Origin of the sequence: Gluconobacter roseus, assembly GCF_046058915.1 — a bacterium.
Taxonomy (GTDB): Bacteria; Pseudomonadota; Alphaproteobacteria; order Acetobacterales; family Acetobacteraceae; genus Gluconobacter; species Gluconobacter roseus_A.
This window is the reverse complement of record NZ_CP175538.1, coordinates 1,635,001-1,690,394: the sequence shown is the minus strand read 5'-3', so window position 1 is coordinate 1,690,394 and position 55,394 is coordinate 1,635,001. Positions and strand designations below refer to the sequence as shown.

Annotated in this window: 57 protein-coding genes, 1 tRNA gene and 1 pseudogene (1 of these 59 running past the window's edge); 28 read left to right on the top strand and 31 right to left on the bottom strand. The window is 59.3% G+C overall.

Annotated elements, in window-relative coordinates; genetic code table 11:
* Positions 1–716 precede the first annotated feature (716 nt).
* The 5 genes from ACJ2A4_RS07870 to ACJ2A4_RS07850 form a co-directional block, all read right to left on the bottom strand.
* Positions 717–1,955: an AAA family ATPase gene (locus tag ACJ2A4_RS07870; RefSeq protein ID WP_408872401.1), complete on the bottom strand. Its 1,239-nt coding sequence runs from the start codon at positions 1,953–1,955 to the stop codon at positions 717–719.
* Complete coding sequence (locus ACJ2A4_RS07865; protein WP_408872400.1) at positions 1,952–2,758, bottom strand: bifunctional DNA primase/polymerase; 807 nt, start codon at positions 2,756–2,758, stop codon at positions 1,952–1,954. Before ACJ2A4_RS07865 ends, ACJ2A4_RS07870 begins: the two co-directional genes overlap by 4 nt.
* On the bottom strand, positions 2,755–2,985 hold the full coding sequence (locus ACJ2A4_RS07860; RefSeq protein ID WP_408872399.1) for a hypothetical protein: 231 nt from the start codon (positions 2,983–2,985) through the stop codon (positions 2,755–2,757). The genes ACJ2A4_RS07865 and ACJ2A4_RS07860 overlap by 4 nt, the downstream gene beginning before the upstream one ends.
* The gene (locus ACJ2A4_RS07855; RefSeq protein WP_408872398.1) at positions 2,985–3,188 is read right to left on the bottom strand and encodes a hypothetical protein; all 204 of its coding nucleotides are present in this window, start codon (positions 3,186–3,188) and stop codon (positions 2,985–2,987) included. Before ACJ2A4_RS07855 ends, ACJ2A4_RS07860 begins: the two co-directional genes overlap by 1 nt.
* Before the next feature lie 293 nt (positions 3,189–3,481).
* Positions 3,482–4,668 (bottom strand): IS3 family transposase gene (locus ACJ2A4_RS07850; RefSeq protein WP_408872397.1). Its coding sequence is split into 2 segments (ribosomal slippage): positions 3,482–4,398 and positions 4,398–4,668, totalling 1,188 coding nucleotides; the frame shifts between segments, so codons are not numbered across the junction.
* Positions 4,669–5,068: 400 nt separating this feature from the next.
* Between ACJ2A4_RS07850 and ACJ2A4_RS07845 the strand changes: the two genes are divergently transcribed.
* Together ACJ2A4_RS07845 and ACJ2A4_RS07840 are read left to right on the top strand one after the other, a co-directional pair.
* Positions 5,069–5,428 carry a hypothetical protein gene (locus tag ACJ2A4_RS07845; RefSeq protein ID WP_408872396.1) on the top strand — a complete coding sequence of 120 codons (360 nt, stop codon included), beginning with the start codon at positions 5,069–5,071 and terminating at the stop codon, positions 5,426–5,428.
* A complete protein-coding gene (locus ACJ2A4_RS07840) occupies positions 5,425–5,919 on the top strand; it encodes a helix-turn-helix domain-containing protein (RefSeq protein ID WP_408872395.1) in 495 nt (164 codons plus the stop codon). Before ACJ2A4_RS07845 ends, ACJ2A4_RS07840 begins: the two co-directional genes overlap by 4 nt.
* Here the strand turns inward: ACJ2A4_RS07840 and ACJ2A4_RS07835 are convergent.
* The 10 genes from ACJ2A4_RS07835 to ACJ2A4_RS07790 form a co-directional block, all read right to left on the bottom strand.
* Positions 5,898–7,118: a tyrosine-type recombinase/integrase gene (locus tag ACJ2A4_RS07835; RefSeq protein ID WP_408872394.1), complete on the bottom strand. Its 1,221-nt coding sequence runs from the start codon at positions 7,116–7,118 to the stop codon at positions 5,898–5,900. The genes ACJ2A4_RS07840 and ACJ2A4_RS07835 overlap by 22 nt on opposite strands.
* Before the next feature lie 435 nt (positions 7,119–7,553).
* Positions 7,554–10,193 carry a glycosyltransferase family 2 protein gene (locus tag ACJ2A4_RS07830; RefSeq protein ID WP_408872393.1) on the bottom strand — a complete coding sequence of 880 codons (2,640 nt, stop codon included), beginning with the start codon at positions 10,191–10,193 and terminating at the stop codon, positions 7,554–7,556.
* A gap of 235 nt (positions 10,194–10,428) precedes the next feature.
* Positions 10,429–12,081, bottom strand: a complete 1,653-nt coding sequence (locus tag ACJ2A4_RS07825; protein WP_408872392.1) for an ArnT family glycosyltransferase — start codon at positions 12,079–12,081, stop codon at positions 10,429–10,431.
* Positions 12,082–12,153: 72 nt separating this feature from the next.
* Positions 12,154–12,921, bottom strand: coding sequence for a glycosyltransferase family 2 protein (locus ACJ2A4_RS07820; RefSeq protein ID WP_408872391.1), 768 nt, complete (start codon positions 12,919–12,921; stop codon positions 12,154–12,156).
* Positions 12,922–12,925: 4 nt separating this feature from the next.
* Positions 12,926–13,426 (bottom strand): F0F1 ATP synthase subunit B, encoded by a 501-nt coding sequence (locus ACJ2A4_RS07815; RefSeq protein WP_408872390.1) that lies wholly within the window; start codon positions 13,424–13,426, stop codon positions 12,926–12,928.
* Positions 13,427–13,436: 10 nt separating this feature from the next.
* Positions 13,437–13,997: a hypothetical protein gene (locus ACJ2A4_RS07810; protein ID WP_408872389.1), complete on the bottom strand. Its 561-nt coding sequence runs from the start codon at positions 13,995–13,997 to the stop codon at positions 13,437–13,439.
* 8 nt (positions 13,998–14,005) lie between these two features.
* Positions 14,006–14,233, bottom strand: a complete 228-nt coding sequence (locus tag ACJ2A4_RS07805; RefSeq protein WP_408874128.1) for an ATP synthase subunit C family protein — start codon at positions 14,231–14,233, stop codon at positions 14,006–14,008.
* Positions 14,234–14,315: 82 nt separating this feature from the next.
* Positions 14,316–15,065 (bottom strand): F0F1 ATP synthase subunit A, encoded by a 750-nt coding sequence (locus ACJ2A4_RS07800; RefSeq protein ID WP_408874127.1) that lies wholly within the window; start codon positions 15,063–15,065, stop codon positions 14,316–14,318.
* Positions 15,043–15,411: an AtpZ/AtpI family protein gene (locus ACJ2A4_RS07795; protein ID WP_408872388.1), complete on the bottom strand. Its 369-nt coding sequence runs from the start codon at positions 15,409–15,411 to the stop codon at positions 15,043–15,045. The genes ACJ2A4_RS07800 and ACJ2A4_RS07795 overlap by 23 nt, the downstream gene beginning before the upstream one ends.
* Positions 15,412–15,554: 143 nt before the next feature.
* Positions 15,555–17,078 carry a vitamin B12-dependent ribonucleotide reductase gene (locus ACJ2A4_RS07790; protein WP_408872387.1) on the bottom strand — a complete coding sequence of 508 codons (1,524 nt, stop codon included), beginning with the start codon at positions 17,076–17,078 and terminating at the stop codon, positions 15,555–15,557.
* Positions 17,079–17,275: 197 nt separating this feature from the next.
* Between ACJ2A4_RS07790 and mlaD the strand changes: the two genes are divergently transcribed.
* From mlaD to ACJ2A4_RS07760, 6 genes are read left to right on the top strand one after another with little or no spacing between them, the layout of a single operon-like run.
* Positions 17,276–17,800: an outer membrane lipid asymmetry maintenance protein MlaD gene (gene mlaD, locus ACJ2A4_RS07785; RefSeq protein WP_194259338.1), complete on the top strand. Its 525-nt coding sequence runs from the start codon at positions 17,276–17,278 to the stop codon at positions 17,798–17,800.
* Positions 17,801–17,803: 3 nt separating this feature from the next.
* On the top strand, positions 17,804–18,046 hold the full coding sequence (locus ACJ2A4_RS07780; protein WP_062510651.1) for a hypothetical protein: 243 nt from the start codon (positions 17,804–17,806) through the stop codon (positions 18,044–18,046).
* Positions 18,043–18,729: a DUF2155 domain-containing protein gene (locus ACJ2A4_RS07775; protein WP_408872386.1), complete on the top strand. Its 687-nt coding sequence runs from the start codon at positions 18,043–18,045 to the stop codon at positions 18,727–18,729. The genes ACJ2A4_RS07780 and ACJ2A4_RS07775 overlap by 4 nt, the downstream gene beginning before the upstream one ends.
* 48 nt (positions 18,730–18,777) lie before the next feature.
* Positions 18,778–19,500 carry a trehalose-phosphatase gene (gene otsB, locus ACJ2A4_RS07770; RefSeq protein WP_194259335.1) on the top strand — a complete coding sequence of 241 codons (723 nt, stop codon included), beginning with the start codon at positions 18,778–18,780 and terminating at the stop codon, positions 19,498–19,500.
* On the top strand, positions 19,488–20,831 hold the full coding sequence (locus ACJ2A4_RS07765) for a trehalose-6-phosphate synthase (RefSeq protein WP_408872385.1): 1,344 nt from the start codon (positions 19,488–19,490) through the stop codon (positions 20,829–20,831). Before otsB ends, ACJ2A4_RS07765 begins: the two co-directional genes overlap by 13 nt.
* Complete coding sequence (locus ACJ2A4_RS07760) at positions 20,822–21,337, top strand: disulfide bond formation protein B (RefSeq protein WP_408872384.1); 516 nt, start codon at positions 20,822–20,824, stop codon at positions 21,335–21,337. Before ACJ2A4_RS07765 ends, ACJ2A4_RS07760 begins: the two co-directional genes overlap by 10 nt.
* A gap of 7 nt (positions 21,338–21,344) precedes the next feature.
* On the opposite strand, the gene ACJ2A4_RS07755 is transcribed toward ACJ2A4_RS07760, so the two are convergent.
* Positions 21,345–21,521: a DUF1328 domain-containing protein gene (locus ACJ2A4_RS07755; protein ID WP_083541185.1), complete on the bottom strand. Its 177-nt coding sequence runs from the start codon at positions 21,519–21,521 to the stop codon at positions 21,345–21,347.
* 192 nt (positions 21,522–21,713) lie between these two features.
* Between ACJ2A4_RS07755 and ACJ2A4_RS07750 the strand changes: the two genes are divergently transcribed.
* On the top strand, positions 21,714–23,750 hold the full coding sequence (locus tag ACJ2A4_RS07750) for an NAD(+) synthase (protein ID WP_408872383.1): 2,037 nt from the start codon (positions 21,714–21,716) through the stop codon (positions 23,748–23,750).
* A 92-nt stretch (positions 23,751–23,842) separates the two neighbouring features.
* Positions 23,843–25,234 (top strand): NAD-dependent succinate-semialdehyde dehydrogenase, encoded by a 1,392-nt coding sequence (locus ACJ2A4_RS07745; protein WP_062500245.1) that lies wholly within the window; start codon positions 23,843–23,845, stop codon positions 25,232–25,234.
* A 114-nt stretch (positions 25,235–25,348) separates the two neighbouring features.
* Here the strand turns inward: ACJ2A4_RS07745 and ACJ2A4_RS07740 are convergent, their stop codons facing one another.
* A complete protein-coding gene (locus tag ACJ2A4_RS07740) occupies positions 25,349–27,346 on the bottom strand; it encodes a glycosyltransferase (protein ID WP_408872382.1) in 1,998 nt (665 codons plus the stop codon).
* 1,273 nt (positions 27,347–28,619) lie between these two features.
* On the opposite strand from ACJ2A4_RS07740, the gene ACJ2A4_RS07735 reads away from it, so the two are divergent.
* Both ACJ2A4_RS07735 and ACJ2A4_RS07730 read left to right on the top strand, forming a co-directional pair.
* Entirely contained in the window at positions 28,620–29,999 is a 1,380-nt protein-coding gene (locus tag ACJ2A4_RS07735) for a beta strand repeat-containing protein (RefSeq protein ID WP_408872381.1), read from the top strand.
* Positions 30,000–30,113: 114 nt separating this feature from the next.
* A complete protein-coding gene (locus ACJ2A4_RS07730; protein ID WP_408872380.1) occupies positions 30,114–32,786 on the top strand; it encodes a glycosyltransferase in 2,673 nt (890 codons plus the stop codon).
* Here ACJ2A4_RS07730 and ACJ2A4_RS07725 read toward each other — a convergent pair.
* Together ACJ2A4_RS07725 and ACJ2A4_RS07720 are read right to left on the bottom strand one after the other, a co-directional pair.
* Positions 32,783–33,673 carry a rhamnan synthesis F family protein gene (locus tag ACJ2A4_RS07725; RefSeq protein WP_408872379.1) on the bottom strand — a complete coding sequence of 297 codons (891 nt, stop codon included), beginning with the start codon at positions 33,671–33,673 and terminating at the stop codon, positions 32,783–32,785. The two genes, ACJ2A4_RS07730 and ACJ2A4_RS07725, sit on opposite strands and share 4 nt — an antisense overlap.
* Positions 33,674–33,804: 131 nt before the next feature.
* A protein-coding gene (locus tag ACJ2A4_RS07720) for an IS5 family transposase (protein ID WP_275877879.1) occupies positions 33,805–34,561 on the bottom strand; the annotation gives its coding sequence in 2 pieces (ribosomal slippage) (positions 33,805–34,237 and positions 34,236–34,561; 759 coding nt in all).
* 121 nt (positions 34,562–34,682) lie between these two features.
* Between ACJ2A4_RS07720 and ACJ2A4_RS07715 the strand changes: the two genes are divergently transcribed.
* Positions 34,683–34,952 carry an HU family DNA-binding protein gene (locus ACJ2A4_RS07715; RefSeq protein ID WP_194259326.1) on the top strand — a complete coding sequence of 90 codons (270 nt, stop codon included), beginning with the start codon at positions 34,683–34,685 and terminating at the stop codon, positions 34,950–34,952.
* Positions 34,953–34,960: 8 nt separating this feature from the next.
* Here the strand turns inward: ACJ2A4_RS07715 and ACJ2A4_RS07710 are convergent.
* From ACJ2A4_RS07710 to ACJ2A4_RS07690, 5 genes are all read right to left on the bottom strand, one after another.
* Positions 34,961–35,035 (bottom strand) — tRNA-Gln (locus ACJ2A4_RS07710).
* 72 nt (positions 35,036–35,107) lie between these two features.
* Positions 35,108–35,797, bottom strand: coding sequence for a TetR family transcriptional regulator (locus tag ACJ2A4_RS07705; RefSeq protein ID WP_408872378.1), 690 nt, complete (start codon positions 35,795–35,797; stop codon positions 35,108–35,110).
* Positions 35,798–35,877: 80 nt separating this feature from the next.
* Complete coding sequence (proC, locus tag ACJ2A4_RS07700) at positions 35,878–36,699, bottom strand: pyrroline-5-carboxylate reductase (RefSeq protein ID WP_408872377.1); 822 nt, start codon at positions 36,697–36,699, stop codon at positions 35,878–35,880.
* 2 nt (positions 36,700–36,701) lie between these two features.
* A complete protein-coding gene (locus tag ACJ2A4_RS07695; RefSeq protein ID WP_408872376.1) occupies positions 36,702–37,208 on the bottom strand; it encodes a YbjN domain-containing protein in 507 nt (168 codons plus the stop codon).
* Between the two features lie 178 nt (positions 37,209–37,386).
* Positions 37,387–37,677: an accessory factor UbiK family protein gene (locus tag ACJ2A4_RS07690; protein ID WP_011252692.1), complete on the bottom strand. Its 291-nt coding sequence runs from the start codon at positions 37,675–37,677 to the stop codon at positions 37,387–37,389.
* Positions 37,678–37,758: 81 nt separating this feature from the next.
* Here ACJ2A4_RS07690 and rfaD point away from each other — a divergent pair, with 81 nt between their 5' ends.
* Genes rfaD through pgeF form a run of 3 tightly spaced genes read left to right on the top strand, consistent with a single transcriptional unit; the run spans position 37,759 to position 40,344 of the window.
* Positions 37,759–38,739 (top strand): ADP-glyceromanno-heptose 6-epimerase, encoded by a 981-nt coding sequence (gene rfaD, locus ACJ2A4_RS07685; RefSeq protein WP_408872375.1) that lies wholly within the window; start codon positions 37,759–37,761, stop codon positions 38,737–38,739.
* Positions 38,740–38,750: 11 nt separating this feature from the next.
* The gene (lgt, locus tag ACJ2A4_RS07680; RefSeq protein ID WP_408872374.1) at positions 38,751–39,572 is read left to right on the top strand and encodes a prolipoprotein diacylglyceryl transferase; all 822 of its coding nucleotides are present in this window, start codon (positions 38,751–38,753) and stop codon (positions 39,570–39,572) included.
* A complete protein-coding gene (pgeF, locus tag ACJ2A4_RS07675; protein WP_408872373.1) occupies positions 39,565–40,344 on the top strand; it encodes a peptidoglycan editing factor PgeF in 780 nt (259 codons plus the stop codon). The genes lgt and pgeF overlap by 8 nt, the downstream gene beginning before the upstream one ends.
* Here pgeF and ACJ2A4_RS07670 read toward each other — a convergent pair.
* From ACJ2A4_RS07670 to ACJ2A4_RS07660, 3 genes are all read right to left on the bottom strand, one after another.
* Complete coding sequence (locus ACJ2A4_RS07670) at positions 40,302–40,523, bottom strand: hypothetical protein (RefSeq protein ID WP_408872372.1); 222 nt, start codon at positions 40,521–40,523, stop codon at positions 40,302–40,304. The genes pgeF and ACJ2A4_RS07670 overlap by 43 nt on opposite strands.
* A 45-nt stretch (positions 40,524–40,568) precedes the next feature.
* Complete coding sequence (locus tag ACJ2A4_RS07665; protein ID WP_408872371.1) at positions 40,569–41,477, bottom strand: acyltransferase family protein; 909 nt, start codon at positions 41,475–41,477, stop codon at positions 40,569–40,571.
* Between the two features lie 130 nt (positions 41,478–41,607).
* Positions 41,608–43,713, bottom strand: a complete 2,106-nt coding sequence (locus ACJ2A4_RS07660) for a catalase (RefSeq protein WP_408872370.1) — start codon at positions 43,711–43,713, stop codon at positions 41,608–41,610.
* 211 nt (positions 43,714–43,924) lie between these two features.
* On the opposite strand from ACJ2A4_RS07660, the gene ACJ2A4_RS07655 reads away from it, so the two are divergent.
* On the top strand, positions 43,925–44,800 hold the full coding sequence (locus ACJ2A4_RS07655; RefSeq protein ID WP_408872369.1) for an SDR family oxidoreductase: 876 nt from the start codon (positions 43,925–43,927) through the stop codon (positions 44,798–44,800).
* Positions 44,801–44,816: 16 nt separating this feature from the next.
* Here the strand turns inward: ACJ2A4_RS07655 and ACJ2A4_RS07650 are convergent, their stop codons facing one another.
* Positions 44,817–46,148 carry an MFS transporter gene (locus tag ACJ2A4_RS07650; RefSeq protein WP_408872368.1) on the bottom strand — a complete coding sequence of 444 codons (1,332 nt, stop codon included), beginning with the start codon at positions 46,146–46,148 and terminating at the stop codon, positions 44,817–44,819.
* Positions 46,149–46,333: 185 nt separating this feature from the next.
* Between ACJ2A4_RS07650 and ACJ2A4_RS07645 the strand changes: the two genes are divergently transcribed.
* Together ACJ2A4_RS07645 and pth are read left to right on the top strand one after the other, a co-directional pair.
* Complete coding sequence (locus ACJ2A4_RS07645; RefSeq protein WP_194259315.1) at positions 46,334–46,993, top strand: 50S ribosomal protein L25/general stress protein Ctc; 660 nt, start codon at positions 46,334–46,336, stop codon at positions 46,991–46,993.
* A gap of 3 nt (positions 46,994–46,996) precedes the next feature.
* A pseudogene (pth, locus tag ACJ2A4_RS07640) lies at positions 46,997–47,487 on the top strand (aminoacyl-tRNA hydrolase); the annotation flags it as partial.
* A gap of 46 nt (positions 47,488–47,533) precedes the next feature.
* Here pth and ACJ2A4_RS07635 read toward each other — a convergent pair.
* Positions 47,534–48,331, bottom strand: a complete 798-nt coding sequence (locus ACJ2A4_RS07635) for a CPBP family intramembrane glutamic endopeptidase (protein WP_408872367.1) — start codon at positions 48,329–48,331, stop codon at positions 47,534–47,536.
* Between the two features lie 64 nt (positions 48,332–48,395).
* On the opposite strand from ACJ2A4_RS07635, the gene ACJ2A4_RS07630 reads away from it, so the two are divergent.
* The 7 genes from ACJ2A4_RS07630 (at position 48,396) to ACJ2A4_RS07600 (ending at position 53,263) form a co-directional block, all read left to right on the top strand.
* On the top strand, positions 48,396–48,872 hold the full coding sequence (locus ACJ2A4_RS07630) for a hypothetical protein (RefSeq protein ID WP_408872366.1): 477 nt from the start codon (positions 48,396–48,398) through the stop codon (positions 48,870–48,872).
* On the top strand, positions 48,869–49,165 hold the full coding sequence (locus tag ACJ2A4_RS07625) for a transcriptional regulator (RefSeq protein ID WP_062494584.1): 297 nt from the start codon (positions 48,869–48,871) through the stop codon (positions 49,163–49,165). The genes ACJ2A4_RS07630 and ACJ2A4_RS07625 overlap by 4 nt, the downstream gene beginning before the upstream one ends.
* A gap of 124 nt (positions 49,166–49,289) precedes the next feature.
* Positions 49,290–50,384 (top strand): redox-regulated ATPase YchF, encoded by a 1,095-nt coding sequence (gene ychF, locus ACJ2A4_RS07620; RefSeq protein WP_408872365.1) that lies wholly within the window; start codon positions 49,290–49,292, stop codon positions 50,382–50,384.
* Positions 50,377–51,633: a glutamate-5-semialdehyde dehydrogenase gene (locus ACJ2A4_RS07615; protein ID WP_408872364.1), complete on the top strand. Its 1,257-nt coding sequence runs from the start codon at positions 50,377–50,379 to the stop codon at positions 51,631–51,633. The genes ychF and ACJ2A4_RS07615 overlap by 8 nt, the downstream gene beginning before the upstream one ends.
* A gap of 32 nt (positions 51,634–51,665) precedes the next feature.
* Positions 51,666–52,253, top strand: a complete 588-nt coding sequence (locus tag ACJ2A4_RS07610) for a nicotinate-nucleotide adenylyltransferase (RefSeq protein WP_408872363.1) — start codon at positions 51,666–51,668, stop codon at positions 52,251–52,253.
* A gap of 98 nt (positions 52,254–52,351) precedes the next feature.
* Entirely contained in the window at positions 52,352–52,804 is a 453-nt protein-coding gene (gene rsfS, locus ACJ2A4_RS07605) for a ribosome silencing factor (RefSeq protein ID WP_024717179.1), read from the top strand.
* Positions 52,805–53,263: a 23S rRNA (pseudouridine(1915)-N(3))-methyltransferase RlmH gene (locus ACJ2A4_RS07600; RefSeq protein WP_408872362.1), complete on the top strand. Its 459-nt coding sequence runs from the start codon at positions 52,805–52,807 to the stop codon at positions 53,261–53,263. It begins immediately after the preceding gene.
* 20 nt (positions 53,264–53,283) lie between these two features.
* On the opposite strand, the gene ACJ2A4_RS07595 is transcribed toward ACJ2A4_RS07600, so the two are convergent.
* A complete protein-coding gene (locus ACJ2A4_RS07595) occupies positions 53,284–54,000 on the bottom strand; it encodes a CHAP domain-containing protein (RefSeq protein ID WP_408872361.1) in 717 nt (238 codons plus the stop codon).
* Positions 54,001–54,172: 172 nt separating this feature from the next.
* Positions 54,173–54,523, bottom strand: a complete 351-nt coding sequence (locus ACJ2A4_RS07590) for a RidA family protein (RefSeq protein WP_011252711.1) — start codon at positions 54,521–54,523, stop codon at positions 54,173–54,175.
* Positions 54,524–54,673: 150 nt separating this feature from the next.
* On the opposite strand from ACJ2A4_RS07590, the gene ACJ2A4_RS07585 reads away from it, so the two are divergent.
* Both ACJ2A4_RS07585 and ACJ2A4_RS07580 read left to right on the top strand, forming a co-directional pair.
* Positions 54,674–55,324, top strand: coding sequence for an MBL fold metallo-hydrolase (locus ACJ2A4_RS07585; protein ID WP_408872360.1), 651 nt, complete (start codon positions 54,674–54,676; stop codon positions 55,322–55,324).
* Between the two features lie 54 nt (positions 55,325–55,378).
* Positions 55,379–55,394, top strand: the start of a protein-coding gene (locus ACJ2A4_RS07580) for a DUF192 domain-containing protein (protein WP_408874126.1). It continues 422 nt past the right edge of the window; the window shows 16 of its 438 coding nt (coding positions 1–16); the start codon lies at positions 55,379–55,381; its stop codon lies off the right edge, out of view.

The following is a 55,394-nucleotide window of genomic DNA, read 5'->3' as shown; positions in this document are numbered from 1 at the left end:
GAGACGTCCTGAGGGATCAGGAGATAAGATCGTTATTTTTTTTCGATTGGAAAAATGTAATCAGGTGTCCGGATCGGGACGGCTCAAAAGTGAGCAAAACTGACTTCGTACGAAATTCGTCCGAAGCAACATGCTTCTATATGCGAGTGCAAGACGCGGGAATTTTTCTGCCTATTTATTGGGCAAGACTGCCGGAAGTATCCGGGCCATCAGGTCATCGATTTTCGCAAGGGCATTCCAGACCCCGAAACCGGTCCTTTTCTTCCTCACCCTGAAGATCAATTCAGACCTTCAAACAAGGCTGCTTGCAGAATTCTCTCTCTTGCATAGCCACCTCCGTTTCAAGGTGCTGCTCGGGCAACGGCTGGTCCCCCCGTTACTCCCCTTTTCGGTAAAACAAAAAGTCTACCTGGGTAAAACATTATGGGATGTCGCTAATCCGTAACGGGTAAAACATTAAGTGGGCCGTGTAAGACATTTTGGAAATGTCCGGATGGGCCTGTGTAGGACATTACGGCCGATCTGTATGACATTGTGGGAAATCCCGAATGGGTATTTCAGTGCCGTGAGAGGGCGGTGTCTCCCTACTGATAGCCAATTTTCTGCACGGAAGTCGCACGGAACCCACACGGGTGGATAGACCACACGGATGGTCTATTCCCCTATAGGGTTCCGACATCCATGCGTGCACGGATCTTACACGGAAGTTGCACGGATCATGCTTTCTCATCATCAACCCATCGTACGTTCGTTGGAGATCCGTCTGGCGTCCTTAAGCCTTGGGCACGAGCGTTGTTCGAACGTTTGAATTCAAATGACCCAAACCCGGCACACATCAGTTCGTCCAGAACCTTCCGTTGCCCTTCAGCAGTGCTGACACCGCTCTCACTCAGAAGGCGTTTCACAGACCGGGCATCCTTTGAAAGCTTCGGGCTCCACGGACCGGTCGGGCTGCCTTTCGCTATACCAGCCTTGATAGCGTCCATCTGCTCCATGGAGATCATGTCATGCGGCGGGGACCAGGGCACCATGACCGGCACCATGTCACCGTTGTCCAATTCGCGTGACTCCCGCTCGAACCATTCAGCAGTCCCGATCGGAGCGGCATTGATCTTGGCGCCATCAACGCGGGAGAAGAACCGCCGATGGTCAGCCTTGATCCCAAAGTTATTGGCTTCCTCTTCGGTCATGACGGTGACTGTCAGCACGATACGGGCAGCACCGATGACGGACGATGCGCCGCGTGCCACGTCAGGGTCGCCAGCCGTTGCTGAAGAGCCTTTACGAGTGTGATGGAGCAGGACAACCGCCATCTCGTACCGGATTGCCAGACTGCGGAAATAGGCCATGACAGAACGAACGGCCGTATTGTCGTTTTCCTCGGCCTCATGAAGCTCAACTAGCGGATCCAGAATGAGGACGTCCGGGCGCATGCTGGCAAGCTGCTGAAGCATCTGGTGCATGGCTTCGGTGGGAACGAGGGTGTGTGTATTCGGATCGATGGTCAGCAGGGTGCCGATACCATCCGTGCCGATCCGGATGACGTTCTGGCGGAGATCTGCAGATGTACGGCCCATGTACCGCAGAACACCTGAAAAACGACGGCGCTGCTCGTCGCGGTCATCCTCGACATTGTAGGTCATGACCTTGCGGGGCGGTGTCTGCATACGCCCATAGCGCAGGCCCAGTCCGAGAGCTGCTGCCCATCCAACCATCAGGCTCGATTTACCTGCTGCAGGCGCCCCGACTACTACGGTAACAGCGCCGCGCAGAAGATAGCCAGGAGCAACCCACGGACGTTTGGGGATGCAGCTTTCCTGCCAATCGTCAGTATCGAATGTCAGGAGCGCCTTGCTCCCTGCCGGACCAAGTGCCTCACGCTCCTTTGCCTGATGCTGTGCAGTGACGGCTTTGTCTGTCGCGTCGGAAACAATCTGGTCCAGGGCGGTGCTCACATGACACCTCTCGACTTCAATGCGGACGCAATGGTCTTCTGGATTTCCTGAGACGTGAGACCCGCTTCCAGTCCGGCTGCTGCCATGGCTTCCGCAATCTGGCTGACAGTCAGGTATCCTTCGGGCACGAAGCGGGCGAGGGAGTAGGTCTCTGCGTTCAGGCGGTCATTTCGGCCACCTTGTCCGGTTGCTGCAACAGCCCGGACGGCAGCACGCAGGGCACCAGCCGCATATCGGTCCGCATTCTTCAGACCGTTCTCGATCTTTGAGAGATCGGCTTTCGGGGGTGGTGCCGGTGTCAGAGTCTCTATCAGCCAGGCAGGCCATAGCTGGGGACGGACCCGTTCAATGATTTCCAGACCTGTTGCGGGCCACCAGATGATGTATCCACCATCCGCCCTGACATCGACGCCGCGTGCGAGTTTGCTGGCACTGTTCCGCAAACCTTCCCGATGCTGGAAAAGGAGATGCACGCCACCTGAGCGCGTACGCTGCATCCGGTGACCGGCAAGCTGTGTGCAGTGCTCGCCATACCATTCGTCAGCCGTTGCGTGCTGCAGGTCGAGATCCAGAACGTCAAAGCCGGAAATGACACCAGTCGGAACGCCGATGAGCGGTCCTGGGCACTGACGCCACAAGGCAAGAGCGTTCTTCTCGCCTCGTACAGCATCTTTGAACCCGTTGCGGCAAGCGGGGGCCTTGTCTTCACGACACGGAAAGACCGGCAGGCTCTGGGCCAGCACAGCAGCTTTGCGGGCTGTCTCCTCATGAGGAGAGGTTTCCACTTTGAGGGACGCGCTCATACCTTGCCTCCTTCCGATACGAGGCGGCGAAGGAAAGCTGCGATCTCGCGGGCGGCATGAGACTTGGCAGTATGGATCACGGAATGATCCATCTTTTCCATCGTCATCTCTTCCCCCGCACGACAAATCCGAAGAATTTCATCATGGGAAATCATCGCGTTTTCACTGCAGAACTGGTCGCAGATCTCAGCAGCGTGGAGCAGGCCGGGAATGAAAGAGGCGTCCATTACAGATCGTCCTCCCGACCCAGATGCTGGCGTCCCATCATGATGATGTTCTTCAGCTTCTCTTCTGGGCTCAGGCCTTGCTGCATTTTGCAGGCTGCTTCGGCAGCGGTGATGCACCAGTCGTCCTCAAAACCCTCGTCAACGAGGCCATATTGCTGAAAAGCACCCATGGCCCCCTGAGCGACAAAATGCGGGGCAATCAATACGTCACCGGCATCAGTCGCGACTGTTCGAACGCTGTCCTGCTATTGACCGGATTTGGTCATGTTCAAAAAGACCGTTCGCAGGTCGTCCGGCAACGCGGCTGCTGCTGTCAGATCTGCACAGGCATGCCAAGGCAGGGCAACTACGTCATTCGGGGCACGGAAAAAGCGCACTGCGCATCCGCGGACCTGGCCGATGTAGAAGGGATTATGACGGTCTCTCATCGGATGCCAGAGGTGGACCCGTCTGTTCGGACAGTTTTTGGGTTTGAATAAGCTATACCCGGTTGTTGTTATGCCGCCATTCTGACGGCGTTGCTGTTGGCCATCTGGTCCGGGGTTAACCCCGGACCAGATGGCGTCGGCGCGTCATGATACGCCTCATCGGGCGTGCGTCCAGCCAGTGCCGTATGCGGACGCTGCCCGTTGTAATGCGCGATCCATGCAGTGAGCCCGGCCCGCAGTTCCGAACCGGTCTCGAACGCGTGCAGGTAGACGCATTCGTATTTCAGGGATCGCCACAGGCGCTCGATGAATACGTTGTCGAGCCATCGGCCGCGCCCGTCCATGCTGATGCGGATCTGGCGCGCTTGCAGCACGTCCGTGAACCGGGACGTCGTGAATTGTGACCCCTGATCCGTGTTGAAGATCTCCGGTGCGCCGTAGCGGATCAGGGCCTCCTGTAGCGCCTCGATGCAGAACTCGGCATCCATCGTGTTCGACAGCCGCCAGGACAGAACCTTGCGCGTCGACCAGTCCATGATCGCCACGAGATACAGAAAACCCTTTTGCATCGGGATATAGGTGATGTCCGAGCACCACACCTGATTGGGGCGATCGATCACCAGATCCCGCAGCAAATACGGATATTTGCGATGCCCAGGATGCGGTATCGTCGTGTGCGGCTTCTGATAGATCGCCCGCAGCCCCATCGTCGCCATCAGCCGACGGACACGCTTGCGCCCGACATCATGGCCGAGCCGCCTGAGATGCCGGGTCATCTGCCGCGACCCGTAATAGGGTGTCTCAAGAAACTGCGCGTCGATCAGCCGCATCCGTTCAAGATTGCCCTCACTCTCCGGCACCGGCCGGTAATACACGGACGACCGGTTGAGTTGCAGCAGCGCGCATTGCCGCACCACGGAAAGCCGAGGCCGCTTCAGGTCGATCATTTGCCGCCTCTGAGCATGCCCAACCGCACAGAGGCATCCCGCAAAAAATCCCGTTCCACCAGCAATTGGCCAATCTTTGCGTGAAGTTTCTCCACGTCGGCCGGGCTGGCCGCCGCCTCCGGTGCCGCCTTGCCGGAGAAGATGCCCGCCATGCCCTCGACTGCCTGGCGCTTCCACTGGGCAATCATCGTCTGGTGCACGCCGTGCTTCGACGCCAACTCCGACAGCGTCTGCTCGCCCCGCATCGCCTCAAGCGCAACCCGCGACTTGAACTCCGCCGAATATCGTTTCCGCGTAACCTTGCCCATAAACCCGTCCTCTCTCAGGTCGGATTATAGCTTATCGCCCTGTCTGAAAAACCGGGTCCACCTCTGATTTTCAGGTGTAAACGAGACCTCCTAAGCACCCATTAGATAATCAATAATGGCAATTTGCCATAAATTATTGCTTTTGAGACGCGATTCTGTTATCAATGACCGATAATGCGAAAAAATAATCTGTGATCACTTGGCACGACCGTCGCGACTGTAAGCGAGGTAAGGGGCTTGATTCTCAGGATGATTTTGTTCGCTCACTGGTGAAGTTCACTAATTGGTCACATTCGTTACAATTGAAGAGAAATCTGAGGGATTGTCAGCGATGAACAAACTTGCCATGTAAGATTGCGTTGTATCAGAATAAGACACTTTCAACGACGAAGAGGCTCTCGTGGGTAACGTTAATCCAATCCCCCGTCGGCCGGTTCGTCTCGATAAAGGCAACCTACGAACGGATGAAGCAGAACGTGAGATAAGAACGAGGCTACAACAAGGGGATCCCTTTGTTAGCGCACACGCATATGACCGTCTTGAGGAAAGAGAAGAACAGGGAGTTCTGAACTCTGTCGATATGATCGACATCCTGAAAACCGGGACTATATGTCAGGCGCCTGAGAGAGTAGAGGATGGCTGGAAAGTCATCGTCGAAAAGAGAATGCCTGGCTCACGTGAGGCCGGGGTAGTCACAGTGATTGTATTTCCAGGTGAAGATTTGGAAGTCATCACAGTTGAATGGATGGATTGGTTATGACCGATAACAAAGGCATGTACCACTTCACTGCATGCGGGCTTGATAATGTCTGGCTTGCGAATGGTTTTGAGGTAAAGCAGACGCCGCGTGGCGAAATGGTAAAAATCCATAACGTCGAGGGTTTGCACCAGGCCATTGCGAAGAGCATTATCACCAGCTCTCATAGAATGTGTGGCGCCGAAGTACGCTTCTTGCGCTCCATGCTGCACCTTTCGCAAGAGGGTTTAGGCGATATTGTAGGCCAGAGTTGTTCCACCGTTGCCCGGTGGGAGGGGGACCGTGCGAAAGCCATTGATGGCGCCTGCGACAAGCTTCTGCGCATTGTTTACATGCGTAAAGCAGATGGAGACGCAAAAATTGGCAAGTTGATTGATATGCTTATCGATCTAGATGAGCAAAAACACGGCAGAGCCAAAACCAGCTTCCGAGAGAACGAGGGCAAGGGATGGACGAAAGAGGCTGTCCGTCTTCAATCAACGTGTGCTTCGTAATTGGGGATTATAAAATTTTCCCAGTCTTCTGAGAGTTGCTGTCGCTTATTGAAAAGATCACCTCGTCGATAGGCGGCTTCTACTTTATCGCCGATGGCGTGTGCCAGCGCCATCTCCGCGACTTCCCTAGGAAAATCTGTCTCTTCAGCCGCCCAATCTCTGAAGGTTGAGCGCAGGCCATGGACGGTGACCTCTTTCGTCCCAGCTGCCGTATGGAGGGCTTTGGACAGAGCCACGTCAGTCAGTGGTTTGCCTCGGCGTTGCCCTGGGAAGATGAAATCGCCTTGTCGAGAATTGCGGAGTGGAAGGACTGACTGCAGGATCTCCAACGCACTATCACTCAAAGGGACGCGATGTTCCCGCTTGGCTTTCATGCGCTCTGCTGGGACCGTCCAGATCTTCTGCTCAAGATCAACTTCATCCCAAGTGGCAAAGCGGACTTCACCCGATCGAGCGGCAGTCAGGCACAGGAACCGGACTGCCTGGGCAGCAAGGCCGTTTGATGCTGCGAGGGCGGCCATGACTCTGGCGATGTCTTTCCGATTCACCGCAGCATGATGTTCAACCTTGGCGACCTTTGAAGGAGCAGGGAGGATATTGGAGAGGTGTCCTCTCCATCTTGCCGGGTTCTCACTCTCCCGCCAGCCATGGGTCTTTGCATAGTCCAGGATCCGTTCAATCCGTCCACGGACCCGACCTGCAGTCTCTGTCTTCTCGGTCCATATGGGGCGAAGGATCTTCAGGACGTCATCTGTATCGACTGCAGATACCAACTTCTTTCCGAAAGTGGGGAAAACGTGGATCTCGAGAGAACTGGTCCAGACGGGAGCTGATCTCTGATCTTTCCAGGCAGGAGTCTGTTCCTGAATATATCGACGAGCGACGTCCTCAAAAGTCAGTCCGGATTTACGCTTGCGGGCGGCCTTCTCAGCCTTGCGTTCTTCAATCGGATCCAAGCCATCAGCAATCATGTGTCGGGCTTCTGTTGCCAGACGGCGAGCCTCTGCCAAGCCCACGTCGCGGACGGGTCCCAGGCCCATCTCACGAGATTTCCCGGTGATCGGGCTTTTGAAGCGGACTGACCATGCTCGGACGTTGCCTTTGATGGTCAGCCATAGATTGCTCCCGTCTCCGTAGACCCCGTCTTTGAGAGAAGCGACGGTTCGGGCGGTCAGGCGGTTCGAAGCAATTCTGGGCATGCTTCATTCTATCCCAGAAAATCCGACCCATGATAGAAAACCCACGTTCCGACCCATGTTAAAAATCGGCATCGTGGGAGACTTCGGGGGACGTCCTGGGATGATTGGAAAAATTATCCCCATGAAAACACTGTCTTAAAGGCGGAACCAGAGACGCCCAGACACATAGGTTTGGTGGACCTCAGCTCCACCACGGTATTTTCCCGATATATGGCTGCTACAGACAATAAGAAAGATCATCTGATTGCGTGACAGATTCCTGATCTGTACGCAGTAATGGCTATTTACTGCCTGAAGACAGGTTAGGATTTTCTGAATATTTGAGGAGGCAATTTCTTGGACAGCTTCAGACTGTCTCTTGAAGAGACGGCCATGACTAATTTTTACAGTCATGGCCTGTAATTCATAATCTATTTTGAAAGTGGAGCCCCAAGATTACTCAACGGGGCTTGTAACGGTCGTGCTTGATGTCTTCTTCCGTCGTGCCCTGACCGGAGGCTTTTTGGCCGCCGGTTCTTCAGGTGCAGACGCTTTTTTCTGCTCGGCCTTAGGTGATGTGGTTACGGGCCAGAGAGGGCGGATTTTTTTTCTGGTGGATGCCAGTGGCGAGTATCGTGTTTCGTCCACGCCCGGAATTGTAAGGTCAAAGAAGACCTGACGATCAAGCGTGAAATGAGGGTTGTAGAACGGATCCGTAAGGAGCGTGTTTCCCCATTTTTCGATCATGAACTGTGTTTCATGGAAGAAGCGACGTTCTGTTGAGGGGCGATCATCACTTCCGCGGCTGAGGCTTTCATGATGTTCGGCACAGAACTCCGGCGTCCAGATGACTTTGTAGCCAGCGTCCCTGACCTTGAGGCACAGGTCGATATCATTGAATGCGACTTTGAGGTGTTCTTCATCAAAGCCACCAACCAGTTCAAAAGCCGGACGGCGGATCAGCATTCCAGCGGCTGTGACGGCCGAAATTTCCTGTGGGAAATAGGCGCGGCCCGCATAACCGCCTTCATTGCGCGGGATACCGACATGGGCATGCCCAGCAACGTCCCCGATCCCAAGCAAGACGCCAGCATGCTGAACTGTCTGGTTCGGATAGACGAATTTGCCACCAACGATCGCAACCTGCGGGTCAGCTAGAGCCTCATTGACCAGAATTTGCAGCCAGTTTTCCTGTTCGACAAAAACGTCATTATTCAGGAACAGAAGGAAATCGGATTTTTCGTCTTGTGCAGCAAGGTTGTTGATGCGGGAATAGTTGAAAGGTTCCTTGACGGTTAGAATCTCGACATTGGGAATCTTATCGACTTTTTTCGCGAATGCCGCAGCTTCCTTTGTAATGGACCAGTTGTCGACGAGGATGACCTTGTAATTCGGATAACGGGTATATTTCTGGATTGCCTCCAGGCAACGCGCTGTTGTCTCGATTTGGTCCTTGTAGGGAATGATGATTGTGACTGACGGAGACTGGTTGAACTCCCAATCCACCGTGTAGAGCGTCATCCCCATCTGGGAGTCCACCTTTGCAGGCAGATTCTTACGGGCAAGATGATCGCTGACGGCCTTGATGCCCGCGTCAATGGCATAACGCTTGTTGCCAATGTCTGAAGCGGTCGAGTTTGCCGTGATACGCCAGTGATAGAGAATTTCGGGGACGTGATGGATCTTGTCGGCCGGAATATGTTCAGACGCGCGCAGCAGGAAGTCATGATCCTGCGCTCCATCATAATCCTTGTTCAGTCCACCAACATTCTGCAGTGCGGATTGACGGATCATCACGAAGTGGCAGACGTAGTTGACGCCTAGAAGCAGTCGGTAGTTCCAGTCCGTCTTGAATGCCGGCTCTCTGTAGTAACCACTGGCATCGATCTTGTCTTCATCGGAATAAATGAGATCGGCGTGACTTCTCTGGGCTTCACGCAGCATGTATTCGACAGCTACATCTGTAAGCAGGTCGTCATGGTCGAAGAAGGCGATCCATTCACCCTGGGCGGCTGCGAGACCAGCATTGGTGGCGACACTGATACCGCCATTCTTTTCCTGAAATATCGGTTTGATGCGAGGATCAACTTTGGCAAAATCTTCAATGACAGTCCGTAATTCAGAGTTTTTGCTGCAGTCATCGACAAGAATGAGTTCCCAGTTCTGCCATGTCTGGGCCATGACACTCTGAACCGCGGCCCTGAAATCCGTGAGATTGGGATTCCAGACAGGGCAGACGATACTGACCAGCGGGTTACCGGTGATGGTTGCGTCGTCCCGGGTGCGGTCAACGTATTTGCGCAGAACCGGGAAATAGGCCGTTGCCCAGGAATGGTAGTCTGCGATCGTAAAACCGGGTTGTGGAAGGATTTCCCGAACCTGCCGGCGCAAACGGGTCAGTTCAACATGGAGGGAGTCAATTTTGTCGATGACGTCGATGATCAGGGATTCATGAGCGTCAGTCACGAAGCTAGTCAGGCAGGGACTGTTTGTAACTTCGATCATGTCAGGCAGGACGTAGAAACGAAACTCCTGCTGATAAGGTTTGCGGTACAGTTCGGGTGGCGAAAACTGGAAACCGCAGTAAGGATCGCAGGACAGGGCTTTTCCGACATCACCCCGATATCTGTTGGCTTCAACCTGAGCGATTTTCTGACCGTCGCAGGTTACGAGAAGCTGCTGATTTCCTTTCCAGCCTTCAATATCATTTCCGCAGACGACCCAACCGCTTAGAACACCCTGTTTCAGACCATCAACGAAGGAACGTGTTTCGACGGGAAGCTTTGCAGCAAAAGGAATATATTCCAGTTTTTGGTTGTCTGAGTAGATTTCAATCTGATTTAGACGGTTTTTAAAGGTGATATTATGGACTTCGCCATCAAGTAAATTATGTGGAACCGTAATATGGAAGCCTGTATTTTTTGAGGGAATTCCAGCTTCATAAACGTCTTCACGGAGATCTGTACAATGGAACTGAAGGAATTCCTGACCGTCTGCCAGAGCGTGCAGAAATACAGGTTGTGATGGGTTTTCGGTATCTGTAGCCCATCCCCGTACACCATTAACGGAAAATTCATCTATCTGGCATACTATCATTAATTTTCTCCTGCACAACCATCAATGTTCTAAATCAGATACAATATTTAAAACATAGGACAAAAAACTATTTTACTCAAAGGTTCTCTTCTGAAGATTTCAAGTCATGAAAATATCGGGGGGAAGGTAAAAAAATATTGATTCTGCTGACTTTTATGGAAGGCAAAAGGCTTCGAAGGCTGAAAAATTTTGAGAATTTTCTTAATTTTTATGAAAAAAATTAGAAAAACCAGATTTAGCGTGGCGCAAAAATTCCGAGATCCAGATGATGTCCATTGGAATAATTCAGTCCCTGGACACGGCCGTATTCCACAACCTCAAGACCATATTTGAGAAGAGCCTGAGTAAAGGCAGGTTCATCTTTGCGGTCAATCAGTGCCAGGCTGCACTGCGAATGATCATGTAGATATTTGGCCGCCTCGGTCGGACCTATAAGCTGGGTGTTGGGACCGACAAGGAAGACGAGGCTTGGTTCGGAATAGGATGACGAAACAAGCACGCTGTCGTTGCAAGGCCGGACATCGTCGAAAAGCTCTGCGATCCGCGGGCTGAGGCGAATAGTCTGTAGATTGGGAATGACGCCCAGAAAAAGCCCGGCATGAGCGATAACGGCAGCACCCATGGCGCAGAAAGCTGCCTGCCGACGTTGATGTTTCAGGAGCATCAGGATGGCGCCGAGAACCAGAGGCAGGGTTCCTCCCAGTGCGATCAGCGCGGACAGGGAAAATGTGTGTTCAAGTTTATAGAGGGCAATGCTGCCAGCGAAACAGAAGGCGAGTCCAATGGCGGTCCACAGCACACCGTAAATGCCGAAAAGGGCTTTTGCCCATTGGGGCACGGTAGGCGTTGGCCATGCCACAAGACTTGCTGCGGTGAGGATCGCAATCGCCGGATAGGTTGGTAGGACGTAGTGTGGAAGTTTGGTGGCAATCAGTTCGAACACCAGCCAGTGCGGGATGATCCAGCTGAGCAGGAAGCGGACCTGTGGAAGCTTCCGCTTTTTCCAGATGGCGGGAACGGCAAGGGCTGCAAAGAGTGAGCCGGGCCAGAAGGCCAGTCCGAAAACTAGCAGGTGAAAGCCGGGGGGAAGGCCGTGAGCCTCCTGACCATGAGCGACCTTGCCAAGAAAATTGCGACCGACGGCACGTGCGAAGAAATCGCCGCCACTGATAACCTCGATGGCCACACACCAGGGAACAACGACGGCAATCATGAGCAACCAGCCCCAGCGCGGGCGCAGTCGCGACCACCATGACCGGTCCCTTTCCATCAGCCACAAGGCCAGTGGTGTGCCGAAGCCCGGAATCAGAACGACAGGCCCTTTGAGCATCAGACCAACACCCAGCGAGAGCCAGAATGCAATCGCAACCCGGAGATGGGTTGGGCAGTTTTTCTGTCGGTCAGTGAAGGCGCAAAGGAGCGCCGATTCGATGCACAGGATATCAAGCAGCAGGACCGTGTCGATGGTGGCCATGTGGCTTTCGGCGACGAACAGGGTTGAGACCATCAGCAGCCCTGCCGCCATCAGGCCTGTTGCGCCACCAAAAAGCGTTGCGCCGATCCACGCTGTCAGGGGGACAATGATGGTTGCGGCGAGGAGGCTTGGAATCCGGTAGGGCCAGGTCTTGCGCAGGACTGAAGGGCCGAAGATCTTTTCGGCGGCGGCAGTTGAAGCTGCTTCCAGCCAGTAGATGCCGGCCGGCTGGAGATAGCGTGGTTTGTCCTGAAAGCGGACGTCGATGAAGTTGTGGGAGAGAAGCATCTGTTCGGATGCTTCCATATAGCGGGGTTCATCCCGATCGAGCGGCGGGAGCGTCATGCGGCCGGGGAGCGCGAGCAGAAAGGCCAGCAGCCCGAGAAGAGCATAATGCCGGAGGTTCAGGGTCATGGGGACTCTCCGCGCCGTTCTGTCAGGCCGGGCATGCGGCAGGATCCCGGAGGGCCGGATCCGGTGACGGCTTCAGTGTTCGGTCAGATGGTCGGGCAGGTGCGTGCGGTTCTGAAGCCACATGACGCCCAGAAGGTCACGGATTCCCACGAGGGCCCGGTTGAAATTCGTATATTTCGAACTGCCGTGAAGGCGGGCTCGGTGCTGGACTTCGATGCAGATCAGCGGTGCGCCGTAATGTCCCAGCAGAGCAGGCAGAAAACGGTGGACGCCTTCAAATTGCGGGATCTTCAGGAAAAGATCGCGGGAGAACAGTTTGAGGGGCGCGCCGGTATCGGGGCAGCCGTCGTTCAGAAGGCGACGACGCAGGCCATTGGCAAAGCGCGTTGCGATGCGGCGGGACAGGCGGTCATTGCGCTTGCGCCGGACACCAACGACCAGCGGCGATGCGCCCAGAGCCGATACGGCGTGATCCAGCATTTTCAGGATGGCGGACGGGTCGTCCTGACCATCACCGTCAATGGTGGCGATCCAATGGCCCTTCGCGGCTGTAATGCCGGTGCGGAGTGCAGCGGATTTTCCGAGACGCTTTGGATGGCTGATGATGCGCAGGCGTGGCAGGAGCGTCCGGCGGGCTTCCAGCAGCTTTTTGACGGTGGCATCCGTGCTGCCATCGTCAATTGCCAGAATTTCTACGGAAGGATCGGCGCCGAAAGTGTCTGCCAGTTCCTGACAGACGGGGAGGATGTTCTCCGCTTCGTTCAGAACGGCCATGACGACGGAGAGCCTTGTGGGCTGTCCGTCGTCATGAAAGGAACCTTGCACCGTGGAGGTGGGCATCGGATCAGGCAGCAGAGCGCCGAAGGGCTTCCGGCAGGCTGTCGATGCCCTTGTCGATCAGGGTTGCGGCGATGTCGGGGCTCTCCGTCAGACGGGTCGACACGACGTCGCGGGCTGCGGCAACAGCGATCTGGGCAGCGCGATCCTGGATTTCACGGATAGCCGAACGCTCGGCGGCGTGAATACGATCCTGCGCCATCTTTTCGTAACGGGCTGCGGCGGCTTCGGCGTCCCTGCGGGCGCGTTCTGCCAGACCGGCGGCCTCGGCTTCGGAGCGTGCAAGCATGGCCTGTGTTTCGGCCAGGGTCTTTTCACGCTCGCGGGTGGCATCTTCCAGCATCTGCTCGGCTTCGCGACGCAGGCGGGCAGCCTCGTCGAGGTCGTGGCGGACGCTGTCGGCGCGTGCATCCAGATGGCCTGTGACGGCGATCCAGAGCTTGCGCCCGAAAATGACGAAGAACAGGACGAAGGCGAGGGCGGTCCAGAACCGGGGATCGTGGAACATCTTCGTCTCCTTAGGCGCTGACGCGTTTGACGGCGCTGGCGACAGTCTGTTCGTCCTGCGTGCCGATCAGACGCGACACCAGATCCTGGGTGGTGCTGGTGGCGATCTCGGACAGGCTGGACAGGGCCTGTTCACGGGACTGGGTGATACGGGTTTCGGCGTTTGCAATCTCGGCTTCGAGGCGCTTGGCCGTTTCCGCAGCGTGAGCCTCCGCATTGGCGCGGGCTTCGCTCTGGATCCGCTCCACATGGGCGCGGGCCTGCTCGGCTGCTTCATGACGGGCGCTGAGGAGTTCCGCGCTGGCACGGTCGGCCTCAGCCTTGGCCTTGCGGGCAACATCCAGATCGTTCTGGATCCGGGTCCGACGGTTGGTCAGCACCCGTTCGACACGCGGCAGGGCGAAGCGGCTCAGGGCGAGATAGAAGCCGCCGAAGATGACGGCTCCCCAGACGACCTGTCCGATCAGCAGCGGATCGTGGAAGTTCAGCTGTGGCATGCCCGCAGCCACGGCACGGCCCGGCACGGCCGCAAGCGGAGCGGCGAACAGGAAGAGGCGTGGCGTACGGTACATGTTCGACCTCAGGCGAACAGGATCAGGAAGGCGATCAGCAGGGCGAACAGCGCGACGGCTTCCGTCAGCGCGAAGCCCAGCATGCCGATGCCGAAGACATGCGGACGGGAGGCCGGGTTGCGGGCAACCGAGCTGATCAGCGTGGAGAAGATGTTGCCGAGACCCATGCCGACACCGGCGAGGGCGAAAACGGCAACACCGGCACCGAGGTCACGGGCGGCCTGGGCGATGCTGATGCCGAATTCGTGAGCGGCTTGAACGTCCATTGTCAGGTTCCTTGTTGGGTCGATTAAAGGGTTAGTGCGAAGCTGGTGTGGCTCAGTGAGCGACGGCCTCACGCAGATAGATGCAGGTGAGGATGGCGAACACGTAGGCCTGCAGCACACCCACCAGCAGTTCGAGGGCCGTCAGCGCGACGTTGATCGCGATCGGGGCGACAGCCAGGACATGGCCGAATGCGCCCAGACCGGCGAGCATGATCGTGAAGCCGGCAAACACTTCCAGAAGCACGTGACCCGCCACCATGTTGGCGAAAAGTCGGATCGACAGGCTGACCGGACGCGAAAGGAAAGAAATGAGCTCGATCGGCACCAGCAGCGGAGCAAGCCAGACAGGCGTTCCAGCGGGCAGGAAGTGCTTGAGGAAGCCGACACCCTGAAAGCGGATGGAAGCAAGGATCGAGATAACGAACACCATGATGGCCAGACCGAAGGTCACGGCAATGTGGCTGGTGTACGTGAAGGAGAAGGGCAGCAGACCGAGATAGTTGCCGGCCAGGATGAAGAAGAACAGCGCGAAGATGAACGGGAAGAACGTCGTGCCGTTTTCACCGATCGTGCTGACGGCAAGATCATGGACGAAGTCGTAGCTGATCTCGGCGGCGGCCTGGAGACGACCCGGCACAACGGCGGCAGGGCGCATTCCGATATACAGGACGACCAGAACGACGGCAGCGGCGATCAGCATGAACAGTGGCGACTGCGAGAACCGCAGGGCTTCTCCCAGATGTCCAAGAACCGGATGGAGCTCGAACTGTCCGAGCGCGTCAATCGTCGATCCGGCTGCCACGCTGGCTTCTCCCGTCATCTTTCGGTCCGGACACCATGTCCGAATCCTTCAAAACCCGCCAGACATTCAACATGCCGGCACCACAACCTGCCAGGGCGAAAACGGACAGGAACAGAGCCCTGTACCCGAACCAGTGACCCAGCGCGTAGCCAATGGCTACACCGACCGCGAGCCCCGCCACAAGGTCGGTTCCCACGCGGATCGCCAGTCCAAGGGATGACATGGAACTGTCACCATTGCCCTCGTCGGTTACGGCGAATTCCCCAGAATGGGGATCGAGCTTCTGACGCGCACGCCGGAGGCGTTCGTCGAAGTTTCCGTCGTCACCGGCAGGGGCGTGTCCCATGAGGTCTGATCCCTTACCCTGTACGCATCCTTCTTACCCGGTCATTTAACCGGATTCCTTCTCAGCGCAGGCGCTAGCTACCGGCGAGTCCGTTGACTGTCAATGTATTCTGCTCGCCGGAGCCATCGAAACCTGTTTCCGGCCTAGCTGACCAACTTCAGGCGGCGCCCGCGGTCCTTCCATTCCGGCGTCTCGCCCGAGCCGCGTCCGAAGGGCAGCATGGGGGCAGGATCTTCCGAACTGGGTTCGATCCGGGGGGCATCGGGCATGTGTTCGCCGAGATAGGCTTCCGACAGAGTGCGGAAGGCATAATCCAGCATGGAGGTCGCATAAGCCGTCGACGGATCGCCCTCGACGGTGCCTGCAGGACCGAAGCGCGTATAGGCGAATCGCTCCACAAAAGCCTCCAGCGGAGCGCCATATTGCAGGCCAATGCTGACAGCGTGGCCGAGGCAGTCCATCAGACCGCGGGCCATGGGGCTCTCGCGAGGCGGGGTGAGACTGATTTCACCGAGCGTGCCGTCTTCGAACTCGCTGGTCCGCATAAAAAGACTGTGACCACCCACGGCTGCACGCTGCGTGAAGCCGGTCTGGCGCATGGGGAGCGGACGACGCACGCCGCGGGCCAGTCTGGCCTGCAGATCGGCCAGATCGGGTTCGGGCACGGCAGGCAGGAAGTCCACGGCGTTCTTCAGGGCGGCATGCATGGCGGCCTGAGCCTGTGGGCGAACGGGTGGCAGCGGGGTTTCGCCAGCCAGTGCGAGCGCCAGAGCGGATTCGGGAGTCAGGCCACGGGCAGCCAGCCGGGCCAGAGTGGAGGCGCGCAGATGTCCATCCTCGCGCAGGGGCGAGAAAGCCGAGGCGAGACCGCAGGTTTCGACGCCCAGAAGTCCTTCGGTCGGGGCCGGGGAGGAAAATCCGGTTTCGATCGGGCAGAAATGCCGTCCCTCTTCGGCAGCACAGACCGAAGACGCGAGGGTTCGCAGCCCTGACAGGGGCGATTCCGGAATGGCAGGCGGGGACAGCTTCGTTCCGGCGCGGGCCACGGTGGTGGCGAGCGCGGCCATGGCGCAGGCGGCGTTGCGGGCGTCGTCACTGTCATAGTCGAGGCCGAGGGCTGCCAGGCAGGCATCGAGATCGGTCAGGAGAATGAGTCCTGCGGCTTCGTCTTCCGGCTTCGCGGGGAGATCGAACAGGGGCAGCTCACCTGTGCGTTCGATCCGGGTCGCGGCGTGAAGGCGGCGCAGGGCATCGCAGGCCAGACGCAGGCAGGCGACGAAATGTTCGGCAGCGAATCCGGTTTCCTGCACGAAGCTGGACAGGCGAATGGTGAAGCCGGGTGTTTCATCCGGCTGGCACTGCCACAGTGCCGCGTTCGGTGCCATCTGCTGCATCAGCAAAAGATAGGACAGGCTTCGGCCCGGCGACGGCGTGTTGGCCGGGGTGCCGGGCAGGGGCGGGCACGCTTCAATCGTGTCCACCCAGCGAGCGGCCTCCGCGGCAAGTCTGACCGGCCCACCATTCAGGGTGATCTGCGCGAGGGCCTGCGCGGCCTCGTCATCCCAGGCGGCAGGAAGGGTGACGGAGCGCAGGGCGCTGTCGTCGGGGTCGGTCATGACCTGAAGCGTCCTCATGCGAACGCCGGTCCAGTGAAGGCGAGCTGTCATGCTGCGAATCTACGCTCTGCGACCATGGGGCCGTAAGCCGGAAAAGGGCCTTCGGAAGGCCGCTAATGGGCGGGAACATGGGGATATGGGGGATAACATTTTTCCTGCACGCGATCGGGACGATTTCTGCGGGAGGATTGGACGCGCGAAGCGGAGTCGGGTAGTGCAGGAAGGATGATTTTCACGAGGGTAACGTCATGAGCGCTGTCACGGTCCGCCATGACCGGCTGGAGCTTCTGGCCGGGTTCGCAGTCCTGGCCTGTCTTGCGGGTCTTCTGGTTGCGGCCATGGTCGGGCATCATCAGAGCGATGACGGGGGATACCCTGTTCATGCGTCCTTTAGCCAGATTGACGGCCTGACGGTCGGTTCCGATGTGCGGCTTGCGGGCATTACCGTGGGGCATGTAACCGGGGCCGTGGTCGATCCCAAGAGTTTTCAGGCCCAGGTGACGTTTACACTCGCACCCGATGTGAAGCTGCCGACGGATTCCGCGGCGATCGTGACTTCTGACAGTCTGCTGGGCGGCAAGTATATCGCGTTGTCTCCGGGCGGGGCGGATTCGATGGTCAAGGCTGGCGGAGTCATGACCGAGACGCAGGGCTCGATCAGTCTGGAGCAGCTGCTGAGCAAGTTCATTTTCTCCGTGACGGATTCGCTGCAGAAGAGCCAGAAGGCTGCTGCGGGCAAGCCGCCTGCGGGTAGTCTTGCGGATGAGCCCTGAGCCATGACGGATGCGCAGAAAGATGCGTTTCTGTGGGTGGACCACGAAGGAAACCCTGTCTCCTGTGCGGAGAAGGTGCAGATCTTGCGGGAAAACGATGCAGAACTGCGGCAGGCCTTGCAGGATGCGTTTGATGACGGCGTCCTGATGGGTGTTGCGCCTCAGGCCATGCTGCAGACATTTCAGGCCATGCTGTCCGATCTGAAAAGTCCGTTTCAGGGCGGGGCTGGAGAACAATCGTCATGATGAAGCGGCATCCCGCAAAGGTTTTGCTGTGTGGCGCGGCTGGAGCGCTCCTGCTGGGCAGTGCGTCGGTCCGGGCAGCGACGGGTGTGGCGCCTCCGGCAATGTATCCGGCCGCAACCTGGCAGGGACAGTCACAGGCTGTGGTGCGTGTGCTGGACCGTCTGGATGCGCATCTGGAACTGCTGACAATTCCGGTCGGTGGCAGCGCGACCTATCACAGCCTTTCGGTGGGTGTTGAAGCCTGTGTCAGCCGGCCGCAGACGCTGGCGGCGGATGCCGGAGCCCTGCTGCATCTCAAGGACAGCAGCGATCCGCAGCGGCCGCCATTCGATGGCTGGATGCTGGCGCAGGAACCTTCTGTCGCGACTTATGGCAGCCCTTTGTACGATGTGCGCGTTGTCTCCTGCGCGGGAACGCCGACGGCACCGCAGGCGGGGCCTCTGCCTGTGGTGAAGGCACCCGTGCTCGCCAGTGCGGAGGTTCCGGTGGAAGAGGGCGGCGATGCTCCGGCATCCCAGCCCGGTTCTGCCTCGGGTGGTCCTGTACCGCTTGCTCCGGACAGTCATAATCCTATTCCGCTCGCGCCCCCCAGTGGTGCGGCGCCGTCCCTTGCTCCGGCTGCACCAGCGCAGCCTTCGGGTCAGCCTCTTCCGCCTCCCGAGGCCGATCCCGGTCTCGAATAGCATCGGATGGGGCGGAATGATCCAGAAACAGGAAGAAATGACAGCTTCATGATTCAGGTTCCCTTTTCTCCGTCCCAGGCGGCTCTGCTGCTTGATTTCGATGGCACACTCGTCGACATCGCCCCCACTCCCGAAAGTGTCCGCGTCCCGGATGGGCTGACGGATGATCTGCTGCGTCTGCGGGACATGCTCGATGGTGCGCTTGCGATCATCACGGGGCGTCCCATTGCCCAGATCGATCATTTCCTGCCGGGTATTCCCTACGCCGTGGCGGGCGAGCACGGTGTGGTCGTGCGTCCCGCTCCCGAACAGGCATTGCGCGAGCGCGAGCTGCCCGTAGTCCCCGCGCATTGGGTGAATGCGGCTGAAAAAACCGCGTCAGATCATCCGGGTGCCAGTGTTGAACACAAAAAAGCTGGAATGGTGCTGCATTATCGCCGCGCTCCCGAGGCGGAATCCGCTTTTCGGGAGCTGACGTCGGCCTGGCCGGTGGAAAGCGGGGGGTTCCATCTTCAGGATGCGCAGATGGCCATAGAGCTGCGTCCTCTGGGGATCGACAAGGGAATGGCGCTTCAGGAACTGATGGCTGAGGCGCCCTTCAAAGGACGCCGCCCACTTTTCGTCGGTGACGACGTTACAGACCGGGACGGGGTGAGGGCGGCGAACCAGATGGGGGGCGCAGGCTGGCTCATCCCTGATGATTTTCCAGACGCAGCCACGTTCCGTCGCTGGCTGCATGATCTGTCGGAGGGACGTGGATGGGGCGCCTGATCATTGTTTCCAACCGGACACCTGCCCCGGGGGAGCGTACGCAGCCCGCGGGGGGGCTGACGGTCGGGCTGTATGACGCGATACAGACGAAGGAAACCCTGTGGTTCGGATGGTCGGGGCAGCAGCATGAAGATGCTGCCAAACGGCCGGTCCAGCAGGAGCAGGTCGGGAACGTCAATTATGTGACGTTCGATCTGACGAAGCGAGAATACGACCGCTTCTATCTGAATTTTTCCAATGGTGTCCTGTGGCCGCTGTGCCATTACCGCACCAATCTGATCCGCTACACACGCGAGGATTGCGACGCTTATTATGCGGCCAACGAGGTCTTCGCGGACCGGCTGGTCGGACTTCTGGAACCGGGCGATACGATCTGGATCCATGACTATCACCTGTTCCCCCTGGCACGGATGCTGCGGGACCGGGGCGTGAAGGGCCTGATCGGGTTCTTCCTGCATATTCCGTTTCCGCCCTGGAGTGTGGCGCGGCTGTTGCCCAAGCTCGACATGCTGCTGACCGGGCTGGCGGCCTGTGATCTGATCGGGGTGCAGACGCCCGAGGACGAAACCAACCTCAAGGGATGCTTTGAGGTTTACGGTCTCAAACCCGCCGTTGAGGCCGTGCCGATCGGGATTGATCCTGTCAGTTTCCGCCAGCAGGCGATCGAAAGTGCCGCCTCCGACGAAGTGACGAAGATCGTCGATACGCTTGAGGGGACGCGCCTGATCATCGGTGTGGACCGGCTGGATTATTCCAAGGGCCTGCCGGAGCGGATGAAGGGCTTTGCGGCGCTTCTGAAAAATTATCCCGAGCATCGGGGGCAGGTGACGTTCCTTCAGGTCACGCCGGTCTCCCGCGGCGGGGTGGAGAGCTATCGTCTGCTCAAGAAAGAGCTGGACGGGCTGGTCGGGACGATCAACGGTGCCTACGGCACGCCGGACTGGGTTCCGATCCGTTACACGACTTGGCCGATCGGGCGGCATATTCTCGCCGGGCTCTACCGGATGGCGGATGTGGGATTTGTCACGCCACTGCGCGATGGCATGAATCTGGTCGCCAAGGAGTTCATCGCAGCTCAGGATGAGGATGATCCCGGCGTGCTGGTATTGTCCCGGTTTGCGGGGGCGGCTCCGGAAATGCCCGAGGCACTGCTGATCAATCCGCTGGATGCCGAAGGGATGGCGGATGCGCTGCATATCGGCCTGACCATGGACGTCGAGGCCCGTCATGCGGCATGGTCGGCCATGTATGGCGAAGTTTCCCGCAACACCGCGGGCAGCTGGTCCAAGCAGTTCCTTGATAGCCTGGAGGCAATCCGTTCATGCCACTGAACAGAACATACCGCCCTGTTTCAACGTCTGCACTGGGCGGTCTGTATGTTCTGGCGGGGGCGGTGGCCCTCGGCGTGGTCTGGTTTGCCGAACACTGGTTACAGCTTGCGCCCTGCGAGCTGTGCCTGTGGGAGCGGCGCCCCTGGTGGGTGCTGATCGGGCTTGGGATCATTACGATCGTGCTGCCGAAGCGCTATGCGCGATACGGGGTTTTTCTGGGGATTCTGTGCCTGATGACCAGCATCGGGCTCGCTGTGCTCCATGCCGGCGTGGAACACAAGTTCTGGCCAAGCCCCGCGCCTGAGTGCCGGGCTCCGGTATTTCATGGAGGAAACTTCAAGGACTGGATGTCCACAATGCCGGCACGGCCGAACAAGCCGTGTGATTCGCCGGATTATCTGTTCGGTCTGCCGATCTCCATGACGGAGCTGGGCGGACTGTACGCGATTGTGGTGTTTGTGGTTGCTCTGGTCGGGAGCGCCCGCATGGGACGCTCCCGACGCTGAGGGTAGATTAGAGGCGTGTGCCGCGTCCGCGTCCGAAGACGAGGCTGACGATCAGCAGCACCAGGAAGATGAAGAAAAGAATCTTGCCGATATAGGCAAAATCTGCCGAAATTCCGCCAAAGCCCAGCACCGCGGCGCACAGGGCGAGGATAAGGAAGGCAATGGTCCAGCGCAGCAGGTCCATGAGAATGTCTCCTTTGTCAGTAGCGCCCTCCGACGGAGAAGCGGGGTTTGAAAAGGCTGAACGGCGGCGAGGTGAACAGGTTCATTTTCGTAACATCCGTTTTATTTTTGGGCTGTTTGCACAGTCCCTGTTTTCGATATTGCCATGGGCAGGAGTTCTGAATCCGGAAGCCCTGCCTGCCGGAGGACCGTCATGACCCTGTTTCGCTCCCTGTATCATCAGGGATTCGCCCGGATCGCTGCCTGCACGCTGCCAGTGACGCTTGCCGAACCGCGCATTAACGGGGAACGGGCGCTGGAGGTGCTGCGTGAGTGTGACCGGCAGGGCGTGGCGGCGGTGGTGTTTCCGGAGCTTGGGCTGACGGGCTACACGCTGGAAGATCTGCGGTTTCAGGATGTGATCCTGAACGGGGCGCTTGAGGCCCTCCGGCAGGTTATGGCGGGCTCGCGGGAGCTTCTGTCCGTTGCCGTGGTGGGGCTGCCGCTGGTGCGGGGGGACCTGCTCTATAACTGTGCGGCGGTCGTGCATCGCGGGCGGGTTCTGGGTGTGGTCCCGAAGTCGCATCTGCCGCGCTACCGGGAATTCTATGAGCCACGGCATTTCACCTCCGGGCTCCAGACATCCGGGACGATCAGGCTGTTTGGCGAGGATGTGCCGTTCGGGACGGATCTGCTGTTTCAGGCCGAGGATGTGCGCGGGCTGACACTGGGCGTGGAGATCTGCGAGGATCTGTGGGTGGCGTCTCCGCCGAGCGGGAAGCTTGCGGAAGCAGGAGCCACGGTCATTCTCAATCCGTCGGCATCACCGGTCACGATCGGGCGGACAGATGATCGGTCACTTCTGTGTCAGGCGCAGTCCATGCGGACGCTGACAGCCTATGCCTATGCGGCGGCGGGTGAAGGGGAGTCCACGACCGATCTGGCCTGGGACGGGCAGGTCTCGATCCATGAGGCGGGGCGGCTTCTGGCGCAGTCGGACCGTTTCCCGCAGGGTGAGCGGCTGGTGGTCGCGGATGTGGATCTGGATCTGCTGCGGCAGGAGCGGATGCGGACGGGGCAGTTCGGGCAGTCGGGACAAGCGTTCCGGACGATCGAGTTCACGCTTGCGCCGCCGAGGACGGATCTGGGGCTGAAACGGGAAGTCGTGCGGTTTCCGTTCGTGCCATCCGATGCACGGACACTCGCGAGGGACTGCTACGAAGGCTGGACCATTCAGGTCAGTGCGCTGCGCCGGCGGTTGCAGGCGAGTGGGGCGCAGCGGGCCGTGATCGGTGTTTCAGGCGGTCTGGACAGTACGCTGGCGCTGCTGGTTGCAGTGCGGGCAGCGGATGAGCTTGGCTGGCCCCGGACGCATGTCCTCGCCTACACAATGCCCGGATTTGCGACGGGAAGCGAAAGCCGCTCGCTGGCCCATGCGCTCATGGAGGCGCTCGGCGTTGAAGTGAACGAACTGGATATCCGGCCGACGGCGCAGACGATGCTGGCGGGGATCGGTCATCCCTTTGCGGAGGGGCAGCCCGTCCATGACATCACGTTCGAGAACGTACAGGCGGGGCTGCGGACGGATTTTCTGTTCCGGATCGCCAATTACCGCAATGGGATCGTGATCGGGACGGGGGATCTGTCGGAGCTGGCGCTGGGCTGGTGCACCTATGGCGTGGGGGACCAGATGTCCCACTATAACGTCAATGCCGGGATGCCGAAGACGCTGATCCAGCATGTCATCCGCTGGCTGGCGCGGGATGGAAAACTGGGCGACGGTGTGGTGGGGGCGGTTCTGGAACAGATCGTCAATGCGGAGATTACGCCGGAGCTGGTACCCGATACCGGACAGGGGGTGCAGAGTACCGAACAGACGATCGGGCCGTATCCGCTTCAGGATTTCACGCTTTATCATATCCTGCGTCACGGGTTCCGTCCGTCCCGGATCGCGTTTCTGGCGGAGAAGGCCTGGGGTGATGCATCGCGTGGCGACTGGCCTGCGCATTATCCCGAAGACCGGAAGATTTCGTACGATCTCGCAGAAATCCGGCACTGGATGGAAGTATTTCTGCGGCGGTTTTTCGGGACGAGCCAGTTCAAGCGCTCGGCCATGCCCAATGGTCCGAAGCTCGTTTCCGGCGGGTCCCTCTCGCCACGGGGAGACTGGCGGGCGCCGTCTGACAGCACGGCGAAAGCGTGGCTTGAGGAACTTTGTGATAATCTCCCTGAAACGAACACACATCCGTGAAGTTTTGGTGTCCAGGAATGTGGGGGGTTTTGTCTGCCCGCATCCGTGCCAATATGTTGGAAACCCGTCACCACATAGGAACATGACTCGTCATGGCTTACGCTACGATCAACCCTTATACCGGTGAGACGCTCAAGACCTTCCCGGAAGCAACCGACCAGGAAGTCCAGACCGCGCTGACCGAAGCCTATGACGCCTTCAAGAGCTGGCGTCACACGCCGTTCGCAGAGCGCGCCAAAATCATGACGGCAGCGGCGAACATACTGCGCCGTGACATCGACAAGTATTCCAAGCTCCTGACGCTGGAGATGGGCAAGATCTATGCCGAAGCCAAGGCAGAGACGATCCTGTCCGCCGAGATTTTCGAGTATTATGCCAAGCATGCCGAAGAGCTGCTGAAGGCCGAGAAGCTGCCGGTTGCCGACCCGAAGGAAGGCGAAGCCGTCCTGATCCATCAGCCGCAGGGCATCGTGTTCGCGATCGAGCCGTGGAACTTCCCGTTTTACCAGATCGCCCGCATCATTGCACCGCAGCTCTCTGCCGGTAATACGGTCATTCTCAAGCATGCCTCCAACGTGCCGCAGTGTGCTGCCGCATTCGATGACCTGATGAAGGAAGCCGGTCTGCCGAAGGGTGGATTCCGCAACCTTTATACGGCCCGTCATCACACGGAAACGATCCTCAAGGATCCGCGCGTCTGTGGCGTGGCTCTGACGGGTTCCGAAGGGGCTGGTGCCATTGTTGCCGGCATCGCTGCACAGGCTCTCAAGAAGTCCACGATGGAGCTCGGCGGTTCTGACGCGTTCCTCGTTCTGGACGATGCCGACCTGGAGAAGACCGCCAAGTGGGCTGCCTTTGGTCGCCATTGGAATGCCGGTCAGGTCTGCGTGTCAGCCAAGCGTCTGATCGTCGCGGATGCCGTGTATGACCGCTTCGTTGAGCTGTACAAGGCAGAAGTGGCCAAGCTGAAGGCCGGTGATCCGATGGATCCGTCCACGACGCTGGCACCGCTGTCCTCGCAGAAGGCTGCAGACGATCTGAAGGCTCAGGTCGAGGAAGCCAAGAAGCACGGTGCGGTTGTCGAAACCATTGGTAACCCGGTTCCCGAGAAGGGCGCCTTCTTCCAGCCGCTGCTGATGACCAACCTGCACGAGAACAATGAAGCCCGTCTGTGGGAGTTCTTCGGTCCGGTGACGCAGCTGTATCGTGCCAAGGACGATGCCGATGCCATCCGTATCGCCAATGACTCGCCGTTCGGTCTGGGTGGATCCGTCTTCACGAAGGACACCAAGCGTGGCGTGAAGGTTGCCGAGCAGATCTATACAGGCATGGTCTATATCAACCATCCGACGATGGTGAAGGCTGACCTGCCGTTCGGTGGCGTGGCCCGTTCGGGTTATGGCCGTGAGCTGATCGGTCTGGGTATCAAGGAATTCGTCAATCACAAGCTGATCGACGTTGTTGATATCGACGCACCGTTCTGATCAAGGCGTATCGGGCTTCTTCGTGAAGCCCGGTTCGATCTTTCAGGTCATGAAAAACCCGCTTCCGGAGTTGTCCGGGAGCGGGTTTTTTTTATACCGATTAGAAGGGCGACGTCAGTTTTTCCGGGGCGTTGCGCGTTCGGCGCTAAGGCGGATCCACGGATGTCTGGCCTGAACGAAAGCCACGACGCGGGCCTTATGGGCGTCTTTTTCGGTCGAAGCATTTGTCATGGATGTCTCGTGCTGGCGGTAATCGGCCAGAATCTGCGGAACATGATGGCCCGGGAGACCGCGTTCCGCCAGTGAGCACCACAGATCAAAGTCTTCCCAGCCCATTGCTTCACGTGAAACATAGTAGCCGCCAACGGCAGCCCAGGCCCATTTGGTGACCATGGCCATGGCGTCGATCCTGTTTCCCGAGACGAGGGAAAAGGGATTGAACGGCAGATCACCAAGAAGTTCGGGCGTGCCCGGCTGCTGATGGGTGTCTGCGCTCATGTCCAGCAGGACCGATCCCTTTTCGTTGAAGCAGGCGATGATCGGATAGGCATAGGCCGTGCCATCCTTCATGGAGTCGAGAAGCGTTTCGCAGGCTTCAGGTCGCAGGGTGTTGTCGGCATCCAGTTGCATGACATGGATGGTCTCTGCCGCATCCATTCCGATGTTGCGTGCACCGCCCAGTCCGGCATTCGCAACGGACTGGCGCAGGATCAGGCGGTTGAAACGGTCGCAATGCCGTTCCATCCATGTCCGGGCCAAAGCGATCGAGCCATCGGATGATCCGTCATCCACGACGATCAGATCCAGCAGAAGCAGGGTCTGCGCTGCGACGGATTCAAGCGCGTCCAGAAGATGGGCTTCATAATTATAGGACGTGATGACGACCGTAACGGACGCCTCACCGAGCGCATCATGATGGAAGAGCGTTTGGCTGGGTGGGATGACAGGGAGGCCGGGGGACGCAAGCCGGTCTCTGGCGAGGTGGGTTTCTACTGAAAGAGCGGCTGCCTCATCGTCGGACATGGACATCAGGGCAAGTTTCATGCGACGCGCCTGTGCCTGCGGGCTGAAGGGCCACAGGACGGAATGATAGGCGTCGCGTGCCATCCGGACACGTCGTTCCGGGTTGTCGATCAGTTCGATCAGGGCTTCGTACCATTCAGCCGGCGTATCAGTCAGGAAGCCGGTTTCTCCCTGACGGATAACCCGTCTGAACGGACCGGTCGGGGACGCGATCGTTGCCGCTCCGGAGAGGGCGGCTTCGAAGAACTTGATCTCGCTTTTGGCTTCGCAGAAGACATTTCCGGTCTCCAGAGGCGCGATGGAGATGTCGAACCGGGCGAACTCGTCCTGCAGTTCGTCGAGGGGGACCATGTCGCGCCATTCGATCTGGTCCTGGACCGGGATCAGGCTCGGAAATTCTTCCATGAGCAGGACAGGACGATGGGTCTCCGGCTCGCGGAACAGAACCAGGCGGGCCTGAGGGCGCTGGCGCAGGATTTCCGCGATTGTAGGACAGATGGGTGCGAAATCCCGCTGGTGGGTTCGTGATCCGGTCGCGTAACCGATGCGGACCAGCCCGTCTCCGGTGTTCACGCGGCCGGGTTCACCACGCATGCGCAGTGCAAGGCGGGCACGCTGGAGAGAGGGCAAATCGTAAATATTGGGAAGCAGGTGCACCACGGGCCGCAGGCTGTGCATGGCAAAGACCAGTTCAGCCGTTGTGGTCGATCCCTGATCGCAGCGCAGGAAGGTGCGACGCATGTCAGAGAAGCATTGCTCGATACGGGCTTCAGTAGCGCCGACCGAACGGATGCCGTCAATCATGTCAATGCGGGCATAATGCGGGACAAAAACAATATCATCCGCATCAAAGACGGTGATGACGTTTTCGGCCTTGGCGAGATCGAGGATGGTACTGACATGGCCGCTGTACTCCACGCGCCACAGGACCATGACGTCTGCCCAGTGGATATCGTCATAGCTAACTGAGGCGCAGGACAGGACCCTGGCTTCAAAGCCTGCATCCCTGGCCGCCGCCGCGTTGCGATGGCAGCGGTAGAGGATACCTGGTGTATCGGGCTCGCCCGCGACGAAAAGGACACGACGCACAGAGAAAGATGCTGGTGCCGGAGCAGGAGGTGTTCCCTGTGAGTCGGTTTCCTGAACTGGAATCTCAGGTGACAGGGAAGGTGGGTGTATGGAGCGTCTCAGTCGCCGATATGCCCGACGCCAGAATGAAGATTTTGGGGAATGGGAGGGGACAGCGTCGTCAGGATGCGTGTCTGTGGCTGGCTGTGCGGGGGCTATGCTTGCCGTCTCTTGTGATGGCGGGTCTGCCAGAAGACGCCTTGTTTTGGTGGACAGCATCCGGAGAGAGACGCGAAGATCCTGAATGGTTTGTGTCTTCTCCAGCGATGACTGCTGGATGGCTTTGGTCTGGGAAAGGATGTGGCGGGTTTTTCGATCGTCATCGAGAAGGAGGCGGATACTGTGACGAAGTACCTGACTTTCCGGCATATCTGACAGCAGGAATTTCAGAAATGGCGACTCTCCCGCATCAATCAGGGCTGTATCCGGAGTAAGGGCAAAGACACCCTGAGCAGAAGGTGATCCGAATTGAAGAACGGGTGCGGATGAGGGTTTGGCCGTGGCGTTCTCGGAAACGTGGAAAAGCAGAGGGAGGGTGACGCTGCGATTATCGTTCGTCGAGGAAACAATCCTGATGTCCAGTGCCGAACAGTAAGTTTCCAATGCTGCGCAAAGAGCAGGACGGATCTGGGTGTGAAGACGTGGTGCACATTCGATCCGGGCAGCGGTCAGGCCCTGTTCCTCAGCCAGAACTATTGTCAGCCAGACCATCAAGGAAATGTGATCCAGGTTGTCCTGCGAACGGAAGACGTTTCGGGGGGCTGATTTTTCGGCGACCAGCAGAAGCGCCAGACATGCCAGATAATGGTCCGCTTTTGGGTGGGAATGTGAAGTGGGAATTGGGAAATTCACGAATGGGCCTGTCAGGATCGCTGTGTCTGTGAGGGGCGGTGGGGTTTAGAAGACGGGAAGTGCAGCCCGGTATGGATCGATGCAATATTGCTGATATTTATTTCTTATGAAATTAACATTGACGGAACTTTTTCGATATAAAAGGATTTGATTGAAGAGCCGGATCATCCGCTCTTTCCCGTTTCCATATAATGAAAACGGAGAACTCGTTGACGGTATGGTATCTTGAATCCTCAAATGACGGGCAGTGAATCCTTGTATCGTGTGCAAAGTGGATTGCTTTTGGCAATCTCGCTCTGATATATCCAAGACTCGTCGCTCGATCATTTGGGTGGTCCGAGGGCCGCCGGTGCGAGGCAACCTTTTTTAGGAGTGCATGGTAATGGCTAACATTACTACAGTAGTTGGCGCCTCCGGCCAGACCTTTGCGGTCACGGTCAATGGTGGGCAGACCCAGCTGCTGGCACAGCAGTATCAGAATGCTGTGTCCTCCCTCCACACTAGTGGCGGGCTTGATTCTTATGACATGGTTCCGGGTAGCAACGCTTCTTCCGGAAGCAATGCCGGTCATGGCCTGATCAGCCAGGGGGGACAGTATTCCCTCACGGACAGCACCACGCAGTACATCTCTGTTGGTAGCTACTCCACGACGGGTCAGGACACGCTGAACTCTGCAGTCAGCCTGGATGTCTCTGGCAGCACGGCCAGCAACATCAGTGTTCTCGCCGGTGATTATGCCGGTGTGTCCATGACGGCTGGCAACCAGAACGGCACCTTCGTCGGTGGCGTTGGCAACAACACGTTCAGCGGTGGCAGCACCACCGGGAACTGGAACATTGCCACGGGTGACGGCAACGACACCATTACGGGCACGAACGGTAACGACACCGTCAGCGCCGGTCTTGGCAACAACAAGATCGATCTGGGCAGCGGTACGAACGTCGTTCGTTCCGAAGGTCAGGACACCATCGGTGGCACGACCGGTACCGACACGGTCACCCTTCTGGGTGGTAGCTCCGTGGTCACGCTGGGCGCAAACGCAACGGTTTACGACACGACGTCGCACAACACCGTTTCGGGCGGCAACAACAGCTTCATCACTGGCGGCAGCTCCAGCACCTACTTCTCGACCGGCGCCATGAGCACCGTTTCGGGCGGTCTGAACGACACCATCTCGGCATCTGCCGATATGTGGCAGGTTCGTGGTACGGCCAACTCGATCAATGCCTCGGGCGCTCTGACGTTCCTGAATGGCACGGGTGCAACGACCGTTTCCGCTGGTACGTCCACGCTGTTCGGCGCTTCGGGTCTTGACCTGATGCTGGTCGGTGGGTCTGCAAGCTCTTCCAACCTGTTCGTTGGCAACGAAGGCAACGAGACCGTCTCGGCTGCTTCCTCCAACGGCACGCTGCATGCCTTCGCAGGTACGGGCAACGAAACCATCATCGGTGGTTCCGGTTCCGATACGCTGGTGGGCGGTTCGGGCGCAGCCACCCTCACGGGTGGTTCGGGCGCTGGCAACCTGTTTGCCCTGACCAAGGGCACTGCTGGTGGTGATTACACGATCACCGACTTCGGCAGCGCAGCTGGTAACCTGATGGCCCTGTATCAGTACGGCCTTCAGAACAACAATGGTCTGGCGAATGTTCTGTCGAGCGCAACGGTTGCTGGTGGCAACACCACGATCGCGCTGTCCGACAACTCCAAGATCACGTTCGTCGGTGTTACCGATCTGAACGCTTCGAACTTCAACCTGAGCTAATGATGGCTTCTGTCATCTGACAGAACCTGAATTGTTCAGGAGGGCCGGATCCGCAAGGGTCCGGCCTTTCGTGTTTCTACGTTAGTTTTTTTATTTTTGTGAAAGCCAGACAGAATGCGGGATGACCCGCGCGATACCCTGACCGACAGCTATCGAAGTGCAGCCCGGCTGAATGGTCTGAGAGCCGAGGAGTTGCAGAGGGAAAACCAGAAGCTTCTGCGTCAGCTTTCCCTGATCCAGACCTCATTATCCTGGCGTGTGACGGTTCCTCTGCGAGCAGTTCGGGCCCTGATGCTGGGCAAGTTGCTTTCAGGACGGCCGGTACGCGAATTGCCGGAACGTTTGCTGCGGCTCTGGGGCCGGGAGGGTCTCTCGGGCATCAGGAAGACTGCTATTCACCGTTTTCGTCGGTTGCGACGGACGCATACGGGCCTGTCGGGTCTGCAGGGCGAAACGGGTCAGGATCATCCTTACAGAACGGCCAGCCCTGTAACGGATGGACTAAGTCCAAAGATTTTGATCATTGCCGAGCTCAGTCTTCGGCAGTGTGCCAAATATCGCGTCTGGCAGAAACGGGATTTCCTGAAAGCACTGGGCTGGGCGGTTCAGGTCGTGGACTGGCGCGACATTGCCGAAGCCATGTCGGCCCTGCAGCTATGTACCCACGTCATTTTCTATCGGGTTCCAGGGTTCGATGATGTTCTGAAGCTGGTGGCGGAGGCGCATCGGCTGAGACTGGCGCCGCGCTGGGAGGTGGACGACCTCATTTTTGATGAGGACGAATATCGACAGAACGGGAATATTGAGACGCTTCCCGCAGCGGAACGTGACCTTCTGATCTCGGGCGTGGTGCTCTTTCGTCGGTGCATGCTGGCCTGCGGGCATGGGATTGCCTCGACTCAGGCTCTTGCAGATGCGATGCGCGATGCGGGTTTGAGTGATGTCGCTGTCCTTGAGAATGCCCTGGATGCGGACACGCTCAGGATCGCCTCATCGCTTCCCGTGCATCAGGGATCGGACCGGATCTGGGTATCTTATGGATCAGGGACAAACACCCATGATGCCGATTTCAGACAGGCCGAGGCAGGCTTGCTTGCGGCGATGGCTGAAGAGCCTCGGCTGTGCCTGAGGGTAATTGGACAGTTGCAGCTCTCTTCGGCTTTCAGTCGCTTCGGAGACCGGGTTGAGCGTCTGACAGAGCTGTCATATCCGGACTATCTGCGGGCCCTGTCACAGACGGATATTGCGATTGCACCGCTGGAGCGGACACTGTTCAACGACTGCAAGAGCAACATCAAGTTTCTTGAAGCGGCTGTAGTCCGGGTTGCTGCCATCTGTTCTCCCTGTGCGGCCTTTCTGACCATCATGCGTGATGGAAAAAACGGTCTTCTCGCTGCGGATGCGGAAGCGTGGCGAAACGGGTTTCTGTTTTTGGCGCGGGATGATGGCTATCGCAAGCGACTGGCTGATGCCGCGTATGCAGACGTGATGGCGCGGTATGCTCCGGAAGCCATGGCGCAGAGTCAGGCCCGTGCCCTGTTTGGTGTTCCGGTGGACAGGCCAGAGCAGGCCCTGAAAATCCTGATGGCGAATGTCTATTTCGCGCCCCGTTCGTTCGGGGGAGCGACGATTGTTGCCGAAGAAATGGGGCGCCGGTTGGTTCGCAAAGGGGCACAGGTTGGCGTCGTGACATCCAGGCCGTCTGTTGCAGATATTCCTGATGGCGACATCCGGTACGATGTGGATGGCATGACGGTCTTTGCTTCTGTGCTGCCCGATGATCAGGGCGGTCTGGGGCAGTTGGACAACCCGGCGATGGCTTCCCGGTTTTCGGAGGTGCTGGACGCGTTTCGACCGGATGTGGTGCATGTTCATGCGGCACAGGGACTCGGAACAGGTCTGTTGAGAGTTTGTCAGGAGAAAGGGATTCCGTATGTCCTGACGCTTCACGATGCTTGGTGGCTGTGCGAGCGGCAGTTCATGGTCCGCGCCGATGGGCGTTACTGTTTTCAGACGATCATCGACCTTTCGGTCTGTCAGGCCTGTGTCCCGGGCGCACGACATCTCCGGGATCGGGATGTCGTGATGCGGCAGGCTCTGGAAGGAGCGGCGCTTCTCATAAGCCCGTCACAGGCGCATCGGGATCTCTATCTGGCTAATGGCATTTCTCCTGACCGCATCGTGGTCAACCGGAACGGATTCCGCTGGCCGGAGCGTTCCCGTCGGGCGCGGATTGCCAGGTCGCCATTGCGGTTTGGATTTGTCGGGGGGACCGAAGCCGTCAAGGGATATGATCTGCTGAAAGAGGCCATGCAGTCTCTGTCGCGGAGTAACTGGGAGCTTGTGTTGGTCGATAACAAGCTCAATCTCGGCTTTCAGTCCATTTTTCCGGAAGACTGGTCGGTCCGTGGACGGCTTCGGGTTGTACCGGCTTACACGCAGGCGGAACTGGACGATTTCTATGACCAGATCGATGTGCTGCTTTTTCCATCGCAATGGAAGGAAAGCTACGGGCTGACAGTGCGTGAAGCGCTGGCGCGGGATGTCTGGGTTGTCACGACGTCGCCTGGCGGGCAGTCCGAAGATGTGGTGGATGGAGTGAATGGAACCTGTCTGCCGCTGGATGGAAAGTCGCAGACGCTGGCGGAGGCTGTTTCCGCGCTTCTGGATGTGCGCGGGCGTTTCGACGGTTATATCAATCCCCAAAAGGACTGTCTGGCGACATATGACACGCAGGCAGACGAACTTTACCAGTTCCTGAAGCAGGCCTGCGGGCGAGAGGTCTAGCGGCCAAGGAGCAGGGCCGTGAGTGCGTGCCGGCGGTCTTCGCTGGCAAGGGCCTGCACAATCCTAGCCCGGAAACCTGCGCGTTTGGCGCGGCTGCGCGGTGGTGTTGAAGCCAGATAAGCCGCGATCCAGTCCGGATTGAAGAATGCCGGATCCGGGATTTCCTGTCTCCACAGATGGGTGGACGCAATTCCGCTGGGATTGTCACGCAGAAGCTCGGTCTTGATGAAGGGAGCATGTCCGGAGCGCAGGACCGTGCGCCAGTCGGTATGCATGGGATTGAGGGCCAGCAGGCGTGCAAGGCCGCGGGGATTGCTCCAGGCCGCTTCCGAGGAAAGACCGGCGGCCGTGATGGCCAGCCCAAGACCAAGCTCACCGTGCAGGACGATTTCGTCTTTGCTCATCTCGGTGAAGGGTTGATTAAAGATGCGCTGGATGGCCGGATGGTCAAGAGCGTCCCGGGTCATGCACAGGAACCAGGATTGCAGATGGGACACCACGGCTTCCGAACGGACCATGCCCCACACCTGAAGCTCCTTCTCCCGCATCCGCTCCACGATCGGGCGCAGCGGAAGGAGAGGGCCGAAAACGCTGTCATTGGCGAACAGGATTTCGGCAGCGTCGCGGTCGCATCCCAGAGAGAGCAGGAACTGCCAAGCTCCGAAGTCCAGTCCGGCATTGGGACGCGGATGGATCGTCGCGGCAACAGCGGCGGGACCTTCTGCGAGATCGTTTCTGAGCGACTGGGCCGCAGCTTCTGAAAGGCCCGAGGCGGCGATGTGGATCGTGAAGCCGCAGGAGGCAATCTGGCGGAGCAGATGACGTGTGTGATGAGGAATTTTCGTTTCTGTGCTGTAATATGCAAATAGGCAGACAGAAGCTGACACGGGCGGTCCTGTTTAAGAAAGAAACGTTAAATTCGTGATATACGGTTGTTTCCGGAGCGGTTCTATAGGAAAGACAGAGACATCCCAAGGAGATAGATGCTCCGCCCTTCGGTTCGCATTAGGCTCAGGACTCATAGCCAGAACAAGACGGTTGCGGCGAGGCAGACTGCCGAGAAGAAGACGGTCGGGCATCTGTCATAGCGTGTTGCGACCCGTCTCCAGTCCTTGAGCCTGCCGAACATGATCTCGATACGGTGGCGTCTTTTGTATTTCCGTTTGTCGTATTTGACCGGTTTTGCACGAGATTTTCGACCAGGAATACAGGGTTTGATCCCTTTCTCCTCCAGGGCCTCTCTGAACCAGTCAGCGTCATAGCCCCGGTCTGCCAGCATCCATTCGGCTGGTGGCAGACTGTCCAGAAGGGCAGCGGCACCAGTATAATCACTGATCTGACCTGCTGTCATGAAGAAGTCGAGCGGACGTCCGTTCCGGTCGGTGACAGCATGCAGCTTCGTATTCATCCCGCCTTTGGTCCGCCCGATCAAACGGCCTGAGCCCCCTTTTTAACCGCAGGCTCGAAGCCGTGCGATGTGCCTTGAGATAGGTCGCATCAATCATGATTGTCTGAGGCTCTGCCTTGCCAGTAGCCAGTCCCTCCATCATGCGGATGAATACCCCCATAGCGCTCCAGCGCTTCCAGCGGTTGTAGAGCGTCTTGTGTGGACCGTATTCCCGGGGCGCATCACGCCAGCGCAGACCATTTCTGTTCACGAAAATGATCCCGCTCAACACACGACGATCATCAACGCGAGGTTTGCCATGGCTCTTCGGGAAAAAGGGCCGCAGACGATCCATCTGCTCCTCCGTCAACCAATACAGGTCACTCATCTTCAGTCTCCTCACAGAGGCTGAATCAGATTTCCGCAATCATATCAATGGGTCCTGAGCCTAGCGGCATTTCTGTACCGGCAAGATGCGACCTGCACTGAGTAAATCCGGAGTTTTATTCATGAGCAAAGCTTTTCTTGCCGCAGTTCTTCAAGATTCGATGAACTGTACAGGAGTTGTTGCCCAAAAGGCCGTCAATGACATGATTGAGGCCATTATCGAGGAGCTGCGGGAAGAGGGTGGCTTTACCCTGCCATCCTTCGGAACCTTCACGGTCTGTGAGACCAAGGCGCGGCAGGCCGTCAATCCGCGTACGGGCGAACCTGTGGAAGTTTCCGCCGGGCGTACCGTGAGATTCAAGGCCAGTCCGGGGCTGAAGCAGGCTGTCTGAAAGGGAAATGGCTGGGGTGGGAGGATTCGAACCTCCGCATGGCGGAATCAAAATCCGCTGCCTTACCGCTTGGCTACACCCCAATCGCTGCGCTTCCCAGAAGCGCAGGCTCTGGGCCTTCTAATCTGAACCGGAGGCCTTCGTAAAGTCCGAAGTCAGGATTCCAGTTCCAGATCGTGATCGGGCAGGCCGGTATTGTTCAGGGCCTCGTTCATCTTGCGTCGGGCGGAGGGTTTGAGAATCCCGTAACGCTCGGCACGGTCCAGTGCGGTGTCGAGGGCCGCCATGGTCGCAGCAAGGTCAGGGCTTTCGTCCTTTTCCCAGGCCCGCATGGCGTGGGCCCAGACTGCGGCCAGCGCATTGATGCGCATCACGCCACCAAAGCCCGTGCAGTCGATCCCTGCGGCTTCCGCCAGCCACTTCATGGAATCAAGGGTGGTTCCGGCCAGAAAAGCGGCAAGGGCAGGATCATAGGGCACGGCCTGCAGAACGGCTCGGACGCCTTCACGATATTCCTGGAAAATATCGAAACGGCGCATGATCAGGTCGAAGAGATATTCGCGCAGCGTGCCGCCGTCACCGTCGTCACGCAGGGCACTGGCATCGGCCAGACGGCCCAGCTGGAGCAGGAGAAGCGCCTTGACGGGATAGCGCTTGCGCACGGTCTCGACAGGGAGCCCGGCTTCGCGGGCCGCATCCACGAGGGAAAAGCGGTGCCATCCCTCGCTTCCGGCAAGCGACAGGGCAGACTGGAGGAGGGCGGCGTCGAAGGCTTCCTGCGCCATGTCCGGCGGGCCGCTCAGTGCCATATCGTCCGAATCAAAGGGGTCCTGCCGTCCGTCCATACGGGTCTCCTGTCGAAAGCTACTGGTCTATGGTGGGAGCATTGACGTTCGCCGACAAGCTCTCTCCCATAAAGAAACTGTCAGCCTGCGAGTTCGTCGGCCCGTTTTGTCGCAGCGTCAATAGCTTTTGGAACAGTCTCCGGCCAGGCATCGGATTTCATGAGGACCGCCAGAGCCGCGGCTGTGGTGCCGTTGGGGCTGGTGACGGCCTTGCGAAGGTCTTCCGCGCTGTCAGGCATGTCATCCAGCATGCGGCCGGCCCCATAAATCGTTCCACGGGCCAGACGGCGCGCAACAGTGGGGGACAGGCCGTGCTGCTGACCGGCCTTTTCGAGAAGCTCGGCCAGAAGGAAGACATAGGCCGGGCCTGAACCGGAAATGGCTGTGACGACGGACAGATCGGCTTCCTTTTCCACAGGAACGACATCTCCGACGGCAAACAGCAGATCGTGACAGATGGTCTTCTGTTCTGCCGTGGCCGTGTCCGAGGCATAGAGGCCGCTGATCCCGGCGCCGATGGCGGAAGGCGTGTTGGGCATGGCACGGAGGACCGGAACGTCCGCGCCGTTCAGCCGGGCGGCGTCCGCAAGGGATTTGCAGGTTCGCCCGGCCATGACGGAAAGAATTGCGGCGTTGTTCATGCGGGCGCCCAGAGCTTTGCCGATCGCATCAATCACGATCTCGGCTACGGCTGGCTTGACTGCAAGAACGATGATGTCAGGTTGGAAATCAGCGGGGATTTCAGCAGCCGTACGGACGACGCTGACAGCATCGCCCGAGCAGGTTCGGTGTCGGTCGAGAACGACGAGCCGGGGCGGTGTGGGGGAGGCGAGCCAGCCGTCAAACAGCGCGCCTCCCATCTTTCCGCACCCTGCGAGAAGAACCGAAGGGACGGATGGCACGGTCAGGCGTCTCCTGCGCAGTCGAGCATGGCGGCGTCTATGGCGTCCTGCGGCGATTTTCCGCCCCAGAGTGCAAACTGGAACGCCGGATAGAACCGTTCGCATTCGGACATGGCGATGTCCACAAGGTCTTCCATGCTTTCGCCGGGAAGAGTCTGCACGCCACGCATCAGCAGCGTATGTCGGTAAGAAGGGGTGCCGGTGTCGGGATCGACGGCGAAATGGCCGATCCAGAGGCGGTTATTGGCCAGGGAAACGAGTTCATGGACGGCCGGACGGCGCTTGGCGGGCGAGCGCAGGTCCAGGATGCAGTTGAGATGCAGGGCCGAGAGTTCGTCGGACCATGTGAAATACAGCGAATAGTCGCACCACTGTCCGGGGGCCTGGGCGGCCATTTCGGACGGGCCGAGCCGTTCGAACTCCCATTCATAGAGGCCCATGACCTGTTCCATCAGGTCGAGCGGATGGGATTCTGTTTCCGTGGTGAGTGAGGTGCTCAGGGCAGGCATGGCGGGTCTCCCAAGGCCGTGGAGCCTGGCACCGGCCTGGCGCCGGTGCGGCGCTCCAGATGTCTGCGGCCGGAAGTGGAAAATCCCCTCCCGACATCAATCACGTTATGGGCCCTTTGCGCGGTGTGCAAGCATTACGCGTTGCAAAAGTCACACCGGCCCTGATGACTGTTGCAGATCAGCCCTGCGGGCCGCCCTTCTCTTCGGTCGCGAGTTCCTCGACAGCGGAGAGGCGCGATTCGATTTCGGCCAGACGCTGTTCGGTGGCGTCCTGTGCCATGCGGGCGCGGGTGGCCATTTCCTGCACGGCGTCGAATTCGTCGCGGCGGACGAGGTCGAGGCTGTTGAGGATTTCGTCCACGCGGGTGCGGACGATGGCGTGAAGCTCTTCGCGGGCGCCGGTCACGGCGGAAAAGGCGTTGCCGGCAAGGCCTGCGAGGTCGTCGAAAAAGCGGGGTCTGTCAGCCATGATGAAGTTCCTGCTGTTCTGCGGCGTGCCATGTCGGGCGCGTCGCTTGGATCGTTATCGGGGACAGACTATACAGGAAGGATGATTATCGTCACCGGCGGGGCCGGATTCATTGGTTCGTGCCTTCATGCAGCCCTGCGTCGCCGGGGCTTGCGGACGGTTGTGGTTGACCGGCTCAGGGACGGGGTGAAGTGGCGGAATCTGGCGTCCCATGCGCCGGATCGCATCATCACGCCTGACGCGCTTGAGGGTTTCCTCGCATCGGAGCCGGATGTCGAAGCTGTGTTCCACATGGGGGCGATCAGCGCCACCACGGCGCGGGATGGCGATCTGGTCTGGTCGAGCAATGTGGACCTGTCGCAGACGCTGTGGCGCTGGTGTGCGGCACGGGGTGTGCGGGTGATTTACGCCTCCTCGGCCGCGACTTATGGCGCCGCGGACCGGCCGGAGAGGTTCCGTGACGGGCTGGAGAATATCGACGGGCTGCGGCCGCTTAATCTGTATGGCTGGTCCAAGCAGGCGTTCGATCTATGGGTGAAGCGGGAAATCGAAGCTGGTGCACCGGTGCCGCCGCAATGGGCCGGGCTCAAGTTCTTCAACGTCTATGGGCCGAACGAGTATCACAAGGGATCGATGATCTCTGTGGTGAAGGTCAAGTATGATGAGGTCGTGCAGGGCCATGCTGCAAAGCTGTTCCGTTCGGATGTGCCTGGTCTGGCTGATGGGCAGCAGAAGCGGGATTTCATCTGGGTCGGGGACGTGGTGAACGTCATGCTGTGGCTGTTCGACCATCCGGAGGTCAGCGGTCTGTTCAACTGCGGTACCGGCGTGGCGCGGAGTTATCTCGATCTGGCGCATGCGGTCTGCGATGCGGTAAAGCGGGCGCGGGATGTCGAATTCGTGGACATGCCTGAGAAGCTGCGCGGGCAGTACCAGTCCTTCACCTGTGCGGATATGAGCCGCCTGCGCGCTGCGGGATATGATGCGCCGTTTACGTCTCTTGAAGACGGTATCGGGCAGTATGTGCGCGAGTATCTCTCCCAGCCTCACCCCAATCTCTGAGAACCAATTCCTTGAGCCATCCCCTGATCTTTCCGGATTTCGATCCGGTTGCCTTCCATATCGGTCCGCTGGCGGTGCGCTGGTATGCGCTCGCCTATATGGTGTCGTTCATCATCGCGCTGCCGATTGCGCGGCGGCTGAACCGTCTGGCGCCGGAAGTGGCGACGAACGAGCAGGTGGATGACTTCCTGTTCCACGCCATTCTCGGTGTGCTGCTGGGGGGACGGCTGGGCTATGTGCTGTTTTACCGGCCGATGGATTACCTGTCGCACCCGCTCGAGATCTTCAAGACCTGGGATGGCGGGATGTCGTTCCATGGCGGTGCGCTAGGCGTCATTCTGGCGCTGGCCTATTTCAGCTGGAAGACGCGGCTCAGCTTTCTGGCGTTTGCAGACCGCATCGTGCCGGTTGTGCCGATCGGGCTTGGCCTGGGGCGCTGTGCGAATTTCGTGAACGGGGAGCTGTGGGGGCGTCCGGCGTCTCCGGATCTGCCCTGGGCGATGATCTTCCCGACGGGCGGTCCGATTCCGCGGCATCCGTCCGAGCTTTATGAGGCCCTGACCGAAGGTGTCCTGCTGCTGTGCGTGATGCTGTTTGCCGCCAGCCGTCCGCAGGTTCGCGAGCGGTTCGGGTTCCTGTCGGGGCTGTTTCTGTTGGGCTATGCCTGTGCGCGGAGCTTCTGCGAGTTCTTCCGGCAGCCGGATGCGAATATCGGGTTCCTGTCCGGGGGCACGACGATGGGGCAGCTGCTGTGTATTCCGATGGCGCTCGCGGGGGTGGGGCTGATGGTTTACGCGATGCGTCGTCCGGCTCAGGTGTCGGCGCATGTCTGAGGCTGTGCTGACGGGATCGGTTCTCAAGGTTCCGCACGGGTTTTTCACGCGGCTTGGGGGCGTTTCGCCGGCACCGTATGACAGCCTGAATTGCTCGCTGTCCTCGCAGGACGATCCGGCGAATGTGGCGAAGAACCGGGCGCGGGTGGCGCGGGCGATCGGGGTGACGCCGGATCATCTGTTGGGTCTGAAACAGACGCATAGTGACATCACCGTGCCTGTGACGGCTGAAACACCGCTCTGGGTGGCCGGGACCGGGCAGGAAGGTGATGCACTGGTGACGGATCGTCCGGAGGTCGGCGTGGGTGTCATTACGGCGGATTGTGGGCCTGTTCTGCTCTCTTCCGAGGACGGACGGATTGTTGGAGCGGCCCATGCGGGCTGGCGCGGGGCTGGGGGCGGGATTCTGGAATCCGTGGTCGCGCAGATGGTGGCTCTGGGTGCCACAGGAATCAGTGCCGTTGTCGGGCCGTGCATTTCACCTGAGAGCTACGAAGTCGGCCCGGATATGCGGGATGCTGTTCTGGCTCATGGAACCGAGGGAGAGCTTTTCTTTCGTTCAGCGCCGCGTGAGGGGCATTTCCTGTTTGATCTGCCGGACTATTGCGGTTTCCGGCTGGAACAGGCTGGCGTTCGGACCGTACAGATCCTTGGTGTGGATACGCTGACGGACCCGCGGTTTTTCAGCCATCGGCGGCGGACGCTCGCGGGTGGTGGGCATATCGGGCATCAGATCTCGGCGATCCGCCCGCTGGCCTCCCCGCTGGGCTGAGGGCGGCGCAGGCCGGATTTTTCGAGCAGCCAGCGAGCGGCGGGGCGTGAGAGAAATCGGTCCACGAGGGCGCCAAGGCAGAAGGACAGGCCGAGGGTCGGGATGAACCAGATCCAGCCGAGCGTCCAGTTTTCTCCGGTGGCCTTAAACAGATGGACCATCGGCATGACGACGAACATGTGGCTGAGATAGATTTCATAACTCAGCCGTCCCCACTGGCGGGGTCATGCCAAAAACCCGCTTCCGGTCGCCTTGCCCCATCCGTTGTGGAAAGCGAGAAGCAGGGCAGCGCATGAGGCTGTGAAGAACAGCGGTGTTGCGTAGCCGAGGGTCAGCCATAAGACATGGCCGTCGACCAGATAGAGACCAACGCCGAGACTTCCGGCCCAGCCGAGCCAGGGCGTGAGCTTTGCAAAGAGAACTGGGGGGATCCGGTGCGCCAGAAGGGCCGCGCAGACGCCTATGGCGATTGCAGAAATGCCTGGTCCGTAGGCTTCATCCTGCCAGATGTCCGATGCGTTCCGGATCTGCCATTCCGCGAAAGGGCTGGACAGGGCGAAGAGCGCGAAAACGAGACCGGGCAGTTTGGGAACGCGTCCGCCCAGCAGGCAGAGGATCGGAAAAGCCGCATAGAACAGCTCCTCGACCGAAAGAGACCACAGCACATCCCAGTTGGGGGGAAGATAGTTCGTCCGGGCTTCGTAGAGGTTCAGATGCATGAACAGCGCTGCGAAGATGGCGCCGGGCAGGGTCTGGCTGTCGTGATGGAAAAGGAAGTCGGGCGCGCGTGCGAGGTTGAGAATGGCAAGAATCCCGAGCAGGACCAGCAGGCATGGCAGGATGCGGCAGGCCCGGCGTGCAGAGAACGCGAAGACGTTGATGCCGCCCAGACTGCCCCAGCGGCGCAGTGTGTGATCGGTAATCAGGAAGCCTGAAATGACGAAGAAAATCTTCACGCCCTTGCCGCCATCCCAGTTCAGGGCTTTCAGCAGCATGGTGGGAAAAACGGCGGAGAGGCCGGTCTGCATCAGGGGAATGCGCAGGGCAAGGTGATGGATGACGACGAGGATGATGGATAATCCTCTGAGCAGGTCGATCCCCGGATTGCGCTGCGCGCCTGATGTTGTCTGCATCCTGAAATCCCATCCTGCAAAAGCGGAACGCTTCTGTAATGGAAATCAGGCATGATTCCGTTCGGAATATGGCGTGGGGAGGGGCAGATATAAAAAAGGGCCGGAGAATGTCTCCGGCCCCTGTTCTGTCTCAGACAGCGTGGGTTCTGGCTTCCCGGTCCCAGAAGCGCAGTTTGCGGCACAGGGTGATGAAGGTCTTGAGGTCGCTTGGGGCCTCAAGCGGGATGATGCCGTCATCCATGTCTTCCGGCGTGATGCCGCCCTTGGCCAGAAGGGGCTTGGCGTCCGGGCCGTAACCGATGAACTTCGCATGGGCGAAGGCGTCGGCCACGAAGTCCCGTGCGGTGGCTTCGCCGGTCAGGAGCTTTGCCCCTGCTGCGGACGGGAGCAGGACGACCGCATCATACAGGACCGAAGGTGCGCCAACGATCTTCTGACCGGCCGGGACGAGCTTGCCGTCTGTCGTTTTCACGCCACCAACTGCCGGGGCGACCAGTTCGACGATCGTGCCTTCCGCTGCCGCGGCCTTCATCAGGGCAGCGAGCATGTCCGCATCCGTGCCATCAGTAACGAGCACACCCAGTTTGCGTCCCTTGAACGTCTTGGGGCCGTTCTTGAGGATGCTGAGCGGGTCCGAAGCCGGCAGATCCGTCAGCGGCGTGCGGGCCGCCGGAGCAGGAGCCGGCATCTTTTCCAGACGCAGGCCTTCAGCCACGCCCTTGGCCAGCTTTTCATCGACGTTCAGCAGATGCGCGACGACGCGGGCACGGATGGCCGGGGTGAGGCACTTGCTGAGCTCGAAGACGAAGGCATTCTTGATATGCGTCTGCTCGGTCGGGGTCTGGCTGGTATAGAACTGGCGGGCCTGACTATAGTGATCGGCAAACAACTCGCCGCGTTCACGGGTCTTCCGGCCGTTCACTTCCTCTGCATAGGGCTTGTAGCCGGTCTGCGGGTTTTCACGCGGTCCCATGCCCCAGGAATTGGGCTCATAGTTTGCACGCCCTTTGGGGTTGTGCATGGCCATGTGGCCGTCCTGCTGGAAGTTGTGAAACGGGCATTTCGGCGCGTTTATGGGGAGATGCGTGAAGTTCGGACCGCCGAGGCGCTTGGTCTGGGTGTCCAGATAGGAGAAGTTCCGGCCTTGCAGAAGAGGATCGTTGGTGAAGGCGATGCCGGGCACGACATTCTGGGTGCAGAAGGCGACCTGCTCGGTTTCGGCGAAGAAGTTGTCCACCGTACGGTTCAGCACCAGACGGCCGATGCGGCGGACGGGGACAAGTTCTTCCGGGATCAGCTTGGTGGCGTCCAGGATGTCGAAGTCGAATTTATCGGCGAAGTCGTCATCGAAGAGCTGCACGCCGAGTTCCCATTCCGGGAAATCGCCGGAATTGATGGATTCCCACAGATCGCGACGGTGGAAGTCCGGATCGGCGCCGTTGATCTTCACGGCTTCGTTCCACACCACGGACTGCAGACCCTGTTTGGGCTTCCAGTGGAACTTCACATAGGTGGATTTGCCCTCGGCATTGACGAGGCGGAAGGTGTGGACACCGAAGCCTTCCATGAAGCGGAAGGAGCGCGGAATGGCGCGGTCGGACATGATCCACATGAGCATGTGGACGGTCTCGGGCGACAGTGACGCGAAGTCCCAGAAATTGTCATGGGCGGACTGGGCCTGCGGGAAGCCGCTGTCGGGCTCTTCCTTCACGGCATGAACCATGTCCGGGAACTTGATGGCGTCCTGAATGAAGAAGACCGGGATGTTGTTGCCAACGAGGTCCCAGTTGCCTTCTTCGGTATAGAGCTTCACGGCGAAGCCACGCACGTCACGGGCGATGTCGAAGGAACCGCGGGCACCGGCGACGGTCGAGAATCGGACGAAGGCTGGAACGCGCTTGCCGATTTTGCCCAGCACACTGGCCGTCGTGTAATCGGCCAGAGAATCCGTCAGTTCAAAAAAGCCATGGGCGCCATAGCCACGGGCATGGACGACACGCTCGGGGATACGCTCGTGATCGAAGTGGAAAATCTTTTCGCGGAAATGGAAGTCTTCCAGAAGCGCCGGACCACGTGCGCCAGCCTTCTCGGTGTTCTGGTCGTCGGAGACAGCCAGACCCTGCTGGGTGGTCAGGGTCGGTGTATCGCCTTTGGCCACCTGATGGGTGGCGCCTTGCGGGCCACGTTCGAAGGTCTGGTCACCAATTGTGACGGTCGTGCGTTTGTTCGTGCTCATGTGAAGTGCGCCTCTGCCGTGTGGGTTCCGGACATGCGGGTGTCCGGACAGTGTGGTGAGGAAGTGTCTTTCCTGCTGGAAAGCCGTGCCCCTAGAAAGTGCGCGCAGCGGCAAATGTTCCGGAAATAAATCTGGGAAAATTTCTGAACCGGGGAAGAAGACGCGCCGTTAAGGCTGGACTCTGTCTTTTGACGACCTGAGGAGCTTTTTCATGCCTGCTGATCCTCGCACCCGGTATCCGCGCCCACCTTTCAGGGGGCAGACGCAGAAATTCCCTGGCCTTTCGGAAAAGATGCATCCGAAACCCGATTACGGGGAGGAGACCTACAAGGGCTCGGGAAAACTTAAGGGACTTGCGACGCTCATTACCGGTGGCGATTCCGGGATCGGGCGTGCGGTCGCACTGGCATTTGCCCGTGAAGGCGCGGATGTCGCGATTTCGTATCTGGAGACGGAAGCGGATGATGCACGCGACATCGGGGAACAGATCAAGGCCGAGGGGCGGAACTGTCTGCTGCTGCCGGGAGACATCCGTGATGGCTCGCATTGTCGTGAGATGATCAGCAAGACCGTCGAGACGTTCGGGCGTCTTGACGTGCTGGTGAACAACGCAGCTTTCCAGAAGGCCCGCGCCAAGCTGGAAGAAATCTCCGACGACGAATGGAAGCGCCATTTTGCGACGAATACGGATGCGCTGTTCCATCTGACGAAGGCCGCTCTGCCGCATCTTCAGGCCGGCGCCTCCATCATCAACACGTCTTCGGTCAATCTGAAGACGGCGCCGGAACTGCTGGTGCCGTATTCCATGACGAAGGCGGCGATTGCGAACTTCACGTCCAGCATGGCGCAGCAGCTCGCCGGGCGGGGAATCCGGGTCAATGCCGTGATGCCGGGGCCGATCTGGACGCCGTTCATCGCAACCGGAATGCCCGAGGAAGAGCAGGAGCATCTGGGTTCGGATGTACCGCTGGGCCGTCCGGGACAGCCGGCTGAACTGGCAGGGGCCTATGTCTATTTTGCCGATCCGATGAACAGCTACACCACGGGCGCGCTTCTGGCGGTCAATGGTGGAGTGCCGATGATCTGACGCGGATCTCCCGAATTCAGGTCTGTGCGAACGCCCGCTCGTCATCGAGCGGGCGTTTTTCCGTTCTGGGCCCGAAGACGAGCGTGACGGTGGCACCCGACAGCAGGATCAGGGTCGTGAGGCCAAAGACGCCGGGGAAACCGGCAAGCGGATACAGCCAGCCGATCAGGACGGGCGATGCGATGGCGCCCAGACGCGCGATGGCAGAGGCCAGACCCATGCCGCGGGCCCGCAGGGACGTTGGAAAGAGCTCGGGTGTGTAGGCGTATATGCCGCCGAAAGTGCCATTCATGAAGAAGGACAGCAGGATGCCGAAGATCAGAACTTCGATCGGTGTCTGGCTCGTCGCCATGCCGATGGCGCTGATGGCTCCGGCGACCATGAACAGCGCCACCGTTCCGCGCCGTCCCAGACGATCAGTGAGGAAGGCGGCGGAGGCATAGCCGGGAAGCTGGGCGAAATAGATCGAAATGGCGTAGCCGAAGCTGCGGGTGACGGTCATGCCGCGTTCGATCATCAGGGTCGGGATCCAGGTGAAGAACGCGTAGAAACTGAAAGTGATGGCGAGCCACATGGCCCAGCTCATGAAGGTGGAACGGCGCAGATTGGGAGCGAAGAGATCCCGGACCGGACGGATGCTTGGGGCGCCACGGTCGGTCGTCGTGGTCAGGCCGACGGCAAGGCCGGCGCTTTCCTCGATGTCGCCGACGATGCGGCAGGCTTCGGCCGTCTGGCCGCGCTCGTCGAGCCAGCGGGGGGATTCGGGCAGGGCGCGGCGCCACCACAGAAGCATCAGGACCGGGAAGCCCGTGAGCGCCAGCGCCCAGCGCCAGCCATCCGCCATGACGGGCACGAGCATGAAACCCATGATGGCGGCGGTGACATAGCCGAAGGAATAGAATCCTGTGAGGGCGGCCGTGAATGCGCCGCGATAGCGGGCGACCACGAATTCGCTGAGATAGGGTGCGATGATGGTGGCTTCCGCACCGGCGCCAATTCCGGAGAGGAGGCGGCAAAGGAAAAAGCCCGCGAAGGAAGAGGATCCGGCGGAAAGCAGGGAGCCGATGGCGTAGATGGCCAGGGCGCTCATCATGACGCGGCGGCGGCCGGAGCGGTCTCCCCACCAGCCGGAGAGCAGGGCCCCGAGCCCGTAGCCCAAGTAAGTGGCGCTGCCGAGCAGGCCGAGTTCCGGGCCGCTCAGATGCCACTGGCTTTTCAGCATCGGGAGCGCGAAGGCCACGATTGCGGAATCGAGGCCGTCGAACGTGTAGCCGAGTCCGCCGAGGAACAGGAGTTTCCAGTGAAAGCGGGTAAAGGGCAGGCGTTCGATGCGGGCGGCGATGCTCATCGGGTGGGGGATCTGCCGGAAACTGTGGAAATGAAACGCAAGCGTAGCGGTCCGCAGACGGGCAGGTCCAGAGGGGCAGAGTCCGAAAATGGTTGTGCGGGTGGCGGTTTTCCGCTACTCCGCGCCTCGCACAGGCACCCCTGGAGGTCTGTGTTGAGTGAAATTCAATACGCAGGAGCGTAACAGTGGCTAATTTGACGACACTTGCTGTCTCGACGCGTGCGAAGGCTGGTAAGGGGGCAGCGCGCGCAACGAGACGTGAGGGCCTGGTGCCGGCCGTGATCTACGGTGGCAAGCAGGAACCCTCCATCATCGCACTTGATCCGCGCGTGATCATGAAGGAACTGCATCGCGGTGGCTGGTCCTCCCGCGTGTACAACCTGGCTGCCGAAGGCGCAGAGCCGGTTGCAGCCCTGATCCGTGACGTGCAGCTGCATCCGGTCACCGATGCCCCGATCCATGTTGACTTCCAGCGCGTTGCTGCCGGCACCAAGGTGCACGTTGAAGTCTCCATCGCTTTCGTTGGCGAAGAGAAGTCCCCGGGCATCAAGCGCGGTGGCGTTCTGAACGTCGTCCGTCACTACATCGACGTGCAGGCTGATCCGGCCAACATTCCGGAGCACTTCACGGCAGATCTGAGCGGCCTGGACATCCACGACAACGTGCGCTGGACGGACCTCAAGGGCACCGAAGGCGTTGTTCTGGGAAGCGGCCAGGCTGCTGACATGGTCATCGCCTCCATCGCTGCACCGACGATCGATGCCGAAATGGAAGCCGAAGCTGCTGCCAAGGCTGCTGCTGAAGCCGAAGCCGCTGCTGCAAAGCCCGGCGCAAAGAAGAAGTAATCGATGAGGCTCTGGACCGGTCTCGGCAACCCCGAGCCGGGGATGAGCCGTCATCGACACAATATCGGCTTCATGGCGGTCGACGAGATCGCCAGGCGCCACGGTTTCTCACCGTGGCGCAAGCGTTTCCGGGGGAGACCTCCGAAGGCGTCATCGGGGGGCAGAAGATCCTGCTCCTCAAGCCGATGACGTACATGAACCGGTCAGGCGACAGCGTTCAGCAGGCCGCGCAGTTCTTCAAGATTGCGCAGGACGATATCACCGTATTCCACGACGAACTCGATCTTGCCTTCGGCAAGCTGCGCATCAAGCGTGGCGGTGGTGCCGCCGGGCATAATGGTCTGCGCTCTATGGATAAATGTCTGCCGGGGCCGGATTACTGGCGTGTGCGGATGGGGATCGGTCATCCGGGCCACAAGGATCGCGTAACCGGGCATGTGCTGGGCAATTTCGCCAAGGCGGAAGAGCCGGAGCTCGAGCGCTGGCTTGAGGCCATGGCCGATGCCGCGCCTCTTCTGGCCAAAAAAGAACACGAAGCTTTCATGACGAAGGTCGCACTGCTGGCTGCCTGACGGTACTGCGGCTGAAATGGCCGCTCAGGGCCGGTCTGAGGAATAGGGCGACGACATCCATCAGGGCGTGAAATCCCATCAGCCAGATCAGCGGTGTTCCGTTGAGGGCACGGATCATGAGAATCAGGCCAAGCGCTGTCGTGGCCAGAACGCCTTTGGCCCCCTGATACCAGTGCATTCCCCCGAATAGCAGCGTTGAGAGCACGGCTCCGGCGATCAGATTGCCGGTGAGCTGACCTGCGAGCAGGGGAAGGGCCAGCCGGAAAAACAGCTCCTCGCCCAGACCCGCATTCAGGCACAGCAGAAACGCCAGTCCGGCTTCGGGCCATGTCCGGGGGATCAGGGCGGTAAAATCGCCCAGTGGGTTGAAAGGCCAAGCCCGCTTCAGCCTTCGAAGCAGAACGAAAAATCCTGCGATAATCAGAAGCCCGCAGCCAAATCCAATGAAAAAGGCAGGCGAGGTTTCGGGCGCCACCGTGCCGGCAGCCGGAGCAGGCGAGGAGAGGCGCAACTGGCTCACGGGTAACCAGCGCAGACCCTCAGGCAGAAGCCCCAGGATCATAACGCCGCCTAGATCAAAGAGAAGAACGCTCTGGATCAGCCATTTTAGATAAAAGCGCCGTCGCTCACGGGCCTGCGTGGCTGTTCGGAAACTCTGCCAGTCCCGCGCGCCCCTGCGGGTCTGGTGAATGCAGGTCACCAGCAAAAGCGCGAGCCAGAGGACAGGCAGGATTCCGGCAATCGGGGTGCCGTGCAGGATTGTCATGAGGATGTTCTCTTTCCATAATGGAAAGTCAGATCATCATTTTCCATATTGGAAAGTCAATACCGTGCAGCAGGATGGAGTCGGGACTGTGGACGTGACCAGCCATGAGGATGCGCGCGCGCAACTGGAAGCCCTTGGCGCTTTCAGGGGAAAGCTTGGCGTGGAGCTTGTCTGTCCCTGGTGGAATGCGCCCGTCATGGGTGGCCTTCTGGCGCTGCTGACATTCGCCATGAGCCTGGATCCGCCATTCATTTTCCTGCTGGAAGGGCTGTGCATCGCGTTGATGGGGATTTTCTATGCGCTTGCGCGGCGGCGGATGGGATATTTCGTCAATGGCTATCGTCGGGGCCGGACACGGAAGGTCGCGACCGGCATGATGCTGGCGGTTTATGCGATGATGGCGCTGTCGGGGGCTGGTGCGCGGGTGTGGCATCTGGCGTGGCTGCCCTGGCTTGCGACGCTGGGCAGTTTTGCGATCGGCTACGGGGCAGGCCTGCTCTGGCAGAGGGCCTGGCGGGCTGATATGACAGCGACGTTGTGACTGCTGTTCCCCAATTCGATCCTGTCATTCATCCTCCCGCGCGTCTGCAGCTTGCTGCGGCCCTGTCGGAAGTGAACGACATGGAATTCGGGCGGGCGCGGGATCTGCTGGGGGTGAGTGACTCGGTTCTGTCCAAGCATCTCGCCCAGATGCAGGAGGCGGGCTATGTGCGTTTGCGCAAGGCGCCTCTGGGGGGACGGCAGCGGACCTGGCTGGTCCTGACGGCGCAGGGGCGTGCGGCTTTGAAGGCGCATGTCCGGGCTTTGCAGGATCTGGCGGGAATCGTGGGCTGAAAAGCCTGTTTCGCGGCGGGAGGTGGTTGTGAGCCTCCTCGGTTTCTGCGAACACAGGGCAACGGAATTTTCTGGAACGGATCGTTCGCGTCTGGACGGTCTTCAATGATGATGGAGAGCACGAATGGGTTTCAATTGCGGCATCGTTGGTCTGCCCAATGTCGGCAAGTCCACGCTGTTCAATGCCCTGACGGAAACGGCAGCGGCACAGGCTGCGAATTACCCGTTCTGCACCATCGAGCCGAATACGGGCCGTGTGGCTGTTCCGGATCCACGACTGGATGAACTGGCGCGGATCGGCAAGTCCATCCGCAAGGTCCCGACCAGCCTTGAGTTCGTGGATATCGCGGGCTTGGTCCGTGGTGCGTCCAAGGGCGAAGGCCTGGGCAACCAGTTCCTGGCCAATATCCGTGAAGTCGATGCCATTGTGCACGTCCTGCGCTGCTTCGAAGACGACGACATCACGCATGTCGAAGGTGGGGTCGATCCGGTTCGGGATGCGGACATCATCGAGACCGAACTGATGCTTGCGGATCTGGAGAGCCTGGAGAAGCGCCAGATCGGTCTGCAGAAGCGGGCCCGTGGTAATGATCGTGAGGCTCAGGCCCAGCTTGAACTGATGGAGCCGCTTCTGGCAGCGCTGCGTGACGGCAAGCCGGCCCGGACGGCTGTTCCGAAGGGACAGGAAGCCGAGGCCTCCCGTCTTCAGCTTCTGACGACGAAGCCGGTTCTGTATGTCTGCAATGTCGAGGAAGGTTCTGCCGCGACAGGAAACGCCTTTTCGGAAGCCGTGCGCAAGCGGGCCGAAGCCGAGGGTGCAGGCGTTGTCGTGGTGTCGGCTGCCATTGAGGCGGAAGTCAGCCAGCTGCCGCAGGGAGACCGGACGGAATTCCTTGAAGGTCTGGGTCTGACGGATAGCGGGCTGGATCGCGTCATCGCGGCTGGCTACAAGCTGCTGGGCCTGCGGACATATTTCACGGTCGGACCGAAGGAATCCCGCGCCTGGACGATTACGGCCGGGACCAAGGCACCGCAGGCCGCTGCCGTCATTCATAACGACTTCGAACGCGGGTTCATTGCCTGCGAAACCGTGGCCTTCGATGATTACGTGGCCTGCAACGGCGAGGCCGGGGCCAAGGAAGCCGGAAAGCTGCGGATCGAAGGCAAGGAATATGTGGTGCAGGATGGTGACGTCCTGCTGTTCCGGTTCAATGTCTGAGGCAGGGCACATCCTGGACGGTCTGGCGGAGCATGCTCGTCGGGCCAGCCGGAGTCTGGCGCAAGCGAGCGCGGAAACCCGCAATCATGCCCTGTCCGAAGCTGCGAAAGCGCTCAGGTCCCGGTCGGACGAGATCGTGGCCGCCAACCAGAAGGATCTGGCAGCGCTGTCCGAAGACCGGAACGCGGCGTTCCGGGACCGTCTGACGCTGACGCCAGAGCGGGTCGAAGCGATGGCGCGCGGTCTGGAAGACGTGGCAGGTCTGCCGGATCCGGTTGGACGTGTTCTGGCGGAATGGGACCGGCCGAACGGGCTGCATTTCCGCCGGGTCGCGACACCGCTTGGCGTGATCGGCATGATCTATGAAAGCCGCCCCAATGTTGGGGCTGATGCCGCCGCGCTATGCATCAAGTCAGGCAATGCGGTGATTTTGCGCGGTGGCGGGGAAAGCCTTCATTCCGCGCGCGCCATTCAGGCAGCAATGGAAGACGGATTGCGGACTGCTGGTCTGGACGAGGCCTGTGTGCAGATCCTGCCGTCTGCCGACCGGGCTCTGGTCGGGGCAATGCTGCAGGCTTCGGGAAAGATCGACCTGATTATTCCGCGTGGCGGCAAGTCCCTTGTGGAGCGCGTGCAGCGCGAGGCTCGGGTTCCGGTTCTGGCGCATGCGGACGGTCTGAATCACACCTACATCCATGCGAGTGCTGATCCGGCCATGGCCCGGAAAATGCTGCTGGATGCGAAGATGCGTCGGACGGGGATCTGCGGTGCGACGGAGACGCTGCTGATCGATGCGGCGATTGCACCAACTCTGCTGCCCTTGCTTGTTGAAGATCTGGCCGCGAAGGGATGTACGTTCCGGGCAGATGACCGGGCGCGTGCGATTGTGCCGACGCTTGCGGCAGCCTCCGCTGATGATTTCAACACGGAATGGCTGGACGCTGTGCTCTCGGTTGCCGTGGTGGACGGGGTTGAGGATGCTCTGGATCACATCGCGCGGCATGGAAGTTCGCATACCGAGGCCATTATCGCCGAAGATCCTGAGGCCGCGGCGGAGTTCCTCAACGGGACGGACAGTGCGGTGGTAATGTGGAATGCGTCCACGCAGTTCTGTGACGGTGGGGAGTTCGGATTCGGTGCGGAAATCGGCATTGCGACGGGGCGGATGCATGCCCGGGGGCCGGTGGGGCTCGAGCAGCTGACATGCTACCGGTACGAAGTGATCGGCACCGGGCAGGTGCGGGGCTGATCAGTATCCCGACGTCTGGGGACGGCCGGAACATGCGGATCGGCCTGCTGGGCGGGTCTTTCAACCCGGCGCATGCGGGTCATCTCATGCTGGCGCGGCGGGCCTTGCGGGCTTTGCGTCTGGATCAGGTGTGGCTCATGGTCTCACCCGGGAATCCGCTCAAGCCCCGCAAGGGCATGGCGCCGTTCAGGGTGCGTCTTGCCTCTGCGGAGCGGTTTGCAGACGGACGGCGAATCGTTGCAACGGATATCGAATCGCGGCTTGGGCAGCGCTTCACCGTAAAAACGGTTGGATTGCTGAAACAGCGCTTTCCGCATGTGCGTTTCGTGTGGCTGATGGGTGCGGACGGGCTGGCGCAGCTTTCGCACTGGAAGCGCTGGCGGCGGTTGGCTGCGATGGTTCCCATTGCTGTGCTCCCGCGTCCGGGCAGTGTTTCGCCAGCCCTGCAGGGGGCCGCGGCTTCTGTTTTGCGGCATCAGAGACGGCCTTCGCGCGAATCTCCCATGCTTGCGGAGCGAAAAGGCAACGCATGGACGTTCCTTTCTGCGCCGCAGAACGATATATCGGCTACAGCGTTGCGTGAGTCCGGCCAGTTTCGTCCGGAGTCCGATCAGGAGTAAAAACCATCACCAAGACGACCTCTCCCGAATCGCAGGCCAAAAAGCCTGTGCGCCGGAAAACCAGCTCCCCCGATGCGGCACTGGCCGAGGCTGCCAAGGTGCCGGGAACGGCTCGCAAGAAGGCCGCAGTTGCCGGACCGAAGAAAACGGCCGTCAAGCGCGAAGCCGTGCAGCCGGATCTTCTGACCAGCATGCTGACGGTCATCACCACGAGTCTGGATGAAGACAAGGGTGAAGACATCGTTGTGCTGGACCTGGTCGGTCGCGCGAATTTTGCTGATCGCATGGTCATTGCGACCGGTCTTGCCGACCGGCAGATTTCCGCGATGGCGCATCACATCGAGAAGAAGCTCAATGAGATCGGCATCAAGCGCATCCTGATCGAAGGTGCGAATGGCAGCGACTGGGTCCTGATCGACGCCGGCGATGTTGTTGTGCATCTCTTTAAGCCGGAAAGCCGCGAGCTTTATGGTCTGGAGCGCATGTGGGGCACCGATCTGGATGGCAGCGAAGACGAAGTCGCTGTCGGACAGGACGAAGAGCAGGACTGAATGAAACTGGTCGCAATCGGTCGGCTCAAAGCCGGGCCGGAGCGCGAACTGTTCGAGCGTTATGCGGGCCGGATCAGGCCCGCTTTGACGGTGATGGAACTCGCGCCGTCAAAAGGCAGCGTCCAAGAGCAGAAGCGCAAGGATGCCGCGGCTCTTCTGGGGGCCTGTCCTGACAATGCCCTGATCGTGGCGCTGGATGAAGGTGGCAAGACACCGGACAGCCTGCGGTTGGCGGAGATGCTGTCCCGCTGGCAGGAATTGGGGCGTCCGATTCATTTTCTGATCGGTGGTGCGGAAGGGCTGGATTCAAGCGTGATCCAGCGGGCCGATTCCGTGATTTCCCTTGGAAAACTGACCTGGCCGCATATGCTGGTCAGGGTTCTGATCGCCGAGCAGGTGTTCCGGGCTCAGGCCATCAATACCGGTCATCCCTATCACAGGGAATCACGACCGGACTGAAGCCCGGTCGTCAGGCTTTATCAGCGAATCGAACGGTCAGGAGCGTCCGAAGTGAAGGCATCGTCCGGAGCTTCGGCGACTTCTGTGTTGCTCATCGGATGGCTCAGCGGATTCGAGCCGCTCAGGACTGCACGATGATGGAAGCTCGCGGGGGTCGAAGCACGTGCCAGAACAACCTGCGGTGCCGGATTGCGGTCACCATTATCGGAATGCGGATAGATGAAGCCGTAGGTCGGATAGATGCTGCCCAGTCGACCGCTGCGATCGTTGAGTGCAACCCGAACGGCACTCCAGTCGTTATTAGGAGAGACATCAATGACGCAAACATTATGTGCGACGCCGTTTGAAGCCCAGTGCGACTGGTCAATATAGATGGTCCGGCTGTCTTCTACCGAGCGCACAACGGCAACATGGCCAAGCGGCATACGGCGGATTGCACGGAAATTCAGGACCGAACCGGCCTGAGGGGCGGAGCCACGGGCATAGACGCCAGCAGCATTGTACCACCAGTCACGGGCATTGCCGTGCAGAACGACTTCTGAAGCCGTCTTGGCGTAGGCGACGCACTGAATGACGTGAGCATAGGAATGATGATGGCTGGCCGTACGATGACTGTGGAAGACCGTCCGACCGTGATGACCCGAACTGTGACGGGCCTGAGCCTGTCCCGAAAAGAATGCGATCGCGGAGAGCGCCAGAGCAGAGAAAAAGGTTTTCCGGCAACTTTTATGCTTCACGATCTTTAGGATCCTGATTGGTTGTGTGTTGTTCGGGTTACAGGGAGGTAACAACCTTCCTGCAACCCTGACAAGAGCAGAATGCAAGCCTGTGGGTTAAATTTTCATTTCCAGAGAAAATCTTTTTGACACCACACTTTGCTGCAATCTCGCCACAATCGGCTGATTCAGATCACTTGGTCGTCGTGAGCATGATTTCCACGAGAATCTTCGGGTCCGCCATGACGGCCTGAACGCAGGCACGTGCGGGAGCCATGTTCTCCGGAAGCCAGGCAGACCAGACTGTGTTCAGAGCAGTGCGGTCTGCAATATCCTTCACCCAGATCTGGGCCTGAAGGATCCGGGTCTTGTCGGTGCCGTGCACTTCAAGAATTTCGTCGAGCTGGTCGAGGACGCTTTTGGTCTGTTCTTCGATTCCTTTGGAAAGATCTGCCGCAACGACACCCTGGGTGAAGATGAAGCCATGATACTCGACGGCCTTGGAAAGAATGGCATTGGGTTCTGTGCGGATGATACGGCTCATGATGACACCTCGTGTGGATGGGAAACGGGGAGAGTGACCGTCCTGTGGAGGAGGGTCAATGATCTGGGGTCTTAATCCCGTGTTTGACTTGTCCCGCAGGGGCTGACCCTGTATCGCCACATCATAACGGACCGTCTGGAAGGAGGAGCTGTGACTCCTTTGTATGCAAAGCGGGTGCCGGTAACGCCCCTGCGGCAGAACTGCACCATTCTCTCTAATGATGAGAACCGTGCCGTTGTGGTCGATCCGGGAGGCGATGTTGAGGATATTCTCCAGCATCTGGATGAACAGATCGTAGAGGCCATCCTTCTGACGCATGGTCATCTGGATCATGCAGGCGGAGCGGCCGCCCTGAAGAAAGCTCTCGAAGCCCGGCAGGATCAGACGGTACCGGTCATAGGCCCTGATCGACGGGATGATTTTCTGCTGCAAAGCATCACGAAGCAGGCTGCTGCCTTCGGCCTGACGGGCATGGACAACGTCACGCCCGACCGTTTTGTGGAAGATGGCGAAGTCCTGCACCTGCTGGGGCAGGATCTGTACGTGGCCCATGTGCCCGGTCATACACCCGGACATGTTGTCTTCATCGACCACGGCAACCGTCGTGTCCTTGCCGGGGATACACTGTTCCGGGGAACTGTCGGCCGGACGGATTTTGCCTACGGCGATTCACGAGCGCTTATCGACGGAATCCGCAAACATCTTCTGTGCCTGCCTGATGAGACCGTCGTTCTGTGTGGGCATGGAATGCCGACAACCATCGGGGAAGAACGTCGGACCAATCCTTTTCTGATCTCCTGACCTGAAAGTCATATCATGCGAGTTTTATGCTGTGCGCTGGTGGCGGCGCTTGGAATGAGTGCCGGCATTG

What these genes read in the sequence shown, in the direction of transcription:
- ACJ2A4_RS07865 (WP_408872400.1), bottom strand. Translation starts at nt 2,758, where the DNA reads ATGAGCGCGTCCCTCAAAGTGGAAACCTCTCCTCATGAGGAGACAGCC.
- ACJ2A4_RS07860 (WP_408872399.1), bottom strand. Translation starts at nt 2,985, where the DNA reads ATGGACGCCTCTTTCATTCCCGGCCTGCTCCACGCTGCTGAGATCTGC.
- ACJ2A4_RS07840 (WP_408872395.1), top strand. Translation starts at nt 5,425, where the DNA reads ATGACCGATAACAAAGGCATGTACCACTTCACTGCATGCGGGCTTGAT.
- ACJ2A4_RS07835 (WP_408872394.1), bottom strand. Translation starts at nt 7,118, where the DNA reads ATGCCCAGAATTGCTTCGAACCGCCTGACCGCCCGAACCGTCGCTTCT.
- ACJ2A4_RS07830 (WP_408872393.1), bottom strand. Translation starts at nt 10,193, where the DNA reads ATGATAGTATGCCAGATAGATGAATTTTCCGTTAATGGTGTACGGGGA.
- ACJ2A4_RS07825 (WP_408872392.1), bottom strand. Translation starts at nt 12,081, where the DNA reads ATGACCCTGAACCTCCGGCATTATGCTCTTCTCGGGCTGCTGGCCTTT.
- ACJ2A4_RS07820 (WP_408872391.1), bottom strand. Translation starts at nt 12,921, where the DNA reads ATGCCCACCTCCACGGTGCAAGGTTCCTTTCATGACGACGGACAGCCC.
- ACJ2A4_RS07815 (WP_408872390.1), bottom strand. Translation starts at nt 13,426, where the DNA reads ATGTTCCACGATCCCCGGTTCTGGACCGCCCTCGCCTTCGTCCTGTTC.
- ACJ2A4_RS07810 (WP_408872389.1), bottom strand. Translation starts at nt 13,997, where the DNA reads ATGTACCGTACGCCACGCCTCTTCCTGTTCGCCGCTCCGCTTGCGGCC.
- ACJ2A4_RS07795 (WP_408872388.1), bottom strand. Translation starts at nt 15,411, where the DNA reads ATGGGACACGCCCCTGCCGGTGACGACGGAAACTTCGACGAACGCCTC.
- ACJ2A4_RS07790 (WP_408872387.1), bottom strand. Translation starts at nt 17,078, where the DNA reads ATGACAGCTCGCCTTCACTGGACCGGCGTTCGCATGAGGACGCTTCAG.
- mlaD (WP_194259338.1), top strand. Translation starts at nt 17,276, where the DNA reads ATGAGCGCTGTCACGGTCCGCCATGACCGGCTGGAGCTTCTGGCCGGG.
- ACJ2A4_RS07780 (WP_062510651.1), top strand. Translation starts at nt 17,804, where the DNA reads ATGACGGATGCGCAGAAAGATGCGTTTCTGTGGGTGGACCACGAAGGA.
- ACJ2A4_RS07775 (WP_408872386.1), top strand. Translation starts at nt 18,043, where the DNA reads ATGATGAAGCGGCATCCCGCAAAGGTTTTGCTGTGTGGCGCGGCTGGA.
- otsB (WP_194259335.1), top strand. Translation starts at nt 18,778, where the DNA reads ATGATTCAGGTTCCCTTTTCTCCGTCCCAGGCGGCTCTGCTGCTTGAT.
- ACJ2A4_RS07765 (WP_408872385.1), top strand. Translation starts at nt 19,488, where the DNA reads ATGGGGCGCCTGATCATTGTTTCCAACCGGACACCTGCCCCGGGGGAG.
- ACJ2A4_RS07760 (WP_408872384.1), top strand. Translation starts at nt 20,822, where the DNA reads ATGCCACTGAACAGAACATACCGCCCTGTTTCAACGTCTGCACTGGGC.
- ACJ2A4_RS07755 (WP_083541185.1), bottom strand. Translation starts at nt 21,521, where the DNA reads ATGGACCTGCTGCGCTGGACCATTGCCTTCCTTATCCTCGCCCTGTGC.
- ACJ2A4_RS07750 (WP_408872383.1), top strand. Translation starts at nt 21,714, where the DNA reads ATGACCCTGTTTCGCTCCCTGTATCATCAGGGATTCGCCCGGATCGCT.
- ACJ2A4_RS07745 (WP_062500245.1), top strand. Translation starts at nt 23,843, where the DNA reads ATGGCTTACGCTACGATCAACCCTTATACCGGTGAGACGCTCAAGACC.
- ACJ2A4_RS07735 (WP_408872381.1), top strand. Translation starts at nt 28,620, where the DNA reads ATGGCTAACATTACTACAGTAGTTGGCGCCTCCGGCCAGACCTTTGCG.
- ACJ2A4_RS07730 (WP_408872380.1), top strand. Translation starts at nt 30,114, where the DNA reads ATGCGGGATGACCCGCGCGATACCCTGACCGACAGCTATCGAAGTGCA.
- ACJ2A4_RS07715 (WP_194259326.1), top strand. Translation starts at nt 34,683, where the DNA reads ATGAGCAAAGCTTTTCTTGCCGCAGTTCTTCAAGATTCGATGAACTGT.
- ACJ2A4_RS07705 (WP_408872378.1), bottom strand. Translation starts at nt 35,797, where the DNA reads ATGGACGGACGGCAGGACCCCTTTGATTCGGACGATATGGCACTGAGC.
- ACJ2A4_RS07695 (WP_408872376.1), bottom strand. Translation starts at nt 37,208, where the DNA reads ATGCCTGCCCTGAGCACCTCACTCACCACGGAAACAGAATCCCATCCG.
- ACJ2A4_RS07690 (WP_011252692.1), bottom strand. Translation starts at nt 37,677, where the DNA reads ATGGCTGACAGACCCCGCTTTTTCGACGACCTCGCAGGCCTTGCCGGC.
- rfaD (WP_408872375.1), top strand. Translation starts at nt 37,759, where the DNA reads ATGATTATCGTCACCGGCGGGGCCGGATTCATTGGTTCGTGCCTTCAT.
- pgeF (WP_408872373.1), top strand. Translation starts at nt 39,565, where the DNA reads ATGTCTGAGGCTGTGCTGACGGGATCGGTTCTCAAGGTTCCGCACGGG.
- ACJ2A4_RS07670 (WP_408872372.1), bottom strand. Translation starts at nt 40,523, where the DNA reads ATGTTCGTCGTCATGCCGATGGTCCATCTGTTTAAGGCCACCGGAGAA.
- ACJ2A4_RS07665 (WP_408872371.1), bottom strand. Translation starts at nt 41,477, where the DNA reads ATGCAGACAACATCAGGCGCGCAGCGCAATCCGGGGATCGACCTGCTC.
- ACJ2A4_RS07660 (WP_408872370.1), bottom strand. Translation starts at nt 43,713, where the DNA reads ATGAGCACGAACAAACGCACGACCGTCACAATTGGTGACCAGACCTTC.
- ACJ2A4_RS07655 (WP_408872369.1), top strand. Translation starts at nt 43,925, where the DNA reads ATGCCTGCTGATCCTCGCACCCGGTATCCGCGCCCACCTTTCAGGGGG.
- ACJ2A4_RS07650 (WP_408872368.1), bottom strand. Translation starts at nt 46,148, where the DNA reads ATGAGCATCGCCGCCCGCATCGAACGCCTGCCCTTTACCCGCTTTCAC.
- ACJ2A4_RS07635 (WP_408872367.1), bottom strand. Translation starts at nt 48,331, where the DNA reads ATGACAATCCTGCACGGCACCCCGATTGCCGGAATCCTGCCTGTCCTC.
- ychF (WP_408872365.1), top strand. Translation starts at nt 49,290, where the DNA reads ATGGGTTTCAATTGCGGCATCGTTGGTCTGCCCAATGTCGGCAAGTCC.
- ACJ2A4_RS07615 (WP_408872364.1), top strand. Translation starts at nt 50,377, where the DNA reads ATGTCTGAGGCAGGGCACATCCTGGACGGTCTGGCGGAGCATGCTCGT.
- ACJ2A4_RS07610 (WP_408872363.1), top strand. Translation starts at nt 51,666, where the DNA reads ATGCGGATCGGCCTGCTGGGCGGGTCTTTCAACCCGGCGCATGCGGGT.
- ACJ2A4_RS07600 (WP_408872362.1), top strand. Translation starts at nt 52,805, where the DNA reads ATGAAACTGGTCGCAATCGGTCGGCTCAAAGCCGGGCCGGAGCGCGAA.
- ACJ2A4_RS07590 (WP_011252711.1), bottom strand. Translation starts at nt 54,523, where the DNA reads ATGAGCCGTATCATCCGCACAGAACCCAATGCCATTCTTTCCAAGGCC.